Source organism: Collinsella sp. AF29-7AC (assembly GCF_003475665.1).
GTDB lineage: Bacteria > Actinomycetota > Coriobacteriia > Coriobacteriales > Coriobacteriaceae > Collinsella.
Map to the genome: position 1 here is coordinate 1 of NZ_QRQX01000002.1, position 57,671 is coordinate 57,671.

Consider the following 57,671-nt stretch of genomic DNA (forward strand, 5'->3'; position numbering starts at 1 on the left):
ACTGAATGTGTCCATCCTCGCAGTATCCGGTTCTCAAGGTGCACGCCCTCGCGGCTCATCCGGTCGAACCGGGCCGCGCGGCAAGGAGATATATTGCCAGACCGGAGGGGCCCCGGGGGCGGGAATCTGGGCGCACACATTTCCTACACAAATGAGGATGGACCCTCTCTGTGAGAGCCTAAAAAGAACAGGGCCGCGGCTCCCCTATTAGAGCGGCCGTTCGGTTTTCCAACGGTTAAGCTTCGGCCGCATTAATGGCTGTATACCCATTAGAAATGGGACATAGCAGCGTTAACGAGTTCAAAAACGATTAGTCCAATAAGAGCCGCTGCGGCAAACTTGATGGCATTCGCAAGCTGTGGATGCTCATAAGCCCAGCCCGTCCTCGTTTCTTCGCTGTCCGCCTTCTTTCCGTCCAAGAAGTCGGATATCTCTTGATACGTCACCAAATCATTCTTCTTCTTGATATGTTCCGCTGCAAGCGCGCAGCACATTGCGCCAGCACCAAAGACGACTGCCAACACCATCGTCGGAACGCACTGGACCATCCCCCACCCGTGGTTTTGTTGCCACATGAGCCAGGCCATAGAGACGGTAAACGCAAGAAGCGCAGCCAACATCCCCGCACCCAAGCGATAGAGCGTGCCCCTATCGCGTTCAACCCTTTCTCTAATTATTGAAATATCGCCTTTAACAAGCTCGTCAATCGTTACATCCAGTTGTTCAGACAGCAGTAGGAGACTCTGGATGTCGGGGTACGTTTTACCGCGCTCCCAATTACTGATGGTCTGACGTGTTACAAAAATGCGCCTTGCAAGATCCTCCTGGGACAAACCAACATCGAGTCGATACTGTTTAAGGTGTTTTGGCAGCTGCATGGCGTTCCCTTCGAATGCATCTCAACTCTTATTGGGCGGCTACACAACAGAAGCCGGCAAGCAAAGCGTAATCCCAAAATCAAACCCATACGGACGGCTGCGCGCAGATTAGAGTGTCAAAAATCTTTGACACATACGCTACCTGCTCTTTCTTGCAACTCGGACGCTATCGAATTGATCGGTTTGGCTACGTCCCAAATCGATCGCATCCCAAATCAATCAAAAAGGGGCGCTTCCGGATTGGAAGCGCCCCTTTAAGATGCAAGAAGCAATTAAGCCTCGAGGGCCTTCTTGGCGATGGCAGCCAGCTCGTTGAAGGACTCGATGTCCTCGTAAGCCATCTGAGCCAGGACCTTGCGGTCGAGCTCGATACCGGCAACCTTCAGGCCGTGCATGAACTGAGAGTAAGAAATGTCGTTCAGGCGAGCGGCAGCGTTGATACGAGTGATCCAGAGAGAGCGGATCTCGCGCTTCTTGTTGCGGCGATCACGATACTGATACTGCAGGGAGTGCTGGACCTGCTCTTTAGCATGCTTGTAAGTACGCGAAGCGGCACCGTAGTAACCCTTCGCACGGTGCATAACGGTACGGCGCTTCTTCTTGGCGGCAACAGCGCGCTTAATACGTGCCATGTTCTATCAACTCCTAGACGGTTAAACGAAAAACGGGAACGCGAACTTAGGCGAGACGCGACTTGATGACCTTGCGGTCGGCAGCGGCGATCTCGGTCTCCTGACGGAAGCCACGCTTACGCTTGGTGGACTTCTTGCTCAGGATGTGGCTCTTGAAAGCCTTGGCGCGCATAAGCTTGCCGGTACCAGTCTTGCGGAAACGCTTCTTGGTGCCGCTGTGGGACTTCATCTTAGGCATGAAATACTCCTTAATCGGTTACAGAACACTAGTTACTTGGTATCGCTTGCCGCTTTATCCTCATCAAAGGCGCCCTTAATCGGGGCGAGCAGCATAAGCATGTTACGGCCTTCCATCTTAGGCTTGGACTCGACCGTAGCGTAAGGCTTAAGATCCTCGGCGAGACGCTCGAGAACGTTAAGACCCTGCTCCGGGTGAGCCATCTCACGGCCGCGGAACATGATGGTGATCTTAACGCGTGCGCCCTTCTTGAGGAAACGCAGAACGTGGCCCTTCTTGGTCTCGTAATCGCCAACGTCAATCTTGGGTCGGAACTTCATTTCCTTGACCTCGACCTTGGACTGGTTCTTACGAGCGGCCTTGGCCTTCATGGCCTGCTGGTACTTGAACTTACCGTAGTCCATGACCTTGCAGACCGGCGGCTCCGCGTTGGGAGCGATCTCGACCAGGTCGAGACCCTGATCGTCGGCGACGCGCTGGGCATCGCGGATGGCGAACAGGCCGAGCTGAGAGCCATCGACGCCAATCAAACGGCACGAAGATGCAGTGATCTCGTCGTTGATGCGGGTGTCATCAGACTTAGCTATTTTCCCTACCTCCATTCATAAAAAAATAACCCGGCGCTTCTTTGCAGCCAGGTCGTACACATAGACATCCTCGATTTGAGGAAGAGAATCTAAGTTGTATGACCAGTCAGCTGCTCATTGGCGCCAAAAGGTGGGAACCCTCGGGTTCCTCTTTAGAGCATTGCGGGAACAACGCCTTGTGGATAATAACACGCGCAGCGCGTTATCACATTACGTACACGAAAAAGGGGGCCGCAACCCCCTTGAACGCTCACTTGCATGTATGGTGCCCGAGGCGAGACTCGAAGGGCCTTCGCTTCGCGAAGCCCCGGGCTTCGGGCGCATGGCGCCCTCGCCACGCTTCGCTACAAACAGGCCACAGGCCTGTTTGCTTAACGCTCCGCGCGCTCACGCGAGTTCGGCACGAAAAAGAGGGTCTTGACCCCCTTGAACGCTCACTTGCATGTATGGTGCCCGAGGCGAGACTCGAACTCGCACGTTGTTGCCAACGGTGGATTTTGAGTCCACTGCGTCTGCCAATTCCGCCACTCGGGCACGTAATGCGTGAGTTAGTTTATCACAGCTTTCTACCGATTAGTCCGAAAATGGAACTTCGAGCATTTCGATGAGTTCGACCGTGCGGAGCATCTCGCGCTGACGGCATCCGCGACCGTCGACCGAAGCCTCACCCATCTGGTTATCGTAGGGGTCCTCGCGCATGCCGTCAAAGACAGGTTCAAACCCCGCCTGGAACCGACAGTTTGCCACCATGCGCCACGGGTCGAGATTGCCAAAATAGTGGCGGCGGCGCCATTCCTTCCCCATCCTACGCGCCGAGGAGCCAAACGAGACATCGGCGTTAAGCCAACCAGTCTGTGGTGTATAGAACTCCGCCCAGTCATGAGGCCCCACCGAATCAGGCGCAACATACAGGCCGCTCTGCCAACGAGCAGGCACGCCCGCGATACGGCACATGGTGATAAACGTGAGCGCCATAACGCCGCAATCACCGCGAAGCGAATGTGCACAGTCATCGGCAATAGACCCCAAAAGCAGGTACGGTGGCTGATAGCGATAGTCGATATGCTGTGTCAGGTAATCATAGATAGCACGAGCGCGATCGAGCGGATCCTCGAGGCCATCAACGACATGCTCGGTCAGCTGTTGCAGATACGGCGTGAATGCAATGTGCGGACGGTCCTCGGAAATATCTTCGGGCAGCGGCGCGTCCATACACGGATGCGCCGGAAGCGCACCCCCATAGATATCGCGATAAGCGGCATCGATTTGATAGCGATAGGTCACCGAGAATGAGCGATCGGTCGAGGAGACCCATGAGGCAGTGCGCGCCGAGGAGTTCGCGGGAGCAACGACCCCCTCCGGCGTCATATCAAGCATCTCGACCTGAGACTGCTGGCGGCAGGCGGCGGCAACGGGAAGCCACGCGCGAACGGTCTCTCCCTCCAAAGCACCGGGGACAGATACGCATGCCTTAAGCGTGATGGCGCGAGACAGCCCGCCCTGTAACTCCATCTCCTCGAGCATCTGGTTGCGCAGCGCAATTCCATCCGTAGAATCGGGATGCAGGCCCGGAACCTCCTTGGGATACACACGCAAAGAATCAAGGAAGTTGTCGAGAACGAACAGTTCACCATCGATAAAACGCCAGTCAATACGCTTGCGATCGATCAGGTCGTCAAACTGCTCCTCGGTAAACTCTGGCCACTCCTCGCGAATCATCGCAATAGCCTGATCACGCGGCACCGAAAAATGAAGCGGCGTCTCGATCATGCGATACCGCTCGGCGCGAACGCAGGCAGCCAGCGAAGGCTCAGGGTTCTGCTCCAAAAGGCGATCGCAGGCAGCAACAGCCTGCGTCAAATACCCGGCATCCTTAAGACGAAGAATCTCAGGCGGCAGTCCAATATCGAGATAACGAAAGTCATCACAGCAAACATCAACAGAGCAACCAACAGGACCCTCGTCAATAACCTTCCCATCCGAAGGCAGCAAATTAATAACAGCCATACCAAACTCCAAGTCATTAGAACTCTCGAAGCCCATTGTAGCGAGATAAAAAGAAAGCCCCAACAAGGGAGCCATCAACACCGCTGAACGGTAGTCAAATAAATAATTCAGCCTCGTAACCCTGCGGCGTTAAACGAAGGAAGCCCCGTCCCCCGGAGCTGTTTTCTTGGCGCGACTTCTGGCAAAGCCAGGTGAGCGCAAAGGAAACAGTGTAGGGGGACGGGGCTTCCGGCGGGAAGTTTAGCGACGCTTACGCCTTGTTGACGGAGCCAAACTCCTCCATGAGCTCCTTGGTGCGGGCAACGATGTTGTCGCGACCAGGCTTGAGGAGCTTGCGGGGGTCGAAGCCCTTGCCCTGCTGATCCTTGCCAGCCTCGATGTACTCGCGGACGCCCTTGGCGAAGACGAGCTGCAGGTCGGTGTTGACGTTGATCTTGGAGATGCCCAGGGAGATGGCCTTCTTGATCTGATCCTCGGGGATGCCGGTACCACCGTGAAGAACGAGGGGTAGGTCGCCGGTCTCGGCCTTAATCTCGCCCAGACGCTCGAAGGACAGGCCAGCCCAGTCGGCGGGGTACACGCCGTGGATGTTGCCGATGCCGCAGGCGAGGAAGTCAACGCCCAGGTCGGCAATCTGCTTGCACTCAGCGGGGTCAGCGAGCTCACCGTTGGAGGTCACGCCGTCCTCGGTGCCGCCGATGCCGCCAACCTCGGCCTCGATGGACATGCCCTTGGAGTGGGCAAGCTCAACGAGCTCCTTGGTGCGGTCGAGGTTAAGCTGGAAGGTCTCCTCGTGAGAGCCGTCATACATGATGGACGTGAAGCCGGCCTCGATGCACTTGAAGCAGTCCTCGTAAGAACCGTGATCGAGGTGAAGGGCGACGGGAACGGTAACGCCCGTGGCCTCGACGGCAGCCTTGACCATGTCGGCGCAGACCTTGAAACCGCCCATCCACTTAGCGGCACCAGCGGTGCACTGAAGGATCAGCGGAGACTTGGCCTCCTCGGCGGCCTGGAGAATAGCCAGGGTCCACTCGAGGTTGTTGGTGTTGAAGGCACCGAGAGCGTACTTGCCGGCCTCGGCCTTCTTGAGCATGTCTGCTGCGTTGACGAGCATAAAAGAAACCTCCTGTAAGGTTGCTCCGATAACGCCTGAGATTTTACCACGGCATACCCAAGATAAACGTTCGTTTGTTCACGAATATGGGTACTTTAGCGATTTTTTATACCGCCTGCCGCCTCAGAACGGCCGTTGACGAGTTTGGGGGGTTGACGTTATTGTCAACCCCCAAATACCAACCAGCTATACGATCACCAAAGACGCGAGCTCAAGCATGATGGGCATGGCGACGAGCGACAGAATCGTGGACAGCGTCACCAAACCGATTCCAAACTTATAGTTGCCGCCGTATTTCTCGGACAAGATGGCCGCGAACGATGCGACAGGTGCACCGAGAGCGATAAGCATCGTGAGGCGAACCTTGGCATCAATCCACGGGAAGAGCGCCAATATGCCAACAACGATCGCCGGGATGATGACGAGTCTCACCAAGCTAACGAGATAGGCCTTTTTGCTCGTAACGACAGCGCGCATATCGCTCTGCGCCAAATAGGCTCCAAGCACAAGCATCACAAGGCCCGTATTGAGCGCACCCAGGTCATCGAGAATCGTCGCCATCAACGCGGGCGGATGGATTGAAAAGAAAAAGCAAACAAGACCAATCAAGATCATGATGAGATTGGGGTTAGTAATGCAGTTCTTAAAGGACATCTGGCTCTTATCACCCGAAACCAACCATACGCCATACGTCCAAATGAAAAACGTGAGGCATGAGACTCCGATGGAGAGGTAGAAGACGTACTCGGACCCGAACACGCCCATAACAATGGGAACCCCGATAAAGCCGCTGTTGGAGAAGATGGCACCGTAACGGGCGACACCATCCTCCTTTTTAAAAAACAGACGCGTGAGCGGAATCGAAATTAGTGTGACCACAACGGTAAGCACAAAGCAAAATCCTGCGTCGCGGATCATGTTGGGTTCGAAGTCGACCATAAGGGTTCTCAGCGTAATGCAGGGATACGCCACATAGATGACCACATTGGCCATCTGGCTCGTGCCCTTGCGGTCGATAATCTTCATGCGGTAGAGAAAATAGCCGATCGCCATCAGGATAAACATGATGACGATCTGACTGATAAGCGCGGCAACCGCTCCTCCCATTACAGCTCCTCGCCGTTGGTCTCAATAACCTTCTTGTACCAGTAGAAGCTCTTTTTACGCGAGCGCTCCATAGTACCGGTGCCGTCATCGTGCTTATCGACATAAACAAACCCGTAGCGCTTGGCCATCTCTCCATCGGCATTGCTCACCAGGTCGATGCAGCCCCAAGGCGTGTAGCCCCAGACCTCAACACCATCCTTGATGGCCTCGGCCATGGCCTTGATGTGATCGCGCAAGTACTCGATACGATAGTCGTCGTCGATGGATCCATCCGGATTGACCTCGTCGCAGCAGCCGAGGCCGTTCTCAACCACCATAATGGGAATTTGATAGCGCTCGTACACCTGGTTGAGCATGATACGCAGACCCATAGGGTCGATTGGCCACTCCCATGCAGTCTCCTTGAGGTAAGGATTCTTGGCGCCCCCGAGAAGGTTACCGCTCGTCTCCTCGGCAGGGTCAGTGCTTGCGCACTGGCTCTGATAGTAGCTGTGCGTATAGAAATCGACCGTACCCTCTTTGAGAATCTTACGGTCCTCGTCGGTGATATCGAGCGTCACGCCCTCCTCGTCCCAGATGCGCTGGGCAAAGTAGGGGTACTCGCCGCGCACTTGGACATCTGAACAGTAGTAGTTGCGATACTGGTTACGCTCGCGGGCAAGCTCGACGTCCGCAGGATTGGGCGTGAGCGGATAGGCCAGCATGTAGGCAATCATACAACCCATCTTGTTGTCGGGGTCGATCTCGTGCCCCGCCTTGACCGCAAGAGCACTTGCGACAAACTGATGGTGCAGCGCCTGCAAACGCTTCTGCGGGTCATCTTTCTGATGGCGAAGGTCAAAGGAGCCCGGATTCAGAATGCCGAGACTCATGTAGTTGCCAAGGGACATCATGCCGCAATTGATCTCGTTGAACGTGAGCCAGTAGCGACACTTGCCCTTGAAATGCTCCATGACGGTCTTGGCATACTTCACGTAGCAGTCAATAGCCTCGCGCGAAGCCCAGCCATCGACTTTCTGGCACATGGCAAAAGGCATCTCGTAATGACTCAGCGTCACGAGCGGTTCGATGCCGTACTTATGGCACTCGTCCATCACGCAATCGTAAAACGCAAGGCCAGCCGCGTTGGGCTCATCTTCGAATCCCGTTGGGAAGACGCGAGGCCAGTTCATCGAGAAACGAAAGACCTTGAATCCCATCTCGGCGAGCAAGGCGATGTCCTCTTTGTAGTGATGGTAGAAATCGACACCATCGTGACAGGGATAGAGCTTGTTGGGGTCGAGCTCGGGCGTGATCTCGCGCGGGTGGTGATGGTTGCCGTTAGTGGCCATATCCATGCAACTCGGACCCTTGCCGTCTACGTCCCAGGCTCCCTCGAACTGATTGGCAGCAGTCGCGCCGCCCCAAAGAAAGTCTTTTGGAAAAACACCCATGGTCGTCCTCTTTTCTATAGGAAACGGGCCGTCATCGCGACGGCCCTCACACTTGTTGAATGAAAGCTAGTCGAGGTCAGCACCGTTGGTGGCGATAACCTTCTGGTACCAATCGAAGCTCTTCTTCTTAGAGCGTGCATAGGTACCGTTGCCCTCATTGTCGAGGTCAACATAGATAAAGCCGTACCGTTTGTCCATTTCGCACGTCGACATCGAGACCAGGTCGATGCACCCCCACGGGGTATAGCCCATCACGTCGACACCTTCCTCGATAGCAGCGCCGATGGCCTTAATGTGCTCACGGAAGTAGTCGATGCGATAGTCATCGTCAATCGTGCCGTCTTCGTTGACCTTATCGTAGGCGCCAAGACCGTTCTCGACGATAAAGAGCGGCTTATGGTAGCGGTCCTGCATATCGATCAACGCGTAGGTGAGGCCATCGGGGTCGACCTGCCAACCCCAGTCAGAAATGGGCAGGAAGGGGTTCTTGACGCCGGTAGCAAGGTTTCCTCCGACTTTCTCGCGCTTGTCCGCATCAATGGAGTCAACCATCGACATGTAATAAGAAAACGAGACGAAGTCGACCGGATACTGCTTGAGTATGGCCTCGTCACCCATGCCGAACTCGACGTGGATGCCCTTGCGCTTCCAATAGTTGAGCACATGCTGCGGATACTCGCCAAGTACCTGGACATCGCTATAGAAGTAGTTATCGCGGTTGTCCTTCTGCGCAAGCAGCATGTTTTTGGGATTGCAGTTCTCGGGATAGGTGAGGGTGCGCGTGACCATGCAGCCCATCTGAGCACCGGGAACCATCTCGTGCAGCATCTTGGTGGCAAGGGCGCTCGCCACAAACTGATTGTGCACGCACTGGTAGATAAGCTCCTCGCGCTTATCCTCGGGATAACGCTCGGTGCAAACGCCGATCGTGGTCCAGGGGTGGCGGAACACAGAGTCGATCTCATTGAATGTGAGCCAATAGGTAACGTACTTTCCAAACTCGCGGAAGCAGACTTCGCAGAAGCGCAAGAAGAAGTCGATGACTTCGCGCTTGCCCCAACCATCGTAGTGGTTTGCCAAATAGAGCGGCATCTCGTAGTGGTGAAGCGTCACAAGTGGCTCAATGCCCGCATCCTTCATGGTGCGGAACAGGTCGCGGTAGTAGTCGATGCCGGCCTGGAGCGGCTCTTCCTCTGTACCCGTGGGGAACAGGCGAGTCCACTGGATGGATACGCGCAGCGTCTTGAAGCCCATCTCCTGGAAAAGCGCAATGTCCTCCTTGTAGCGATGAAAGAAGTCGATGCCGTGACGCTTGGGGTACACGTGGATATCGGTCGAAGCCTCGGCCTCCTTGATCTGTTCGTCAGTGATGCCGTGAAGGGCCGCGTAGTCCTTTTTGTCGACCTTGGGCTTATAGGTGGTGCAGTCGGCGACCGAAAGGCCCTTGCCATCCACATCCCAAGCACCCTCGCACTGGTTGGCGGCAGTGGCACCGCCCCACAAAAAGCCTTCGGGGAACACGTAGCTCATAGTTATCTCCTTAGTTAAAAAGAGGGGCACGGCGCTCCCGTGCACCGCGCCCCTCGAAGTTACAGGCATATTATCGGACAGCCGATAGGTGTAGCCATTAGGCCTGAGCAGCCTCTTCCTGCTCCTTCTTGGCCAGCTTGCTGTTGGCGAGGACGAAGGGGATCCAGATAAGGACGCCCACGACGAGCTCGACGACCTGGACCACAACACCCTGCCAGCCATGGCCAACAAAGGCATTAAGCAGGATGGGCACACCAAAGGGCACGTCAACGGTGTTGCAGGGAAGGAAGCCGATAGAGGTGGCGAACATGGCGATGGCGACGCAGATACCGGAACCAAAGGCAAACGGAATCGCGTAGATCGGGTTCAAGACCAGAGGGATACCGAAGACGACGGGCTCGGAGATGCCGCAGATGCCAGGCAGGAAACCGAGCTTGGCGATAGCCTTTTCCTCATCGCGCTTGGAGCACAGGAAAATAGCGATGATGAGGCAGAGGGTCATACCGGCGCCACCGGGAGCAACGAAGCAGTTCCAAAAACCCATGGTGAACGGAGAATCGGGCATGGTGCCAGCGGCAAGGGCGGCGGTGTTGGCGGCGATTGCAGCATTGAACATGGGGTTGCGCACCGGGGAAACAATGAGACCGCCATGGATACCGAGAACCCAGAAGAGCTGGGACACGACAACGATGATGACAACGCCAGCCGGAGTCTTGAAGGCCGCCTCGAGCGGAGCCTGCATAAGGCCGTAGATCCAATCGTTGATATAGGAGCCGGTAAGGGCCTGGAAGCCAAGGCCGAAGATAGCGCTCACGACGAGGACAATAAAGACCGGGATCATAACGTTGAAGGACTGGGAGATACCAGAGGGAACCGAAGGAGGCATCTTGATCTTGATCTGGTCGATCTTAGAGAGCCAGCAGAAAAGCGAACCGAACACAACGGCCGTGATCATGCCGACAAAAAGACCCTGAGCGCCCATCTGAGTGGTAAGAAGACCAGACACCGGAGCCTCGAGAGCCGTGCCGGCACCGTCGACCTTGATGGAGGTGCAAATCATGGAGATGTAGGCCGCCACGGAGACGAGCGCCGTCGGATACTCCGGAGCCTTCTTGGCACGGGCCAGGTAAAGGCCAATCAGGAAGGTGATGGGCACCGTCATGAAGGACATGGTGCAGTAGTTGATAGCGGAAAATGCCGGCTCAAGCCCCGCGAGCGCGGGCACCCATTGTGCAAGCCCCGTCGTGGTGGAAGAGACCAACGTCTTGAGCAGCGTGCCCATAGAACCCACGATAACGAAGGGCATAAACGCGGTAAAGGCATCCTTAATTGCGGAGAGATATACGTTGTCGCCTACTTTTTCTGCGACAACCATCATCACATCTTCGAATTTCTCGGAGAAAGCCATATGATGTACCTGCTTTCGAAAGTTAATGACGTGCTTTCGGATGTAGACCGCTGTCGAGTGCTAGTCGCACAGCGGCGATTTTGGGCTATTGAGCCCTTATGCCTTGGCGACCAGGTCCTCCGCCTGCTTGAGGACCTTGGCGCCATCGCAGCTGCCGTAGGCAACCGGATCGATTACGGCAACGGGAGCTTTGCCGTCAACGACTTTGGTGAGCTTGCGCTGAAGATGGCGGACCTGCGGGCCAAGCAGCAAAACGTCAAAGTTTCCGAGTTCCTCGGCAACCTGGCCTTGCTCGACGGCCCAAATCTTGTAATCATCCTTGCCCTGGGCCTTAGCGGCCTCCTCCATCTTGCTCACAACGAGCGAGGTGCTCATACCAGCACAGCAAGCCAACATGATGTTCATAACGGACTCCTTTCAAAAGCGCTCATCTTGGGCGCCCGATTGACCAAACTCGGTATTTTAGGGCTACTTGCCCTCGTACTTATCGCGATAAAGCTCGATAAAGCGCTCGGCAAAATCACTCGCCATGATGGCCATCGTCAGATGGTCTTCGGCATGGATCAAGATGATGTTGATATCGACGGTATTGCCGTTCGCTTCAGCCTGAGTGAGCTCGAACTGCATCTTGTGGGCAGCGCTCATCTCGGACTGCGCCTCGGCGAGCTGTTTCTCGGCCTCTTCGAAATCGCCATCATGGGCGGCGTCGATTGCCATGAGCGCGGCGGACTTGGCGTTGCCCGCATGCAGGATGATTTGAAGGGCATTTTCATATTTGCTCTCGTCCATCGGTGTCTCCTTCTACTCGTTGTTGTCTGTTTTTCCATACATATTCAAAAGCTTGACGACGGTCTCCCATCGTTGGTTGTCGACAAGCTCCTGGATAGCCTCTTTGCTGGTAAGCATCTTGGCCATACTGCGGTAGAAACGGTCAAGCTTCTTGTCCTTAGCCTTTGAGACTGATACTAGAAAGACCGCCCGCACCGCTTGCCCGTTCCATTCGACCGGCTCGCGCAGCAGTCCAACGCAAACAAACGTCTCGTCCGTCACGGCCTTGACCGAATGGGGCATGGCGACCTGATTGCCAAAACTCGTCTGCGCGAGTTCCTCGCGACGCATGACCAGCTGCTTAAACTCGTCAGGCACGTTACGCATGGCGGCGACCTGCTCGCATAGAATTGAGATGACCTCGTTCTTGTCTGCAGCGACCATATCGGAGACAAAAAGGTCAGCCGAAAAATAAGGTGCAAGGTCACCGGTAACATTTGCACCGGCAAGAATCTCACGAACATCGTGCATATCATCGGCATCGAGAAAGAAGCTCACCTCGCGCACGGGCACCGGAAGCGCTCGATGCAGGGGCACCGTGGTAAAAACGTAATCGATACCCGTCATATCAATACTGTCGACATGGGAGGCATCGCAGGTCACAATCTTGTCCACGAGAGCACCGAACTCTTGGCGGTATCGGTACTCAAGGAGCTTGGCGCTTCCCTGTCCGCTCGCGCACACTACGAGGATATTCTTACGCGGGACCTCGCTCTTCTGGCGCTCAAGCGCCAAGGCGAAGGCGAGTGCGATATAGCCGATCTCGTCATCCGAAAGACGACTACCGTAGTGCTCGGCAAGGATGACCGACGAATCGAGTGCCATCGAATACGCGAGCGCGAATCTCTCCTTGATATCGGCAAGCAGCGGATTATCGATATGCATGCGATATTTGAGACGCACGGCAAGCGGAACGATATGACGCGCGAGGTTCATGCGGAGCTCAAGATCGCCGCGAAAATCAAAGTGATAGGAATCCCAGATGCACTCGAGCATCTCAGTGACCACATCCCAAACCTCGTCGGAAATTACGAGACCTTCATCTGCACCGTCGGAACTAGCATACAGAGATTGCTTTCCCGCAAGGTGAATGGCGATGTAGGCAACCTCCTCCTCTGGGAGCCGAATGTCGAAAGCTTTCTCGATACGCAAAGCCACACAACCGGCCACCGCAAACTCGCGCGCTGTACGCAGCTTCTCAATATGTTCGGCTTCGAGCGGGACGTAGCACTGCTCGCGGATTCGCCAAATGGCGACCGCGATATGAACCAGCAAGTTTTGATAGGCCGCTGAGTTGATTTGGAAGCCTTCCTCGGCAATGACCTCATTCACACAGGTGGCAATCGTGTCGAGGGTCACCTGGTTCTGAGAATCGCTCTCACGATGCTCTGCAAGCTTGTCGAGCGTAATGCTTGCCAAGCAGAGGCGACGCGACATCTCCGAGCCGCTCACGCGAATCCCGTAATGAGGACGCCGTTCAAGCTTGAGATCGAACTTGGCCAGCTGTGCCTCAACCCGCTTGAGATCGCCTGAAATAGCATTGCGGGATACATAGAGGATCTCCGAAAGATCGTCCAGGGTGATCCAGTCGACGCGACTCAACAGGTCGTTCAGCAAGTACTCAACGCGTCCCTCGCTCGTAGAGGGAATTGACTTGAGACCCCCATTGGATGCATCGTCCTTGATCGAGCGGTATGCGTCGCAATCGCTGATATTGAGGGTATAACCCCCGCCACGGTGTTTATGGATATGGGCCTGAGGCTCGAGGACAGCGTTGAGCTTCTTGACATAAGTACGAATCGTGCGATCGCTCACGCCAAACTCTTCGCAAAGACGAGCGGGCGAAACATCGTGATTAGCCTCTATGTAGTCAAGTACTTTTTGAACCTGTGAATCTAACACCAGCGTTTCACCTCCCCGTATCTATCCGACAATTAGAAAGATACAAGGTTTATGAAAGGTGTTCCACAATCTCGATTTCCCCAGAAGTCGGAAGTCTCTTGGGTGGAAACGGAAACTGTCTAGCGCATGAACGGGTTGCACATGAGTTCACGCGCCATAGTGGTCGAGGGACCGTGGCCAGTCAAACAAACGGTATCGGGTGGAAGCATGTGGGCGAGCTTGGAGAGCGAGCGCAGAATCGCTGCCTCGTCGCCACCGGCAAGATCGGTGCGGCCGTGGCTGCCCGGGAATAGGGTGTCGCCCACAAAGGCAATGTTCCCCTGCTCGGTGGCGGCGAACAAGACGATCCCGCCCGGCGTATGCCCGGGCACCTCAATTACCTGCAGGCAAATGTCGCCCAGCTCAATGGTGTCGCCCTCGGCAAGCAGCCGCGTCGGCTCACCTGGATCGGACGTCTCGATGCCCCACATCGCTCGCTGCTCCTCGATATTCGCATGCGGCACTGCTGCGTCCTTGCCACACAGCTCGTACAGGGCGTCGGCGCCAACGGCGGCCCGAACTCCAGCGACACCGCCAACATGGTCGGCATGGCCATGAGTGCATACGGCGCCAAGCACGCGTACACCGGGATGCTCGGCTCGAATATGCTCCACCAAGCGCTCGCCTTCCCATGCGGGATCGATAATCACGCACTCATTGTCCGAAATGACAGCATAGCTATTGGTCTGAATGGGACCGTTTACGAGCGTCTCGATCTCGACCGATCCCTTGGGAGTTAAATCCAAGGACACAGCACCCATGTCCCTCTCCTCTCTATAGAACTCGAGGCATCAAACGATGCCTCGAGTGTAGCGAATATCGATAATGTGGCACGTTCGTCGCGACTAAACGCGGCGCTTAAGCTGCGCTCCACCCTCGCCGGGCATCAAGCGGCGCGCGTCGTAGACCGAGTCAACGCTGCTGATAGAGGCCAGCAGCGGATCCAGACCGCTCGCGTCCGAGATCTCGACCATAAAGCGCAGGGTTGCAATACCCTCGCGGTTGGTCGACGTGGCGGCAGAAAGGATATTGCCACCCGCATCGCCAATAGCAATGGTGACATCCTTGAGCAGGCCCATGCGGTCCAGGCACTCGACCACGATCTCGACCTGGAAGAGGGTGTCGGCAGCGCCGTCCCACTCCACTTCGATCATGCGCTCGGGATGTTCCATAAGACCCTTGACGTTGGGGCAGTTGGCGCGATGCACCGAGACGCCGCGACCGCGCGTGATGAAGCCGACGATATCGTCGCCCGTCACCGGATTGCAGCAATGCGCCAAACGGACCAGCAGACCGCTGTTGCTCTCGCCCTTGACGATAATGCCGTTGCTGGCGCTCTTGCCGCGCTTTTGCGGCTTGCGGTTGGAGCCGCGGGCAGGCTGCTTCACGACCTCGGCGATAGCCTCGGCCTTGGTGAGCTGTTCCTCGGGCTTGGGGTCCAAGATTTGCTCGACTTTGTTACCCACGGCGCGCGGGGCAACCTTGCCGGCGCCGACGGCGGCAAACAGGTCCTCGAGCTGCTTGTAATTAAACTGCTCCGCCACGGCGTTGAGCGCACGCGTGGATCGCGGCGTAGAGATGCCATACCCGCGCTTGCGCAGGTCCTTGGCCAGTATATCGCGACCGGCAGCAGCGTCATCGTCTTTGGTCGCAGCGGCGAAGTAACGGCGGATCTTTGACTTGGCGGAAGGTGTCTTAACGATCTTGAGCCAATCACGCGACGGCTTGGAACTCTTGTTGGTCAGAATCTCGACACGGTCGCCCGTCTTGATCTCGTGCGTGAGCGGGGCCACCGCACCGTTGATCTTAGCGCCGACGCAGTGGTTGCCCACCTCGGTGTGAACGGCATAGGCAAAGTCGAGCGGCGTGGAGCCGGCACGAAGCGCCATGACCTCGCCCTTGGGCGTAAAGACGAAGATCTCCTGATCGAACAGATCGACCTTCAGCGAATGCAGGTATTCCTTGGCGTCGGTGATCTCATCAGACGCAGCCCAATCGAGCGAATGTTTGAGCCAGTTAATCTGGTCGTCCAAGCGCTGGGCATCATTGGTCTTAGACGCAGACGATCCGCCCGACTTCTTATAGAGCCAGTGAGCGGCAATACCGTACTCGGCCTGCTCGTGCATCTCGTAGGTTCGAATCTGAATCTCGAGCGGGCGGGCCGTGGGGCCGATAACCGTCGTGTGGAGCGACTGGTAGTTATTGACCTTGGGCATGGCGATATAGTCTTTAAAGCGACCGGGCATGGGGTGCCACAGCGTATGCACCGCACCGAGCGTGGAGTAGCAATCGCGCACCGAATGCGTGATGACGCGCAGTGCCACCAGGTCGTAGATCTCGGAAAATTCCTTGCCCTTGCGCTTCATCTTTTGGTAGATGGACCAATAGTGCTTGGAGCGGCCGTTGATCTGGAAGCCCTCCAGGCCAATGCGGTTAAGCTCGTCGGTGAGCGTCTTGATAGTCTCGGCCAGATAGCGCTCGCGAACCTCACGCGACTCTGCCACCATGCGCGCGATGCGCTGGTAGGCGTCGGGCTCCAAATAGAAGAAGGACAGATCCTCGAGCTCCCACTTAATAGAGCTCATGCCCAGGCGGTCGGCCAGGGGCGCGTACACGTCCATAGTCTCGCGTGCCTTAAACAGGCGACGGTCCTCGCGCAGGGCGGCGAGCGTGCGCATATTATGCAGGCGGTCGGCGAGTTTGACGATGATGACGCGGATGTCCTTGGACATGGCGAGGAACATCTTTCGCAGCGTGAGCGCCTGCTTCTCGTCCATGCTGTCGACTTCGATGTTGGTGAGCTTGGTCACGCCGTCGACGAGCTCGGCCACGGTTTCGCCAAACAGGCCGGAAACGTCGGCAAGCGAGGTTTCGGTGTCCTCGACGGTATCGTGCAGCAACGCGGCGCACACCACATCGCAGTCCATCTTGAGATCAGCCAGAATGATGGCCACCTCGACGGGATGGTTAATGTACATCTCACCCGAGCGGCGCTTTTGGTTGCAATGCTTCTCGGCGGCAAAGCAGTAGGCCTGCTCCACCATGGAGAAGTCATCCTCATTCATATATTTGAGGCACAGGCGCTCCAGCTTGTCGTAGCTGTCCGCCATAATCTCGGGCGGCAGCTCATCGGCATGCTTATAGTGCTCCATCTCCGAGAACGGCTGGAGGGCGGAATCATGGGCGGTACGGGCTGCGGCATCCATCGAGGTCCCCTTCCCCTAGGCCCGCGGTACGATCGGGCGGTTAACTTTGGCTAGCATATCAGAAGCGCACGAATCGAGCGCCCAACTCCGGAAAGCCGAGAACTCCATGCGCGAACGCAAGCCCTCCAAATACCGAATTGACCTGCTCAATTGCACACGGCCGGGGTTTTCGGCCATCGCGATGCGACGGGTGTCGTCAAACCCCGAAACGCGACAGAAGCCAAGCTCTTCGAAGATTCCCAGGCCACTTTCCACCGAGCGCTCGTCGACCGGCGTGCGAGCATCGATGGCAAGGCACATCTGCGCGATGTCGATATCGCTCGCGCTAAAGGAATCGTCCCCGGTCTTGCCGCGGTTGGAGCGCCACATGGTCTGCAGCGCACGATAGAGCGTGACGAGCTCGTCGCGCTCGGGCGCGTAACAATCGAGCAGGCGCTCATTAATACGAGCGTCACGCGACGAATAGAGCAGGTGAATCACGGCGGGCTGTCCATCGCGGCCGGCACGACCACTCATCTGGTTAAACTCAATCGCGCCAAACGGCATGTGGTAGAGCACGACATGGCGAATATCGGGAAGGTTGACGCCCTCGCCAAAGGCAGAGGTCGAAACGATGCAACTGAGGCATCCGTCACGAAACGCCTCCTCTACGCGATGGCGGTCGGTGCGCGTAAGGCCCGCGTTGTAAAAGGCGATATGCGACGCGTAGTCGGGAACGCGTTTGCGTAGCGTCTTGGCAAGCGCCACGGACTGATCACGCGAGTTGACGTAGATGACGGTCTTCTCCCCCGTCGCCACGATCGACACCAGGCGATTTTCGCGGCTCGCAAGGTCACGGTCGTCCTCGAGTTGCAGGTTCTCGCGAACGGTCTCGTCGACCACCGTCCTGGTAATCGGCAATACACGAGCAAGCTCCGCCACGACCGGGGCCGTCGCGGTAGCCGTTGCCGCCATGACAACGGGGTCGCCCAGGGCTTTGAGAATATCGGGCATGTCGAGATAGGCGCTGCGGTCGCCGCCCTTGGCAAGACCGGCATGATGCGCTTCATCGATAACGACAAAGCCGATACGTCCAGAACGCGCAAAGCGATCGCGATGGATAGACAGGAACTCGGGCGTCGTGAGCACGATGCCGGTGCGGCCCGAAGCCAAGCCGGCAAACACGTCATCGCGCGCCGCCTCCACGGTCTCGCCGGTCAACACGCCCACGCCAATGCCGAGCGCAGCCATCGTCGATGAAAGATGATAGGCCTGGTCGGCAACGAGCGCACGCAGCGGATAGACAAAGATGCTCGCACGCCCACGAAGGACCGCCTCGCGCGCGGCGTGCACATGGAAGATAAGAGACTTGCCGCGCCCCGTTCCCATAACGGCCAGAACACTTTGGTGATCGGCCAGGGCATCGAGTGCCTCGACCTGCGCGCGATGTGGCTGGTTCGAGCCGATAAAGCTATGGATAAGCGAGCGCGTCAGCTCGGTATAGGAAAGCTGGGCGAGCGTTTGGCGCTTGCGGGACTCCAGACGAAGACCGGCGTCCGCAGGCTCCACGCCGCGACGAAGCTCACATGCCGGATCGTCGATATTGCGCGCCGCGGTATCGCGCACCAAGACATCCTTGATCATGAGCTTTGGCTTTACGCGACCTTGCCAATGCTCGGCCACGGCTTCGAACACCAAGTCGACGGCGCTATCGCAATTGATGAGCTTATCGATCTGCGGCACGCGGAACATAATGGCCGGCACACTCGCGGCGCCATCGGTCGCCACGAAGCGCATGTGCTCGCCGGTTTTGCCCACCACGGCGCGATCGCACATTGTTACGCCCTCGGCGGCCAGAAGCGGCACCTTGTTGCCCTGGCCAAACGGCTCAAGACGGGAGATCTGCTCGATGGTCTCGATATTCAGCTCGGAAAGGTCGACGGTGGCGGCGACCTCGTCGGTGTCTTCAAAGTCCTCGGCGGGAAGCTCCGATAGCACGGCGGAAAGGCGGCGGCGGAACTCATCGAGCTTGGATGCCTCGATGGTCACGCCCACCGCACCGGCATGCCCGCCGCGACGAATCAGCAGGTCGGAGCAACGCTCGACGGCGTCGAACAGGTTGACCTTGCCCACCGAGCGGCCCGATCCGCGTGCAACGCCGTCCTCGATCGAGAAGAGCAGCGCCGGCACGTGATAGCGATTGGTCAAGCGGCTCGCCACGATACCCTTGACGCCCTCGTGCCAGCCCTCGCCACCCACGACGATTGCGCGACCGCCGTCATAAGTCTCCTCGACCCTTGCCATGGCGTCGCGTGTGAGCTCCGCCTCGATCTCGCGGCGCTGACGGTTAATCTCCTCGAGCTCGGCTGCCAGTGCACTTGCTTCGATAGGATCACGGGCAAGCAGCAGGTCGAGCGCCAGCTTGGGATCAGCCATGCGGCCGGCAGCATTCAGACGAGGGATGAGCGAAAACGACAGGCCGTCGGCCGTAATGCTAGAAAGGTCGGCCTTGGCAAGTGCGGCCAGCGCGATATAGCCGGGACGAGCCGTCACGCGCATCTGCTGGATGCCCTCGGCGACCAGCGCGCGGTTCTCGGGCGTGAGCGGCATCATGTCGGACACGGTGCCCAGCGCCGCGACCTCTATCAGCGAACGCCAATACGACGGCTTGCCCAGGCGCTCACCCAGGACTTGCACCAGCTTGAGCGCCACACCAGCACCGGCAAGCTCGCGCGAGGGGCCCTCGTCCTCGAGCTTGGGGTCGGTCAGGGGCACACCCTGCGGCACCTGGTCGGAGGGCTCGTGATGGTCCGTGACCACCAAATCGATCCCCAGGCTCTCCAGATAGGAAACCTCTTCCTTGGCGGCAATACCGTTATCGACGGTCACGATCAGCTGGGGGCGAGCGAGCTCGTTAACGCGGTCGAGCGCCGCGCGCGAAAGACCGTAGCCCTCGTCAAAGCGATGCGGAATAAACGGCGTGACATCGGCGCCAAACGTGCGCAATGCCTCGGTCAACAGGCAGGTCGACGTAATACCGTCAACGTCAAAATCGCCAAAGACCGCAATGTGCTCGTGGTTGCAAATAGCACGCTCGACGCGGTCGGCAACGACCGACATGCCCGGGATAATGAGTGGGTCGGCCCAGTCGCGATCGAGCGAAGGCGTCAAAAACAATTGGCCCTCTTTGATGGAGTCAATGCCGTGCGCGACCATAATACGCGCCACCAGCCCGGGTATGCCCAGGCCAGCCGAAAGCTCCTTTTCGAGCTCGGGGTTTTGCCGAGCGACCGCCCAGCGATGCGTCGTCTTAAGCGATGACATAGGCGCCCACCCCCGATAGGGGCAGGTCGCCGCGATACCTCTCACGGTTCATAGCGATGAGTCCTCTGTGTATGCCCGCTTCGGCAGGCAGATCTGTTGAACGGATTTATTATACCGTGCAGCGCGGACGCAAATCGCCGCAGCACGCCGCGGTTTCGGTAAACGATGCCGGTAATAGCCTCGAAATAATCGAGCGTTTCTGACGCACGGACGCACGCGAGCGTCTAGCATATCCATTCAAAACGGATTCACGAGCAAAGGGAGTCACAAGAGCATATGAAGCAATGGGTTGGACTGGGCAAGTTTCTCGCGGGGCACATGCAGGTCATCGTTCCGATTTGCGTGACGCTCGGCGTGCTTTTTCCCCAGCAGATCGGCTTACTCAAGCCCATCGTTCCCACCTTGTTTGCCTTTATGACGTTTCAGGGTGCGCTCAGCAACACCTTCCACCAGGTGGCTGAGGTGTTCCGCCGTCCGCTGCACCTGATTTTGGCGCTGCTCGTCTCCGCGGTGCTCATTCCCATAGCAGCCTATGCCATGGGGTCGCTGTTCTTTGGCTCCAACCCCAACCTTGTCTGCGGCATCGTGCTCGAGTACAGCGTACCCGTGGCAGTCACTGCCTTTATGTGGATTAGCATGTTCGGCGGCAACGGCCCGCTCGCGCTCACCATTATCCTGACGTCCTCGGTTATCTCGCCTGTGACGATTCCTCTTACGCTCAAGCTCCTGCTGGGCGCCACCGTCTCGATCGATGTGCCGAGCATGATGCAGAATATGGCCTTTATGATCGCCATACCCGCCGTGCTCGGTATCGTCATTAACGAACTCACGCGCGGTTGGGGTCATGAGAAACTCTCCCCCGCGCTTTCGCCCGCCTGCAAGTTCATGATGATGGGTGTCATCGCGTCCAACTCCACCGCCATGAGCGAGTACGTGCTGCACATGAATGTTGAGCGCTTAGAAGTCGCCCTCTTTATTCTGGCGTTCGCCATCAGTGGCTTTATCATCGGCATCTTGGTCGCACGTGCCCTGCATCTGCCGTATAGCGAGACGACCACCATGTGCTTTACCTGCGGCATGCGCAATATCTCTTCGGGTGCCGTCATCGCCACACAGTATTTTCCCGGCGAGGTCGTGTTCCCCGTCATGTGCGGCACGCTGTTTCAGCAGGTGCTGGCCTCGATTATCGGGCATCTCTTTGAGCGCCTGACCGGCGAGGAGCGCGCCAAACAGCGCAAGCGGGTCGAAGCCGGCCGCGACGCGATGGCACGCTAGGCAGCACGCTTTTCGCAGGCGTTCGCCTTGCCATGCGAGCGTTTCCAGATGCGCGCGTAGGCGCTCAGCATCGATATCAAGCGTCGTCTCGGCATTGACCTGGGCCAAACGATAGCCGACAAAGTAGGGCGAAACCACCCAACGTGGCAGCGCCTTGGCAATGGTCCGGCCGTCCATGTGGTAGAAGAACAAGTTATACGACTCTGCGCGGCCGCCGTGGTGCTCGCGCAGAATATAGCGCAGGGCCACCGCAATCGCATCGGCAAACAGGTCCGCTTCGGTTTGGTCGCGGGCGTCGTCGCTGGCGGCGATTCCCTGTGGAGCCGAGACGTTGACCTCAAAGAATCCCATGATCGGCTCGGTTGAGATATTGACCGAGATTCTCCCCTGTTGCCAGACATTGATGCCTTCGAAATTGGCGGAAGTCAGCGCCGCATAGCCGTCTTCCTGCTCCAAACCCACAATCTGCATGTGTGGATGGACGAGGCTGCCGCCCGAAAGCGGGCCTTTGTTCTTGTACATGAGCACGCTGCGGTACTGTTGGGAATCGATCATCTGCTGCCAACAGCCCAGGGCAAACCGCATCACATGATGCAGCTCATCCGGTTCATAGGTCACCAGGTCGGCGTCGTGATTGGCCGACTCGATCAATACGGTCTGACGGGTGGCCCGCAAGGTCTTGAACTTATTCTCGAGCCAGATGCAGTCACCATCGCGCTGGATGATGTTGGCGAGCCCCTCCGTGTCGCAAAAGGGGCACGCGGTGCCAGGGCGACGATTATCGTCGGGCTTGCCGCTCGCCTGCTGAACGTCAAATACCAGCGCCACGGGTTATACCCCCAGCGGCACGATCTTGGTGCCATGGAGCTCGGAGACGCCTAGCGCCGCCGTGACCGCGTCGCGATTTGCCGTAGTGATGCCGCCGCCGGGAAGGATGGTCAAACGATCGCCCGCATACTCGATTAAACGAGCCAGGTTTTCGAAGTTGTCCTCAATCGGCGTACCGGCAGCACCACCGTGCGTAAGAATGCGCGTGACGCCGCAGTCGGCGAGCGTGTCAATGGCGCCCGGCTGAGCTTCGGGCGAGAGCTGGTCAAATGCCATGTGGAAGGTGATGTCAAGGGACTCGCGCTTGCACTCCTCGGTCGCGCAGCCCGTAGCCATAACGAGGGCGCCGAGGGTGAGTTCGTCGAGCGCCCAGCCGCCGGCACAGGGCTTGCAGCAGCCAAAGACCAGGCCATCGACGCCGGCGCTCACGGCAAGGCCCAGGTCCATCTCCATCATGCGTAGCTCGTCCTGGTTGTAATGAAAGTCGCCACCACGCGGACGAATCATGCACATCACTCGCACGTCATGCTCGTGAGCATAGCTGACTGTAGCGCTAATAACGCCGGCGGAAGGCGTGGTGCCACCGACGGCGAGGTTGTCGCACAGCTCAATGCGCCCCGCACCGGCCTCGATGGCCGCCGGCACTCGCTCAAAGTTCTCGGCACAAAATTCGTACAGCATAGATAGGCCCCCAGATGACATTTCTATTTCCACACGGCATTGTCGCACTTTAGATATCAACCCGCACGACGAAACAAAACCTTGACCAGGAGTGTCCCCAGGTGCCGGCACATAAGGAACGTCCCTAAGTGCCAACTTTCTGTCGCATCCCCAACAGGCCAAAAACGGGAGAATATCCACTCTCATTCTGTAGGCAGTCATTTAAGTCTGTCCCCAATGAGCACCCAATGGCTACAGCCAAGGCAACGCCGATGTTTTGGCAAAGACAGCGAAAACCCGCCAGAGCGAGCAAGGTGCCTTGAAACAAGGCGGCATTGACCTTCTGGTCATGCCGCCGAAGTTGAAAGGCAGATTGCCGCTCTGGCGGGCTTGCAGCGTCGAGCCGTTACGCGGTTTGGTAAAACCGCGTAACTAGTTAGCCGCCCAGGTAAGCCTTGCGGACGTTGTCGTCGTGCAGCAGCTCTTGGCCGGTGCCGGTCATGGTGATTTTGCCGGTCTCGAGCACGTAGCCGCGCGTGGCGATCGAAAGCGCCATCTGTGCGTTTTGCTCGACCAGAAGCACCGTGGTGCCGGTCTTGTGCAGGTCCTCGACAATCTGGAAGATCTGCTCGATCAGAATCGGCGCCAGGCCCATGGAGGGCTCATCGAGCATGAGCAGCTTGGGGTTGCTCATGAGGGCACGGCCCATGACGAGCATCTGCTGCTCGCCGCCCGAAAGGGTGCCGGCGACCTGACGACGACGCTCCTTTAGGCGCGGGAACTGCTCGTAGACGCGCTCGAGCCCCGGAGCCACCGTGGACTTGGGCTGCGTATAGGCGCCCATCTCCAGGTTCTCCTCGACTGTCATCTGCAAAAAGGCACGACGGCCCTCGGGCACCTGGGCCAGACCCTTGCCCACCAGCTTGTCGGCAGGCGTATGGGTTATGTCCTCGCCCATGAACTTAATGGAGCCGGTCTTGGAGCGCAAAAGGCCCGAGACGGTCTTGAGCGTTGTGGACTTGCCGGCGCCGTTAGCGCCGATCAGGGCCACGATCTCGCCCTCGTTAACGTTAAAGGAGATGTCCTTGATGGCGTGGATGGCGCCGTACCAGACGTTGATGTTGTAGACGGAAAGCATCGGCTCTGCCATTTAGTTCTCCCCCTTATCCTGCTTGCCCAGATACGCCTCGATAACGGCATCGTTGTTCTGGATTTCCTCGGCCGTGCCCTTGGCGATGATCTTGCCAAAGTTAAGCACGCAGATGCCCTCGCAAATATTCATGACGAGCGACATGTCGTGCTCGATGAGCATGATGGCAATGCCAAAGGTGTCGCGGATCTTGACGATGTTCGCCATGAGCTCTGCGGTCTCGGACGGGTTCATGCCGGCGGCCGGCTCATCGAGCAGCAGCAGCTTGGGGTTGGTGGCAAGCGCACGGACAATCTCCAGACGACGCTGGGCGCCGTAAGGCAGCGAACCGGCCTGCTCGTTTGCCAGATGCTCCATATCAAAGATGGAGAGCAGTTCCATGGCGCGCTCATGGGCGGCCTTCTCGTGCTTCCAGTACGTCGGCAGACGCAGCACGCCCTCAAAACCAGAGTAGCGCTCCTGGTTGTGCAGGCCGACCTTTACGTTGTCCTCCACCGTCATGGTGTTAAACAGGCGGATGTTTTGGAAGGTACGGGCGATACCCATGCGGTTAACCTGGTAGACGGACTTGCCCGAGGTGTCCTCGCCGTCGAGCAGGATGGTGCCGTGCGTGGGCTGGTACACCTTGGTAAGCAGGTTGAAGACCGTGGTCTTGCCGGCGCCGTTGGGGCCAATCAGACCGGCGATCTCGGTCTTGCCGATGGTCAGGCTAAAGTCGTCGACCGCCTTGAGGCCGCCGAACTCAATACCCAGGTGGATACACTCGAGAGCCGGGCGATGGCCCAGGTCGCGATCGGGAACGATGGCGCCAGAAGGATACGGGACCATCTTGCCCTTGTTGAACTCAAACTTACTGGGCATCGGCTGCCACCTCCTTCTTGGGAGCAAAGCGGTCCTTAATGCGTGCGAAGAACGCCTTGAGCTGCGGGTTGTTGGTAAAGACCATGACCAGGATCAACACGATGGCGTAGATGAGCATGCGATAGTCCGAGAACTGACGGAGCAGCTCGGGGAGCACCGTGAGCAGCGCCGCCGCGATAACGGAACCGCGCATGTTGCCCAGGCCGCCCAGGACCACGAACACCAGAATGAGGATGGACGTGTTGAAGTCGAACTTAGTGGCGGAAAGCTGTGAGAAGTTACCGCCAAACAGGGCTCCGGCAGCACCGGCGAGGGCAGCGGAAACCACGAAGGCGATCATGCGGTACTGGGTGACGGAGATACCCACGGACTCGGCAGCGATCTTGTTGTCGCGCACGGCCATAATGGCACGGCCGGTACGGCTGCGGACCAGGTTGAGTACAATCACGAGCGCGACCATGACCAGGATGGCGCCGGCAAGGAAAGTCGAATAGGTCGACACGCCCGATGCGCCCTGCGCGCCCTTGATGATGGCGGTGCCGTCCTCGAGCAGGTGCAGGTCGTCGATCGTGGAGTTACCCGTGATGTTAAAGATAACATGCAGGCCGCGGGAGTCGACGCCCACGATAAGACAGGTGACGATCTCTTTGATGATCTCGCCAAAAGCCAGGGTCACGATGGCCAGGTAGTCACCGCTCAGGCGCAGAACCGGGATGCCAATCAGGAAGCCCAAGATGGCAGCGGCGATAGCGCCGACCACAATGCTGATGATCAGGCGCATCGGATCGGAGGGAACGGCGCTCTCCAGCGCGACGGCGGTAACGATGCCCGTATAGGCGCCGACACTCATAAAGCCCGCGTGGCCCAGCGACAAGTCGCCCGCGATGCCGACAACGAGGTTGAGCGAGATGGCCATAACGATGTAGGCCGTGATGGGAACCAGCTGACCGGCGATCATGCGCGGAATCATATGGTTGGACTGCATAAAGAACACGATGGCGAATGCCACGATGCACATGGCGTACGTGACAAAGTCGTGACGCGTCTGCTTGTCTTTAAGGAACTTCATAGCGCTCACCTACACCTTCTCGGGGACGTACTTGCCCAAGAGGCCGGCAGGCTTGACGAGCAGGACGATGATCAAAACACCAAAGACGATGGAGTTGGCAAGGCTCGTGGAAATATAAGCCTGTGCCATCGCCTCGATGATGCCGATGAGAATGCCACCGACAAAGGCGCCGGGGATGGAGCCGATGCCACCGAAGACGGCTGCATCGAAGGCCTTGATGCCAGGCATGGCACCCGTCGTGGGCTGCAGCACCGGCGAGTAGGAGCACAGGAGCACGCCGGCGATGGCGGCAAGCGCGGAGCCGATGGCAAACGTCATCGAGATGGTGCGGTTGACGTTGATGCCCATGAGCTGAGCGGCGGCCTTGTCCTCGGACACGGCGCGCATGGCTTTGCCCATCTTGGTCTTACCTGTAAAGAACATCAGACCGGCCATGATAACCAGGCAGGCGACGATGGTGACGAGCGAGACGGCGCTTACGTTGAACTTGGCCAAGAACTCCGGCACCTGGAAGGTGACGAGCGAAGTGAAGTTCTTGGGCGTGGCGCCCCACAGAAGCTGCGCGGCGTTCTGCAGGAAGTAAGACACGCCGATGGCCGTGATCAGAACGGCCAGAGGGCCCGCCTGGCGCAGCGGCTTGTATGCCAGACCCTCGATGAGAACACCGAGAACCGTGCAGACCACACAAGAGAGAATTACAGATGCCCAGCCCGGGAGGCCGAGGTACGACGTGGCGCAGAACGAGACATAGGCACCGACCATGATGACGTCGCCGTGAGCGAAGTTCAGCATCTTGGCGATACCGTAGACCATGGTGTAGCCCAACGCGATGATGGCGTAGACGCTGCCCATGGACAGGCCGTTGACCAGGTATTGGATAAAGACTGTCATGTTCCACATCCCCCTTTCGAATAGGTTTCCAGTTGATGTATGAAACAGGGACGTTACATCGTCCCTAGATACCAAGCAAGCAGGGAAGGCCAAAACCTCCCCTGCTTGGGATCAAAACCGCTCTATGTAAGGCGGCCTATTAGGCCTGTACGTACTTGCCGTCGGTGATGACGTACGCCGTGGGCTCCTTCTGGACCTGACCCTTATCGTTCCAGGTGAGCTTGCCGGTCAGACCGTCAACGGTAATCTTGAGCATAGCCTTGGACAGCTTCTCGGCGACCTCGGTCGGGTCGGCGTCGACACCAAGACCGGCCTCCTTGAGGGCCTCGGCCACCGCGTGCACACCGTCGTAGGCGTCAGCGGCAAACTGGTCGGGGGTATCGCCGTACTTATCCTTGTAAGCGTTGACGAAGTCGGCGTTCTTCTCGTCGTCGGCAGAGAACGGGGTCATGAGCAGCAGACCCTCGGCAAGAGAGGTGTCGAAGCCCTCAACGCCCAGGATGCCGTCCATGCCGTCGCAGCCCATCATCTTGACGTCGTAGCCCATGTCCTTGGCGTTCTTGAGCAGGACGGAGGCCGGGGTGTAGTAGATCGGCGCAAAGATCATGGTGGCGCCGGCCTGCTTGGCCTTGGTCAGCTGGTTGGTAAAGCTCGTGGCGGAGTCGTCCTTAAAGGTCTCCTCGTCGACAATCTCGAGCTTGGACTCAGCAGCCTGAACCTTAAAGGCATCCGCGACACCCGAAGAATAGGCGTCGCCGGAGTTATAGAACAGCACGAACTTCTCGTCCGCATACTTCTGCGCCAGGAACTTGGCAGCGTTGACGCCCTGGTTGGGGTCGGTGAAGCAAACCTGGAAGACGCAATCCTTGCCGTCGGTGACGTCCTCGGAGGACGCGGACGGGGTGATCATGAACGTCTTGGGGTCGTTACCACACTCGGCGGCAACGGCAACCGACGCGCCCGTGGTGGTCGGGCCGACGAGGGCCTGCATGCCCCAGTCGAGCAGGGTGTTGAAGGCGTTGACGGCCTTCTCGCCATCGGCCTGGTCATCCTCGGCCTTGCTGGCAAGCGGCAGCTCCTTGGTGGAGAAGTCCTTGCAGCCAAGCTCGACGCCCTGGGTAACAGACTTGCCGTAGGACGCGTTGGCGCCGGTCAGCGGGCCGATGGTGCCGATCTTAAACGAAGCGTCGCCCGAAGCGGAACCACTGTCGCCGCCGTTGGAGGAGCAGCCCGCTAGAATGGACATCGCCCCCAGACCTGCTGCGCTCGCGATAACGCTCCTGCGATTCATAACAGGGTTCAATGACTTACCGGTGAGGCTCGACATGCGGCTCTCCTCTCAAATCTCGTCGGGTTTTGGTTGCCCGACAGGCCATCCTTCGCCGTGTTCGGCGTTCGCAAAATAGTAGACGCTTTAGTTAGGAAAAGTGGCGATTATTTCAACTTTTCTTTGGATTTGTTCATTTATCCATTTTTCTGCGTATTTCTATTATTTTATGCAGTAATGCCACTTTATTGTGTAAAAGTAATGTTTCCATTCTGTTACAGGCGTCCCCGCCCTGAATAAAACAGCCTCACCGGTAGCGTTTTATGCGCACTTAGGCGGCGATATACTTGCCGTCCTGGATCACATAGGCCGTAGCGGGCTTTTCGACCTGACCCTCGTCATTCCACGTCAGCTCGCCCGTCAGGCCCTCGATCTTGATCTTGCGCATGGCCTTGGCAAGGTCGTCGGCAATGTCGGCACCGTCAGCCGTAATGTCGATGCCCGCTTTATCGATAGCCTCGGCAATCGCATGGACGCAGTCATAGGCATCGGCGGCAAACTGATTGGGCGTCTCGTCGTAGACGTCCTTATAGGCCTTGACGAAGTCGGCGTTCTTCTCATCGTCAGCAGAGAACGGGGTCATGAGCAGTACGCCCTCGGCAAGAGAGGTATCGAAGCCTTCCACAGAGAGCAGGCCGTCCATGCCGTCGGTGCCCATAAGCGTCATGTCGTAGCCCATGTCCTTGGCGTTCTTGAGCAGGACGGACGCCGGCGTGTAATAGATCGGGGCAAAGATAAGCGTAGCGCCGGCCTCCTTGGCCTTGGTGAGCTGGTTGGTAAAGCTCGTGGAAGAGTCGTCCTTAAAGGTCTCGGTATCGACGATGTCGAGCTTGGACGCCTTGGCCTGCTCGGCAAAAGCGTCGGCAACGCCCGAGCTATACGTATCGCCGGAGTTGTAGAACAGGGCGATCTTGGCATCCGCGTACTTCTCGGCCAAGAACTTCGCGGCGCTGGCGCCCATGGTGGGATCGGTGAAGCAAACCTGGAAAACCGTGGTCTTATCCTTGGTAACGTCGAGCGACGAGGCCGAAGGCGTGACCATGAGCATATCGTCGGCGATCTCGCCCGAGACAGCGACGGCGGCACCGGTGGTGACGGGGCCGACGAGCGCCCGCATGCCCCAGTCGCACAAGGTATTGAAGGCGTTGATGGCCTTCTCGCCGTCGGCGACGTCATCCTCAGACTTAAGCGAGAGCTTGAGGTCCTTGGTCGAAAAATCCTTGGCGGCGAGCTTGGCACCCTTCTCGGCCGAAACGCCATAGGTTGCCGCGGCGCCGGTCAGAGGGCCGATGACACCGATCTTGAAGGTATTGCCGTCATCGGCGGAGCCGCCGTCCGAGCCACCCGACGAGCAACCAGCGAGTGCCGCGGTGCTACCGAACGCCGCGGCGCCAGCCAAGAAACTCCTGCGGTTAAGTACGTTGTTGATGCTAAACATGGTGTCCCCCTTTTCGCTGGCCGCGGTGCGGCCGTCTTGCGGTACAGGGCAAACCTTATGGTGCAAACGTTGACAGTTTGTTACGGAAGTTCGTTTGTAGCGAGTGTGTTTCCAATGTTTCCGCAGCGTTTCGGGGGTGGCGTTTTGTGCTGCTCCCGCTGCCAGGCAAGCACGCGCCTGCACTTCACGCTAGAATGCACTCAACCTTTAAGCAGTTAATCCATCCATAAGATGCACGAAGGAGCTATCTATGAGCGAACCCCTGCGCACCGTGAACGTCGGCCTCATCGGTCTGGGAACCGTCGGCGGCGGCGTGGCCCGTCTGATCAAGAGCCACCACGATGAGTACCTGGCCGCCTACGGCATCGACCTTAAGCTGACCCGCGCCTGCGCGCTTGCTTGGGAGCAGGCCGAGGCGGCAGGCATTGAGCGCGAGGCCTTTACGAGCGACTGGCATGACGTCGTCACCGACCCCGCCGTCGATATCGTCGTCGAGCTCATCGGCGGCGAGCACCCCGCGACCGAAATCTTCACCACCGCCTTCGAGAACGGCAAGCACGTCGTCTCTGCCAACAAGGCCCTGCTGGGCCGTCATGTCGAGACGCTCGCCGAGAAGGCGCGCGCGTGCGGCGTGCAGATTAAGTGCGAGGCCAGCTGCGGCGGTGGCATCCCCATCGTGAGCACGCTTGAGCACGACCTGGTGGGCAACAAGATCCTGACCATCGCTGGCATTCTCAACGGCACCACCAACTACATCCTGTCGCGCATGGACGCCGAGGGCGCCGATTACGCTGACGTGCTCGCCGACGCCCAGGCAAAGGGCTATGCCGAGGCCGACCCGTCCGCCGACGTCGACGGCTTCGACGCCGCCAGCAAGACGGCAATCCTCGCTTCCATCGGCTTTGGCACCCGCGTGACCACCGACGATGTCTACCAGCAGGGTATCCGTACCATCGGCGCCGAGGACATTGCCCAGGCCCGCGAGCTCGGCTACACCATCAAGCTGCTGGGCATCGCACGCAACACCGACGCCGGCGTCGACGTTCGCGTGCACCCCACGCTCATCCCGGCAGACCATATGCTCGCCAAGGTCAACGGCGCCATGAATGCCGTCTACGTGGTGGGCGACGCCGTGGGCGAGACCATGTTCTACGGTGCCGGCGCAGGCTCCTTCCCCACCGCGAGTGCCGTCGTGGGCGACATCCTGTCGCTCTCCGAGCAGATCAGCCGCGGTGTGGCTCCGCTGCCCGAGATTGAGCCCTATGGCCACAACCTCGCCTTTAAGCCTATGGACGAGCTCCAGACCAAGTACTATGTGCGCCTGAAGGTCGCCGACCGCGTGGGCGCCCTGTCCGAGACGGTCGACATCTTTGCCAAGCACAACATCTCGATCTCGCTCATCAACCAGGTCGAGGACGGCAAGTCGGGCGTCAGCGATGCCTGCTCGGTCATCTTCCTGACGCACCGCGCACTCGAGAAGGACGTCCAGGCTGCCGCCGCCGAGCTTGCCAGCGTCGACTGCGTGGCCGAGGTCGCCAACGTCCTGCGCATCGAGGACGTCGAGGCCTGGACCGAAGGTGTCATGGCGAACTAGTCCAGTCCTTGGCACACAACATAGCACCTGAGGGGCTCCCGTCCGTTTGGATGGGAGCCCCTTTGTTTGAAACCGCCCATTGCGTTCATCAAGCAAAAGTTTGAACAACTTGGCCATTCGCTGACAACCGAGGGTGCCGTTTACCGATATGCGAACGAAGTTGATTTTGCGCGCCGTTATGCTGTGCTGCGTATGTCCACCCCCGAAGAATGGAGGCACCATGTTGCTCGAGGGTAAGAAAGCAATCATCACCGGAGGCACGCGCGGTATCGGCTATGCCATCGCCTGCCGTTTTATCGAGGAAGGCGCCGCCGTCACCGTCTTTGGTTCGCGTCAGGAAACCGCCGACGCGGCCGTTGAGAAGCTCGCCGCCGCCTATCCCGAGGCAAAGATCTGGGGGCGTTCGTGCAACCTCACCTCACTCGAGGCCGTAACCGAGGCCTTTACGCAGGCCGCAGCCGACATGGGCGGTCTCGACACGGTCGTCAACAATGCCGGTATCTCCCAGCGCTCGCCCCTTTTGGACTACACGGCCGAGGAGTTCGCCAAGGTCATGGACCTCAACGTCGTCGCCGTCTTTAATGGTCACCAGGCCGCTGCCAAGATCATGACCGAAGCCGGCCACGGTGGCACCATCACCACCACGAGCTCGATGGTCGCTAAGTACGGTCAGCCCTCCGGCGTTGGCTATCCCACGTCCAAGTTCGCCGTCAACGGCATGGTCCAGTCGCTCTCACGCGAGCTCGCCCCCGTGGGCATTCGCGTCAATGCCGTCGCCCCCGGCGTAACCAGGACCGACATGGTCGCCAACCTGCCCGAAGAAGTCATCAAGCCCATCATCGCTACCATCCCGCTCGGCCGCATGGGCGAGCCCGAGGATGTCGCCAACGCCTTTGTCTTCCTAGCGAGCGACATGGCCGCCTACGTTACGGGCGCTGTGCTCCCCGTCGACGGAGCTGCCCGCTCTTAAGGGACCACAAGCCTCAGCTCCCAGCCTCAACATTGCTCAACTAAAAGGCGCGCTTCCTGCATCAACTGCAGGCGGCGCGCCTTTGTTCTGTTTGTATGGGAAACTGCGTCCCGGTATTTCAGCTCAGAACGGGGCGCAGCTTCCCCCAGAGCCTTCTTTCGGAAACTATGTCCCATTCTGGGTCCGGATTCCGGGATGCGCTTTCCGCAACGGACTTCTCGTGGAAAGCGCATCCCACTCTAGACGCCAATTCCGGGATGCATTTTTCGCGGCGACGTTGGCTACCTGCCGTCGTCGTCCTGGGCCTCTTCGTGTGCGTAAAGCTCCAGCATGCGGCGGCGGTATTCGCGCACGGCGAGCTTGGCGCGCTCCAGGCGGCGGCGCTCACGCGGGGTGAGCTTGCCGGGGTCGATCTCGTCGCCGTAAGTCTTTTCGGCCAGCAAATGGGCGGCGTCCACGATACGGGCATCGATGTGCCCGCTTGCCGCCTCGGCCGAGAGGCGGTCGGCAATGGAATCAAGGGTAGGTATGCCGTCGAGCGTGCGACCGTGACCATGCGAGGTCAGCAGCTCGTGCTCGCGTGCGAGCAGGCTCGCCAAATCGTGATGGGCGCGCAGGATGTCGAGCGCATCGGATGGATGCTCGGCAACTTCTGCCACGGCGGCGACCGGTGCGGCGTCGACCACGCGGTAGAAGAGCTGCGCGAGTAATGGCATCAAGAACACCGTGATGGCACCGGCGGCAACCATGACCGACGCAATATCTTGCGACAGCGCACCCGCGTTGACGGCAACGCTCGTCACGGCAACGATGATCGGCAGCGCCGTGGTGCAGTACAGGGCCACGGTAATGCGACCGTACGCCGACACATCGCGCGTCGCGGGACAAATACTCATAGAGATGAGAATGGGCACGGCGCGGATAACCAGCAACGCCACGATAAAGCCCACGAGCAAGCCGGGGCGCGATGCTACAGCCGTCAGGTCGATCTTGGCACCCGAAACGGTAAAGAACACCGGGATCAAAAAGCCATAGGCAAGGCCATCGAGTTTAAGCTCGAGCGTATGGTTGCCCTCGGGGATGATATAGCGCAGAACAAAGCCCGCGGCAAAAGCGCCCAACACGATATCGAGGCTAAAAATGGCCGAGAACGCCACGAGCGTGACCAGGATGAGCACTGTGAGGCGCACGAACGTCTGAGAAGTCGTATCGGCGCGCTCCTGAATAAAGGCAAAGAAGCGGCTGCCGATACGCTTGGAGCGGCTGGGGACCACAGCAAGCAGCACGCACACCACGGCGAACAGGCCCAAGATCAGCAACGTCTCGATACCCGTACGGGCAGACAGCAGCACCGACATGGCAAGCACGGGCCCGAGCTCGCCCCACGTACCATAGGCAAGAATCGAATCGCCGACGCGTGTCCCGGCAAGCGACCGCTCGCGCAAGATGGGCATGAGCGCCCCAAGTGCCGTCGAGGTCAACGCCAGCGTCACGGCGATGCCATCAAAATGACTGACCGAAAACCACGGGGTAAAGCGCACGGCAAGCCAGGCGATGCCAAACGTGACGACCCACGTCGCCATGCCGTAGCGCCCCTCGATGCCCGTGATGTTCTTGGGATCGATCTCAAAGCCGGCAAGCAGGAACAAAAAGGCCAGGCCGAGCTCGGACACGAGCGAGACCTCGGCATCCACATGGATAATGCCGAGCATATGAGGTCCCAGCACCGCGCCAAACACGAGCAAAAAGACCGTCTCGGGAACGGGTTTTCCGGGAATCGCCGAGGCGATGAAGGGGCTTGCAAAGGCCACGAGTGCGATGATGGCGAGTGAAACGAATGCCATGTGATGCCTTTCTCTTGTTTGCGCTTCACTGTAGCACCCTCGCCGTCCTCAACGCGCCGCGAGCTGTCGTATCATAGTGAGGTTTACAAACATGTGGCTCAAGGCGACCGCAGGGCAGGCCCCGCAAACCGACCGCTGCCGCATACCGTACCGTACGCCCAACCGATCAGGAAGGCAGGAACCAATGGTCTCTCGTATCTACGTGGAGAAGAAACCCGGGTTCGACGTCGAGGCTCAGCAGCTCAAGGGCGAGCTGACCGAAATTCTCGGCATCAAGGGCATCGAGGCCCTGAGGATCATAAACCGCTACGACGTCGAGGGCATCGACGAAGAGCTTTTCCGCTCCTGCGTGCCGACCGTCTTTAGCGAGCCCCAGGTCGATGTGACCTACGACGAGCTCCCCGCAAGCGATGGCGCCGTCTTTGCCGTCGAATTCCTGCCTGGCCAGTTTGACCAGCGCGCCGACTCCGCCAGCGAGTGCGTGCAGCTCATCAGCCAGGGCGAGCGCCCCGCCGTGCGCTCCGCCAAGGTCTATATGATCTCGGGCGCTCTGGACGAGGCCGCCATCGATGCCATCAAGCACTACGTGGTGAACCCCGTCGAGGCGCGCATCGCCTCACTCGACCTGCCCGAGACGCTGTACATGGAGACCCCCGAGCCCCAGCCCGTCGAGGTGCTCGACGGTTTCCGCGAGCTCGACGAAGCCGGCCTTGCCGCCTTTATCTCCGAGCGCGGCCTTGCCATGGACGAGGCGGACATCGCCTTCTGCCAGCAGTACTTCCGCGATGAGGACCGCGACCCCACCATCACCGAGATCCGCGTAATCGACACCTATTGGTCCGACCACTGCCGCCACACCACCTTCGGCACCGTCCTGGATGATGTGACGATCGATGACGCCGTGGTGCAGCAGGCCTTCGACCGCTACATGGAGATGCGCCACGAACTCGGTCGCGACGCCAAGCCCGTCTGCCTCATGGACATGGGCACCATCGGCGCCAAGTATCTCAAGAAGACCGGCGTCATGACCGATGTCGATGAGTCCGAGGAGATCAACGCCTGCACCGTCAAGGTAAAGGTCGATGTCGACGGCGAGGACCAGGACTGGCTGTTCCTGTTTAAGAACGAGACCCACAACCACCCGACCGAGATCGAGCCCTTCGGCGGTGCCGCCACCTGCGTGGGCGGTGCCATCCGCGACCCGCTGTCGGGCCGCAGCTACGTGTACCAGGCCATGCGTGTCACCGGCGCCGGCGACCCCACCGTCCCCGTGTCCGAGACGCTCGAGGGCAAGCTGCCGCAGCGCAAGCTCGTAACCACCGCCGCCGCCGGCTACTCCAGCTACGGCAACCAGATCGGCCTTGCCACCGGCCAGGTCAACGAGCTCTATCACCCCGGCTACGTGGCCAAGCGCATGGAGGTCGGCGCCGTCGTGGGCGCCACCCCGGCAAACCACGTGCGTCGCGAGTGCCCCGCCCCCACCGACAAGATCATCCTGCTGGGCGGCCGCACCGGCCGTGACGGCATCGGCGGCGCCACCGGCTCCTCCAAGACCCAGAACACCGAGTCCATCGAGACCTCGGGCGCCGAGGTCCAGAAGGGCAACGCCCCGGTCGAGCGCAAGCTGCAGCGTCTGTTCCGCCGCGGCGACGCCTGCCGCCTGATCAAGCGCTGCAACGACTTTGGCGCCGGCGGCGTCTCGGTCGCCGTGGGCGAACTTGCCGACGGCCTGTATGTCGACCTGGACACCGTGACCAAGAAGTATGACGGCCTGGACGGCACCGAGCTCGCCATCTCCGAGTCCCAGGAGCGCATGGCCTGCGCCGTCGCCGACGGTGACGTCGAGGAATTCATGGGCTACGCCGCCGAGGAGAACCTGGAGGCGACCGTTATCGCCGAGGTTACCGCCGAGCCGCGCATGCGCATGGCCTGGAACGGTGTGGCCATCGTCGACCTCTCCCGCGAGTTCCTCAACTCCAACGGTGCGCCCAAGCACCAGGTCGCCCACGTCTGCGCCCGCAGCGTGTGGCAACCCAGCTGGGCCGGCACCACGCTTGCCGAACGCATGACCTCGCTTGTCACCGACCTCAACGTCGCCTCCAACAAGGGCCTTTCCGAGCGCTTCGACTCCACCATCGGCGCCGCGACCGTGCTCATGCCCTTTGGCGGCAAGACGCAGCTCACCCCGAGCTCTGCCATGGTCGCCAAGTTCCCCGTGGACGGCGAGACCACCACGGCGAGCGCCATGGCATGGGGCTTCAACCCCTACCTGATGGAGGCCGACCAGTTTGCGGGCGCCTACCTGTCCGTGGTTGAGTCAATCGCCAAGCTCGTGGCCGCCGGCTTTGAGCACAAGCGCGCCTATCTCTCCTTCCAGGAGTACTTCGAGCGCCTGCGTACCGAGGCCGAGCGCTGGGGCAAGCCCACGGCAGCCGTCCTGGGCGCCCTCATGGCCCAGGTCGACCTGGGCGCCGGCGCCATCGGTGGCAAGGACTCCATGAGCGGCTCGTTTGAGGACGAGGCCGGCGAGCTCAACGTTCCGCCGACCCTGATCAGCTTCGCTGTGGCCGTGGGTAAGGCCGCCCGTGCCGTCTCGCCCGAGTTCAAGGGTCTGACGCATCGCGTCGTGCGCATCGCCCCCGCCACCTATGGTGAGGACTACCGCCCCGACGCTCAGCAGCTGCTCGCTGCGTTTGACGCCGTCGAGGCGCTCACCGCCAACGGCAACGCCCTGGCCATCTCCACGCCCGGCTACGGCTGCGGCGCCGAGAGCCTCTTTAAGATGTGCGTCGGTAACCAGATCGGTATCGAGCTTGCCGAGGATGTAGACGTGGAGAGCCTCTTCACCCCGCTCTACGGTAGCTTTATCGTCGAGCTCGCCGAGGATGCCGAGCTGCCCGAGGTCGCCGACGGCGTTGTCGTCGAGCCCCTGGGCACCACCGTCGAGGGCTATGTCTTCGACACCGGCTCCGAGGTCATCGAGCTCGCCGAGCTCCAGGAGGCCTGGGAGAGCGGCATCGAGGGCGTCTTTGCCTACCGCAGCGCCGGCAAGACCCCCGAGGTCGAGACCATCGACTTCCGTGCCAAGGATATCCACGTGTACGGCGGCGCCAAAATCGCCCGCCCGCGCGTGATCATCCCCGTGTTCCCCGGCAACAACTGCGAGTACGACAGCGCCCGCGCCTTCCGCGCCGCCGGCGCCGAGGCCGATACCTTCGTGATCAACAACCTCACGCCCGAGGCTGTCGCCGAGAGCACCCACGAGCTTGCCCGCCGCATCCGCCAAAGCCAGATCGTCATGATCCCCGGCGGCTTCTCGGGCGGTGACGAGCCCGATGGCTCCGCCAAGTTCATCACGGCGTTCTTCCGCGCTCCCGAGGTCACCGAAGCCGTCCGCGACCTGCTCAAGGCCCGCGATGGCCTCATGCTGGGTATCTGCAACGGCTTCCAGGCCCTGATCAAGCTCGGCCTGGTGCCCTACGGCGACATCGTCGACGCCACGCCCGATGCGCCCACGCTGACGTTCAACACCATCGGTCGCCACCAGAGCCGTCTGGTGCGCACCCGCATCTCGTCCAACCTGTCCCCGTGGCTGTCGCAGTGCAGCCTGGACGACCCCTACACCGTCGCCATCAGCCACGGCGAGGGCCGCTTTGTCGCCAATGACGAAGTGCTCGCCCAGCTGATCGCCAACGGCCAGGTCGCCACGCAGTACGTGGGCGAGAACGGCAAGCCCAGCATGGATCTCTCCGTCAACCCCAACGGCTCCGCACTCGCCATCGAGGGCATCACGAGCCCCGACGGCCGCGTCCTGGGCAAGATGGGCCATGCCGAGCGTCGCGGCGACAACCTGTACCGCAACGTGCCCGAGCATGTCCCCGGCGATAAGTTCATGCCGATCTTTGAGAGCGGCGTGGCCTACTTCGCTTAAACCTTTCCCATCGGGTACAATCCCCTCGGGTAACAACACCCGCCACCGACGCATCCGGTGGCGGGTTCTTTTTTGCTTCGCGCATGCAGGAAGGACATCATGGAAAGCCGCAAGCCGTATCTCGCCACCCTGCCCGGACTCATCCTGGGTTGTCTTGTTTGCTGTGCACTCTGGGGATCGGCGTTTCCCTGCATCAAGATCGGCTACGCGCTCTTTGGTATCCCGGCGCACGATAGCGCCTCGCAGCTGCTCTTTGCGGGCTTGCGCTTCACGCTTGCCGGCGCCCTGGTTATCGTTGGGATGAGTGCGGCCCAACGCCGCCCCCTCATTCCGCAGGCTCGCGACATCAAGCCCATCTTTGTCTTGTCGCTCTTCCAGACTATCGGGCAGTACTTCTTTTTCTATCTGGGCCTCTCGTGCGCCAGCGCCATGTCGAGCTCCATCATCGAGGCCAGCGCCAACTTCCTCGCAATCCTCTTTGCCGCCCTGGCGTTTCGCACCGAAAAGCTCAGTACGGCCAAGGTGCTCGGCTGTGCACTGGGCTTTGCCGGCGTCGCGCTCGTCAACCTTTCGGGCGCGGACGGCACCTTTGGCTTTACGCTCGACGGCGAGGGCTTTATCCTGGCCTCCACCGTCGCGGGTGCCCTGTCGACCTGCCTGATCGGCATCTTCTCGCGCGAGCACGACGGTGTCTTGCTTGCCGGGTGGCAGTTCTTGGTCGGCGGCCTGGTCCTCACCGCCATCGGGTTTTTGATGGGCGGCGCGCTCTCCCCCACTGAAATCGCCCCCGCCATCGCGCTCATTATCTATATGGCACTCATTTCCGCCGTCGCGTACTCGCTATGGTCGCGCCTGCTTGCCGTCAACCCCGTCAGCCGCGTCTCGGTCTTTGGGTTTATGAACCCCGTCTTTGGTGTGCTGCTGAGTGCACTGCTGCTTGGCGAGGGCGCCGGCACGAGCCCCGTTACCGTTATAGTTGCCCTGCTGTTGGTCTGCGGCGGCATCATCATCGTCAACAGGCCTAAAAAGGCCTAGCGAACTGCCCTTATTTAGCAGAGGGGATTCACATACTTTAGTTTAATAGAGTACATCGGAGAGCCGAGGGCCACCATGCACGCAAGCGTGCGCCCCTATTTCTAGCGTATCTGGACGCCAGCTTTCTTCTTCTCGTACTTTACGCGGTAGAGCTCCGCGTCGGCAGCACGAAGCAAATCTTGCCAGGTATCGACACCATCACCGACCCGTGCATAGCCGATGGACATCCGCAACAGATACGGCACCTCGGCGCGTGCGAGTTCATCGTTGATTGCCGCGCACAGACGCATGATGTCCTGTTCCGCCGCTGCCTTTTGGAGCACCACGAACTCATCGCCACCATAACGTGCGATAAAGCCACCAGCCGGCGAACAGACATCCTTGAGCGCCGTCGCAACAACCTGAAGAGCATGGTCGCCCTCCACATGTCCATAGCGATCGTTAATCTGCTTAAAGCCATCAGCGTCCATCATAAGCAGATATACATCTTCGGCCTGATCCGCATTTGAGAAGAGCGACAGCATATAGGTCTCAAAACGGTTGCGATTGTTAAGTCCAGTCAACGGGTCGGTCGAGATGAGCTGCTCCTGGTAGATGATGTAGAGCAGCAACATGCTAATCATTATGCCGACACAAAGGCCGGGCACCGAGTATACGACCTGAAAGGTACCGCCCACCAGGGCCGGAATGGCGAAAAATGCCAAGGTTCGATAGACGGCCTTCGTCTGCAGGCTCTCGACCCTGCGAGATTGCACAAACGCATGTAGGGACGTATGTATAACGTAACAGTAGCTGACGATGGGCTGGATCATATAGGCAAAGCCGCGACGATACACGCCCTGCGAATCGATATAGAACAGGGCGTGCGTCCAGTAACTGGTAAACGCCAGCACGACCACCAGAGCCGTAGGCAACGCTACAAGCACCACCCTATAGCGCGAGGTCAAAAGGCGAGAACCCTGCACCGTCTCGGAATAGATAAACCAAATGAGACACGCGATAGCAAAGAGCGAAAACGAAACCGCGTTGGAAATCCAGTTGGCAGCAATGCCCAACGTGCCGTCCACACCGTCCGAAAGCGTCCAGATCATATCGAATAATATGTACGCAGCAGACGTGTAGCCCAGCATGCTAAACAAAAGCTGCTGGGTGCTCGAGAACAGGGAGCGACGGCTTCGTACGGCAAGCCCGATAAGAACAATCATGCATAGCACGAATATCTCAATCTTGAGTGCCTTAACCACTAGCGCCATCCCTTCAATATCCAAGTGGTCAGAATCGCCCAATTCGAATCAGGGCAATAAACACCCCTTTACTCCGCAGGGGTAAAGGGGATAATAGCAGAGCGCCCGAACATCACTGCAAAACAGTTTCTGTTCGGGCGCCCATACGGCGCGAATTGCACACGCCGGCATCATTGATGGGTATCGATTGCTACTCGCCATCGATGTCAGTCGCGACAGCCTCCTCGATGGCCTCGACACCGACAGGCGACAGATCCTCCTTGCCTTGGCAGAACTTCTTGTCGACCCAGCCAGTCAGAATCGGAGCCATGATCGCCGTGATGATAACGGCGGTGGCGATCTGAGCGTACGCGGTGGGCGCAAGCTCGGCGTAGCGCGGTGCGACCTCGGCGAGGGCAACCGGTGTGGTCATAGCCGTGCCGGCAATGGTGGAGCAAGCCACAGCGGCCTTGCCATTGCCGCCGCACAGACGCTCAAACGCAAAGGTGATGGGACCGACGACAAACAGCGTGACAAGGCCCAGCAAGATGCCGGAAATACCGCCGGTGATAAAGCTCGACAGGCTCATGGACGCACCGAGCTGAAATCCGATGACGGCAATCGCGGGATTGGCACCGGGAACCAGCAGGTTCTTGATAAACGGGAACAGGTTGCCCAGAACCATGCCAATAACGAGTGGCAAGATGGAGCCGATAATGGTGCCAATGGGAATGTTGGCGAGACCCGAGACACCGAGGATGATCATCGTGACGGCGGGGCCGGCCGTAAAGAACAGGATACCGACGGCGCCCTGCTCGGACTCATCGCCGAACTCGCCCATGATGCCCGTATAGAGCGCCATGTTGCAAAACGTGATGCCGCCGATGATAGACACGGAACTCAGACCCAGGAAGTTGTCGTTAAAGAAATATGCCACGCCCAGGCCGAGAGCCGCTGCGACGACCAGTTTGGGGATCAGCACGACGATGCCGGTCTTGATAGCGCCCGGTGTGGACTTAAAGCTGATGCCGGCACCCACGAAGAGTAGGATCGCAGCGACGATGGTATTGGAGCCACCGCGGCAGGCAGCCGTAAAGAAGCCACCGATCTCAAAAACCTGCGGGCAGAAGGTGTTGAGCAAAAGACCGACGATCATCGGATAGATCATGATGTCGCCCGGGATGCGCGGGACCTTGAATTTCTTTTGCTCGTTGGCGTTCGCTTCCTGTGCCATGAAACCCCCATTTCCGCTGACGGGGTACAAAAGCCCACGTCACGCTTTGCTACAGTAAAGTTTGACCATGGTACCAGAAGAAATAGACCAGCTCGGTGAAAAATTCGACAAGTTGGGATGGAACGAGATTCGGCGCCCGCGACGCCACCCCTATATAAGGCTCAAGACGATATAGAGTACGATGCCCGAGACGCAGCACCACAGCATCGATTTTGTCTTGACCGCCACGACCACGACGCCGGCGGCCGCAATCCAGGGAACCAAGGCAGGCCAGAGCCCCGCGTCGAACGCGCCGGGACTCACCAAGTCGTTGGCGACCAGCGCGGCAAAGGCGGCGGGCGGGATATAGCCCAGGGCCTCGGTAATGCGGGGCGACAGGGTCCGCCCGCGCAAGGCGAACGCCGGCGCGATGCGAAAGAACGCGATAGCAGCCCACGACGACAGCCACAGAACCAAGAACTCGTTAACGGGCATCGCGGGCACCTCTTCCGTCAAATACAGCATCGCACGCCAGCGCAATGGTAATGCCGACCACGACGCTTGCCGGCACGGCAATATTCACGAGGCCCAAGAACTTGCATACGGCGACGGACACCGCGCCCGAAACCGCCGCGACAACGTTGCCGCGCGACAGCCGCTGCGAAAAGAGCAGGAAGATAAAGAGCGAGGTGCAGATAAAGGCTGCAATGGCGGTGGGAATATCGACAACGGCGCCGACGATGGCGCCCATCGTACACGATACGCCCCATGTTGCGATAAGGATCACGTTGAGCACAAAGGACTCGCGCGGGCCCCAATCCTCCCCTTCAACCAACTTGGCAAGCGAGATGCCATATGCCTCCTCGGTAAGTGTCGCGGCAACAGCCAGCGTCTGACGCTTCGAGGCACCCGTCAGATGTGGAGCGATCGATGCCGAGTAAAGCGCAAAGCGCGAGGAGATTGCGGCGACGCTCGCGACGATCGACGCCGCAGGCACACCTGCCAGCCACAGATTGCAGATCATAAACTGCCCGCTGCCCGTCACGAACGTGCTGCTCAGAGCAAAAACCATCCAGGGTTCCATTCCCGTCTGCCCCATGATCATTCCGCACGGCGCGCCTATTGCAACATAGGTAAGCATCACTGGCCAGACGGTTCTAACGATTTTGAGCACCATACGCTTCTCATCCTGACAAGGTCTCCGAGCCGCATGTAGCGACACGGCAGAATCATCATCCGACAGCAACCGAGTTCACCTACAATTGCCACCGGATCGAAAGACACAACTTTTTAGGAAGTCATTATGACAGCTATCGATCGAGACCGGGCGCGCGCGGCCTTCAAAAGCTACACCGATGCCTACGACGCCACTAACCCACGCATCGCGCTCAAAATCGAGCATACGTACCACGTGGCCGAGGCATGCGATGCCGTAGCGCGCGAGCAGGGCTGGTCGTCAGAAGATATTGACCTAGCATGGCTTTGCGGCCTGCTGCACGATATGGGCCGCTTTGAGCAGCTGCGACGCTGGGACACCTTTAAGGACGCCGAGAGCATGAGCCATGCGGCGCTGGGCATCGAGGTCCTCTTTGGCGAGAATCCCGCCGATGCACCCGCCGTAACGAGCATCCGCGACTTTATCGATGACCCGGCAGAAGATGAGCTCATCCGAGCGAGCATTGCCTATCACAGCGATTTCCGTCTACCCGCGCAGCTCGACGAGCGCACGCGGAGCTTCTGCGATATCGTGCGCGATGGTGACAAGATCGACATTATGCGCACCATCGCCGACAGCACCGTCGACACCATCCTCAAGGTGGACGAGAAGACGTTTCTCGGCAGCCGTTTCTCGTCGCCGACACTTGCCGCCTTTGACGAGCACCGCTGCGTCGCACGCGATGAACGCAACGAGCCCGCAGACTACCTGGTGGGACTCATCTGCTTTATGTTTGAGCTCGTCTATCCAGCGAGCCGCGCGCTGGCGCGCGAGCAGGGCGATATCTACCGCCTGCTCGACGCGCCCTTTGGCATTACGCGCCCCTTTACCGACCCCGCCACGCAGGCAGCCTGGAGCCGCCTAAAGGACGAGATGCGCGACTGGCTGGCGCGCGCCTAGCGCTCAAGCTGGGCCAGCAGCTCCTCGACGACCTCGACGGCGTCCCCAACAACCTTGTACTGGGCAGCACCGAAAATGGGGGCATCCGGGTCCTCGTTAATGGCGATAATGCACTCCGCCCCACCGATGCCGGCAAGATGCTGGATGGCGCCCGAAACACCGATACTCACGAGAAGCTTGGGCGAAACCGATACGCCGGTCTGGCCAATCTGATGGCGATACTCCAACCAGCCGGCCTCCACGACAGGTCGCGTGCAACCAAGCTCGGCTCCCAGAGCCTCGGCGAGCCTTCGCATCAGGGGCAGATTCTTCTTGGAGCCAATGCCGCGGCCCACCACGACCAGGCGCTCGGCATCGGCGATCGAGGCCTGCTGCCTCCACTCCTCGGCGGGAATCGAGATCTCGACACGAGCCTTAGCATCATCCGCAAGCGATATCTGGGTGATCGTGCCGGAGCGGCCGTAGTCAAAGTCGGGTGCCTTAAAGATGCCGGGACGAACCGTTGCCATCTGGGGACGATGATTGGGGCAGACGATGGTGGCCATCAGGTTGCCGCCAAACGCCGGACGCGTCTGTTGCAGCAGTCCCGTCTCCGTATCCATCGAAAGTACGGTGCAGTCAGCCGTAAGGCCCGTCTGCAAGCGCACGGCAACGCCGGGTGCCAGTTCGCGGCCAAAAGCGGTCGCACCGTATAGGATGGCCTCGGGTTTGCGTTCGGCTACCAAATCGCAGATCAAGTGGGCGTAGACCTCCGCATCGTTTTGGCGCAGGCGCTCGTCGCGACAGGCCAGGACTTCGTCGGCGCCCGCGCAAACCAGATGCTCCAGGTCACCGAGAGAACCCTCGGGGCCCATACCGACCAGTGCCACCAGGCGGCAGCCGCGAGCATCGGCAAGCTCGCGCCCCTTGCCCATGAGCTCGTAGGCCACGGGAGCCACGGCGTCGCGCTCGTCAGTCTGCACGAAGACCCAAATGTCTCGATATGCATCAAGGTCCACCGCACCAGCGGCCTCGTCACGCTCGATCGAGATAGCGTTGACAGGGCAGGCGTCGACGCACCCACCGCATAGGATGCAGCCGTCGGTTACGTGGGCGCATCGGTTGGGTCGCTCGCCTTCCACTACGATGCCGCCCGAGGCACAGGCGCGAACGCAGCGACCGCAGCCGATACAGGCTTCGCTATCGATAATCAGTCCGCTCATCTATGCCATCCCCTCGATAATCTTGGCAAGTTCTACCGCCTGCTCGGACGCCGTCCCCTCAACGGCCTCGCACGTTTGGTCACGGTCGGGCACAAACGAGCGCACGACCTGCGTCGGTGATCCGGCAAGGCCGCAACGCGAGGGATCGGCGTTTACGTCGGCAGCGCTGGCCACACGCACGTCTGCATCCTCGGCCGCGCGAATACCGGCAATACTCGGCATGCGCAGCTGGCCAATCTCCTTGGCAGTCGTCATCGCGCACGGCATCTCCAGGCACACCGTCTCCTCGCCGGCATCGCATCCGTGAACGAGCGCCAGCGAGCCACACGTCGTAAAGCCCGCGCTCTGCACGCAGCTCACGTCGGTCACGCAGGGAATCTCAAAGGCACCGGCAAGCTCGGGACCAATCTGGGCCGTATCGCCATCCACCGCCATCTTGCCGCAGATGAGCAGGTCGAAGTCCTCGTCGAGCGCCTCGATGCCGCACTTAAGGGCATAGGTGGTTGCCAGGGTATCGGCACCTGCAAAGGCGCGATCGGTTAGCAGCAGTGCGTCATCGGCGCCTCGGGCGATGCAGTCGCGCAGCAGCGACTCGGTCGCGGGGATGCCCATCGACACCACCGTTACACGCACGTCCATGCCAAAGCCGATAAAGTCGTCTTTCAGCGCCAGCGCGCATTCGAGGGCGCTTGCATCGAACGGGTTAATGACCGCCTGCTTGCCATCACGCACGATAGTATTGGTCTTGGGGTCCATCTTGACCTCGGTGCTTCCGGGCACCGCCTTGACGCACACCGCCATATGGAAATCACTCATCTTCACGCGCCCCCTTTCTGGACGAGTTCATCCAAGAGCTTCTCCGTAAACAGGTTGCCGCGACCCAGCTGGCCGGCAGGATCGAGCTGGAGTTTGAGGCGCGCCGACTCGACCATAGCCTCGTGGCCGTACATCGTCTCCAAGAAGCCCGCCTTGATCTTGCCGACGCCGTGTTCGGCAGAAACGGCACCGCCCATGGCCGTGACCTCGGAAGCCCACTGGGCAAAGAGCTCTCCACCACGACGGTAGTCTTGCGCATCGCGCGGCAGGATATTCACATGCAGATGGTTGTTGCCGATATGTCCCCAGGCAGCAGACTCAAGCCCGCTTTCGGCCAGCGTGCGGCGATAGAGGGCAACGACATCGGCCAGGCGCGCGTTGGGCACAGACATATCCGACCCCAGCTTGGTAATGGTGGGGTCGGTGCGGCGACGCTCGTCAATGAGCATGTTGACGCTCTCGGGGACGGCGTGGCGGAAGAACAACTGGCACTCGCGATCGACCTCGGTGCGCGCAACCCAGGTCGCGTCGTCGCGGCCGCCCGCAAGCTCCAAAACCAACCCCAAGTGGTACAGCTCCTCGGTCGCCTGCGCCTCGTCGTCGCAGTCGAGCTCCACGTAGACACAGACCTTTGCCTCCTTGTCGAGCGCTGGCAGCGAGGCAAACGCGGTCGACTGCTCGCGCTGGCGACGAAGGATATCCAGGGCGCCGGCATCGAAATACTCAATAGCGGCGGCATGGGACAGCACGGGGCGCACGGAATCGGTAAAGGACACCGCCTTGTCCTCGCTATCGAAAAAGCAGCTCACGCCCCATACGACCGCAGGTGCCGCTTGCAGGGCAATCTCGAGCTCAGTGATAACGCCGAGCGTGCCACAAGCGCCGATAAAGAGGTCGATGGCGTCCATATCGTCCGCAACAAAATAACCCGAGGCATTTTTGGTCTTGGGCACGGTGTAGCCAGGAAGATCGAGCTCGAGTGTGTGGCCCTCTGCCGTCACGAGCGACAGGTGACGGCCCTGGGCAAAAGCCTCGCCGCGGTGAAGCTCAAGCAAACCGCCATCAGCCAGCGCGACGTGGAGTCCCGTGATATGCGGGCGCATGGGGCCGTAAGCGTAGCTGCGGGCGCCGGAGGCGTTGCATGCCGCCATGCCGCCCAGACAGGCAGATGTCTCGGTGGGATCGGTGGGAAAGAACTGCTCGGGAGCTTCCTGGAACTCCTCGTAGGCTTCAAGCGATGCCTGGTCCCAGCCGGCAGTCGGCAGCACTTTCTTGCCCAGCTGCTTGCGCAGCTCAGACAGCACGACGCCGGGCGCCACACGCAAAAGAAAGCGGCCCTGCTCATCGCGGCGAATGCCCAGGTAGCGATTCATGCGGGAAGTATTGAGAATGTGACCGCCATGAGGCACGGCGCCGGCGGCAAGACCGGTCCGGGCGCCCTGAACCGTCACCGGGACACGCTCGGCATGGAGCTTTTTCAAAATGGCGCGGACCTCGTTCTCCGTTGTCGGAAACGAGATGCTTGAGGCCTCGCCCGACGTGCGAGACTCATCGCGGCTATACTCTTCGAACTCATCGGTGAAGGGCTTGATGGTTGCAGACACGCGAACTCCCCCTTTAGCTAACTACAGTGTTTGCAGGGAGATGTTACCGCATCGTTTCGTCGACGTGTTCGAGACCGTCTCCATAATTGGCGTTTTTTACGTTCGTGCAATTCGGCGAACGGCAAGTCTTCCTCGGCAGACGAAGCTTTTAACACATATGGTCACGCCGTCGCCGATCGCTCGATTGTCGCTCGAAAAAAGTTGAAGTAATTTTTGCTGCCTTTTACCTGCGGAGACACCAATCCGTCAAGCATTTGGTCAGAAATTGGTCAAGTTGCGACTGATAGGGTCGGCGTCGACAGCCAAAGCCAAGAGAAGGTTTGGCCCAAGAGCAGGGAGGTTCCCATGGCATATTACTGGCCCCAGTACGGCGTCGCCATCGAGGTCGACGACGATCCCTATCTCCTGCCTTTCGACGAAGAGGCGTTCCCCGATACGGCGGTCTACCATGTCACCACCGATGTTATCTGCGACCCCGAGTCGTTCTCGGCGCTCGCCCACCACATCGCTCGTATCCACGACATCGAGCTCCCTCACGACTTCGACGAGCTCATCTACTCGCGCCGCCTGATGCTTCACATGCTCTTTGGAGCGGACCCGTCCACGTTCGCACGTGTCTACACCACCAAGGACGCCGCATGAGTGCGAAGAAGCCGCCCCGCCTCGCAGGACTGGGGCGTCGCAAGAAACTCGTCGTTGTCTGCCTGGCTATCGTCTGCGCCCTCATCGCCGTAGGGCTATACGCCTGGCAGTCGCAGCCCGTGCCCGAAGCGGGTGCCTCAGTCACGACGGCAGAGGGTAAATCGCGCCAAGAAATCCAAGATGAGCTCGATGCCATCGTCCGCGACAACATGATGACGATCTCGGTCGCGCCGGTCGCTCAGCTGCAGGAGAACGGCAAGCTGCGCGTCAACGTGCAAAACGTCCAAGACAATAAATTTCCCCAGCGATTCCGCGTCATCCAAAACGACGAGACCATGTACGAATCCGGTGTGGTCGAGACCGGCAAGACAATCGAGACGTGCCCCGCCGGCGACATCAAGGAAGGCGAGGCGTACATCGAGATCCAGGCACTCGATGCCAAGACCCTCGACAGCCACGGCAATCCGACACGTGTCAAGGTGCGGGTTGAGCAAACCGAGAACTAGCTTTTCCGGCCGACGCGGCACCGCACGCAATTCACCAGCATTCGTCCAATCATCGCGGGGACGGCCCGCGGCGAATAGAAAGGAACGACCATGGACATCACCAGGAACATGAGCGGAGCCAGAGCGCTCGTCGTGGGCGCAGGGCTCGCGCTCGCGCTCGCAATGGGCGCCGCCCCGACGCCAGCTATGGCAGCCGGGCGCGTTGGAACCACGAAGGTAATGGTCAGGACCGAGATCGACAACGTTGAGTTCAAAGTTCCGACGGTTATTCCCTTCGTCGCCAAGGCCGACGGCACGCTTCAGGGCCCCTCAGAAGACGCGACCACCATCGACAATCATTCGGCCTACGGCATCCATGTCACCAACATGAAGATCGACGCCATGAACACCTGGACCATTGCTGCCGACGCCAAGGCCGGAACCGCACAGAACTCCATCGACTTTAAGGTCGGCCCCGACGGCGCACTCCAGAACGCCAGCGCCGCAATGCAGGAGACGGGCCTCGATCTTTCCAAGAACGCAGCCTTCGACATGGGCTACCAGGGCATTGCCGGCGGCACGGACAAAATTAAGCTCAAGACAAGCGGAAACGTCGCCCGCGTCACGCGCGACATCTTCCGCGTAACCGGCGAAGGCGATCAGGTCGCAACGATCACCTGGACGGTCGAGCCCGGTGCGCACACGGCATAAGGCTATCGCCCTGGCCGCCACCGTCAGCATCCTAGCGTTTGGGCCAGCCATGGCCTTTGCCCAGCAAGAACAGGCACAGGCCGCCACGCAAGTGACGGTCGATCTCTCGGAGCTCGACCGCGGCGACCGCGAGGAACCGTTGGCGCAGACAGGCGACAGACGATGGCTCTTGGCAGTAGGTGCCACAGCAGCAGGCGCGGGGACCGCCGGCCTCGGTCTGCACATCAAACACAGCCAGAAACAAAACACGGATAGGCCGCACTAAATTAGCTAAGGAGACCCCATGGCATCGAAGAACCTTTTGCCCGTCGTCGCACTCTGCGGCGCGCTCGCAACCGGAACGCCTGTCGCCGCTTGGGCGACTCCCGTCATGGCGGACTCCTTACCAGCAGCCCTAAGTTCCGCCCCAAATCCGTCGAGCGCCATTGCGTGCAAGCGTTTTTCGATCGCGCAGGCCGCGATCTCAACCTCGGGATGCCTTCGTCGTAATACGGATGGCTCGATAGTCGTGGATATCAAGCGTTCGAACAAGGCAAACGGCTCCCAGGCGGGGTGCGCCGTCTGCACGTGGCGCTCGGTTGTGCTCGATGCAGATGGCGATCCATGCAATTTAGAGCTGCGCATCGACATCGCTTCGGTCGATGACTCGGCGAACGGAGCGAAGGTCGTCTTCGACGGTGCGTTTTTCGAGAAAGGAGGCGGTATATGTCTGGGCTGCGCCGCCGCGAATGCAGACGACACGCAGCCCACCCTCTCATTCACGGCATCGTTGCAGCTGACCAAAGCCGGCACCGATGCCGTCGCGGCGGGAGAAGCGTCCCTGCTGTTCTACGCCGTCAGCACCAAAGACACAGACGCTCATTTCGAGAAGCCAGCCGGATCACTCAGCCTTACACGAGGGATAGAGGCAGGCCCTATTGAAATCGATGCCCACGCGCAAAGCAGGCAACGTATTCTTGCCGACCCGGCGCTTCTCGAAGTGGAGTGGAACGGATCCGGAGCCATCGGAATTCTCCCCTCCACGCTTGACGCCAAGACGCTCCCCTCAAACGACGAACCCATCAACGCAACCACACAAGAAGAGAGCGCGGACAAAGAAGCAGGTGCGGGCGACACGCCGTCGCCGACAAACAGCGTCCCAGCTTCTTTCGAAGCACCGAATGAGCCCGCTACCGATCCAAACGATCCCGAGCTCGCGGACAGTCTGGGGCTTGCTGATCCTCAAGAGATCGATGAAGGTAACTGCTGCGTGCTTGCCGCGCTCGACCACGCGGAGGTCATCGACGCTGCGAACATCGAAGTTGCCGCCGCCAATCAGCCCGTCCGCAAGTCGGCCATCATCGCATTTCCCGAATCCATCGAAGTCGTCTTTTTGCCATCGGGCGAGGTCGTGGCCCCAACACTGCTCACCCTGTTGGGCGCCAAGAATACTCGAAACGAAATTAAAAAGGTCACGGTTGTCGACCCTGCAACCACCGCTAAACTGCGTCTATACGCCGTTGCCCCAGACGGAGGCAAAACCTTGGAATTCGATGGTGACACACTCCTAGCCTGGCGACGTCTGGACATTATGCAAGACGTCTCGTATCAAATCGAACTCGAAGGGTTTGATCGTGCCCGCGATGCCAATATCATCGCCGCGGCTATTGAATCCCCACAGCGGCTTATGACACTGCGCTTTGACTACTATCCCTATGTCCCGACAACCACCTGAGGCTTAAATGCTGCGCATCATTCCTAACACCACTTATATAACGTATTAGATGAGTCGCGATGTGCCTCGCATTTCGTTCTGCTACGATTGCCACGTTGGCATCAATACAGGAGGGCTCATGCCGGGCTTGGGAACAGTCATCAACGTTGTGCTTTTAGTTGCGGGCGGTCTTTTGGGATTAGCGGGCGGCCGCTTCATTACACCGTGCATCCAAGACACGCTCATGAAAGCATCGGGGCTGTGCGTCCTGTTTATCGGCCTGGGCGGCACCATGCAAAAGATGCTCGTCATCGATGGAAAGGCGCTGTCGACCACCGGTACCACCATGCTCATCGTCTCATTTGCGCTCGGTTCGCTCATCGGCGAGGCCATCAACTTGGAGGCCGCCATCGAGAACCTTGGCGAATGGCTCAAGCGCAAGACTGGCAGTGAGGGCGATAACGAATTTACCAGCGCTTTTGTCTCGACTTCACTCACCGTGTGCATCGGCGCCATGGCCATTGTGGGATCGATTCAGGACGGCCTGCTCGGCGACTGGTCAACGCTTGCCCTCAAGGGCACACTGGACTGCATCATCGTCTGCACCATGACGGCCTCGCTTGGCCGCGGCTGCATCTTCTCCGCCCTGCCCGTCACCGTGTTCCAGGGGACGATTACGTTGTTTGCCGGCGCGCTCTCCCCCATCATGACCGCAGCGGCCCTCAACAGCCTTTCGCTCGTAGGCTCCATGCTCATCTTCTGCGTCGGCGTCAACCTCATCCGTCCTCAGACCTTCCGCACGGCCAATATGCTTCCCTCCGTCGTCATCGCCGTCATCTACGCCCTCCTGTTCTAAATCTATCAACGCAGCGGTATCTCGAACATCTGTTTGATGCTGTGCTATGATATGAGGTCACCGTAGCTGTGTTCGAGAGGAGGAGCGGTGGCCGACCAGGACATCAAGATGCTCATCGAGCGCATCATGGCCGAGGCCCGGACCCATCAGTCCGCCCGCTTCTCAAACGAAACCTACGCAGACGAGCCGATTCTCAAAACCGGCCGACAGATGCAGAATTTCCTCCCCGACCAGTACCGTAAAATGCGCGAGATATCGCGCTGGCAGGATGACCCCAAGGGCGGTGCGGGCCGCTGGCTTTCGGAAGCCGAGCTTTTTTACCGCCAGGGCCTGCTGATGGCCGACTTTGAGGACGACTGTCCCTACAACGGCACCTTTAAGTCGTACTTTCCCACCTACAACGCCATGAGCGACCGGCAGCTGCGCGGCTACTTTACCTGGCGTGCCCAAGTGCGCCGCGGAACCGTCGAGGAAACGTCTACGTCCTTTGCCTTTCTGTATCTCTATGAGCTGATTTGCGGCATTGGCGTAGATAATCCACTCGATGGTTTTAACAAGATCAGGGCTTTTTGGGATGTCTATCGCGCCTTCGAGCCCGGCATCGACCGGTTTGCGCGCGTGTGGCTGCAAGATTACGCCGTGTTCCACGGGCTCGACCCCAAGCTGCTTCGTGACTCTAAAACCGTCATGTTCGATAACGCCCTTATCGAGCTGCGACGCGCGGCGCGAGACCTTGTACCGGCACCGGCACCGTCCGGCCAGACCCCTAAGCGTCGCAAAACCTCCGAGCCCACGCTCCCCCTTCCGCCCGATGAGGTGCGCGAGGAGCGACTCATGGCCGCCATCAACGCCCTCTCCACGTACAACCTAAGTAACTCGCGGCTCGACCGCAGCCACCACCGCGATCTGCGCCACGTGGCGTGCGCCGTGTATGTCCGCATGGCGCGCTACTATGACACGCACCGAAAGACCGGCATCGTGGCAAGTTTATTTGGGGAGGAGACGGCCATGCCCTACACCATGTTTGCCTCGGCCGTATTCTTTGCGCCCGAGCGCCACGAGGACTGCGAATACCGTCTGGACCCCATCCATATCTACCGTTGCCAAAACGGTTTTTGGGAATGCATGCGGATTCACGGTAGCAGGCAAAAGAGCAGCAAGCTCGGTGAAATGATGCGCGCCTGTGACCAACGCCTGCGCCTGGCGCTGGACCCCGCCCATCCCCTTAAGGAAGAAAAGGTCCCCAAATATCTGGCCAAGATTATCGATGACGAGATTGTGGCATGGCTTTCGTGGGACGCCGCACACCAGCCCGTCAAGATCGATATCGATTTGAGCCAGCTGGGGCACATTCGGAGCGCTGCCGCACAAACGCGCGAAGCGCTTTTGATCGACGAGGAACGCGAGGACGGCGCGTCCGCAGAAGCCGAGGCAGCGGACTCAGGGCAACCGGAAGCCGAGCCTGCGGCCGCCGCGACGGTCGAGGCGGTCGCGGCGGCCGCAGGGCAGGACGAGTCCGACGAGCCGACCATATCCACCGAACAGTTTAGTGTCGTAGCACCGCTTCTCGCACCGACGCCCGCGTTCGCAGCTGCTGCGCCCGCTGACGCCACGAACGAACTCGCGCCCGCCGCAGACGCCTATCTCCGCGCGCTGCTCGAGCACAACGCAGTACAGGCGGAATCGGCGGTAGTGCAATCGGAGCAGAGCGAGGACATGCTCGTCGATACCATCAACGAGGCGTTCTTTGACCTGGTGGGCGACACCGTAATTGAATTTAGCGCGGCAGGGCCGCAGATTATCGAGGACTACGAAGCAGACGTGAGAGGATACCTAGACCATGAGTGATACCGCATCCGCAGCACCTCGCGTGCCCAAGCGCGTCGCTGCCGTCATTCTCAACTCGCTCAAGGGCGGTGTGGTCCCGCGCATCGGCCTTCCTTACATCACCGTAGGGCGCGAGGTCGAGATCCGCGCCCTGCTCACCGATCTGAGTCTCATCGCCGACGGTGGCGCGAGCTTCCGCTTTCTGGTCGGTCGTTACGGCGCCGGCAAGAGCTTTTTGCTCCAGACTATCCGCACGCACGCCATGGGCGAGGGATTCGTCGTCGCTGATGCCGACCTGTCGCCCGAGCGCCGCCTGCAGGGCGGTCAGGGACAGGGCCTTGCCACCTACCGCGAGCTCATCCGCAATATATCGACCAAAACGCGCCCCGAGGGCGGTGCGCTCAACCTTATTCTGGATCGCTGGGTCGCCTCGTGTGCCGACGTCGACGAGTCGCTCGTCAATGCCCAACTGGCCCCGCTCGAGGAGATGGTCCACGGCTTCGACTTCACCCGCATGCTCCGCCGCTATCGCATGGCCGCATCCGGGGGCGACGAAGAGACCATGAGCCGCGTGACCAAATGGATTCGCGGCGAATACCGCACCAAGAGCGAGGCACGCGCCGAGCTGGGCTCCTCGACCATCATCAGCGATGACGACTGGTACGACTACGTTAAGCTCATTGCGCGCTTTTTGGTTTGCAGTGGCTACAAAGGCATGCTGGTGCTCATCGACGAGCTCGTGAATCTGTATAAGATTCCCAACGCCATCACGCGCCAATACAACTACGAGAAGATCCTGACTATGTACAACGACACGCTCCAGGGCAAGGCGCAGTACCTGGGCATGATCATGGGCGGCACGCCAACCTCCATCGAAGACCGCCGCCGCGGCGTGTTCTCCTACGAGGCCCTGCGCAGCCGACTCGCTCAGGGCCGCTTTGCGCGCGAAGACCTTAAGGACATGCTCGCGCCCATCATCCGCCTGCAGCCACTCACCTACGAGGAGCTACTGGTGCTCATCGAAAAACTCATGCAGATCCATGCCGGCTACTTTGGCTGGACGCCCACGCTTGCCGAAAACGACTTGGTGGACTTTCTCAAGATTGAGTTCGGCCGCGTGGGAGCCGATACGCACTTGACGCCGCGTGAGGTTATCCGTGACTTTATCGAGCTGCTCGATATCCTGTGTCAGAACCCCGATGCAAATGTGGCCGAGCTGCTGCAAAGCGTCGGCGGCGACGCGCTGGCGCCGGCGGCCGCAACAGGCGACACCGGCACCGCAGGCGGCGACCGCAACTTCGCCGAGTTCACCATCTAACCTACCAAAAAGGGACAGGTTTATTTTGGCAGGTTTTATCTGAGCAAACGTTGAAGCAGTAATGCAGCAAGCCGTTGCCAGCCGCGTTGAGAGATTCGATGTTGAAAGGAGGCCCCGTGAACGCCTTTGACCGCTACGCCCCGTTTATCCAAGACTTCATCTACTCCCACGATTGGGAGAGTCTGCGCTCTATCCAGGTTGCGGCGGCAGGCGCCATCTTCAACACGCAAGACAATGTGCTCCTGACGGCATCCACGGCATCTGGCAAAACTGAGGCGGCCTTCTTTCCCATCCTGACCGAGTTTTGGGAGAACCCGCCCGCGAGCGTGGGCGCCCTCTACATCGGCCCCCTCAAAGCGCTCATCAACGATCAGTTCGTCCGTCTCAACGACCTCTGCGAAGAGGCCGATATCCCTGTCTGGCACTGGCATGGCGATGTCTCGCAGTCGCACAAGGCCAAGCTCATCAAAAAACCAAGCGGCATCTTGCAGATTACGCCCGAGTCACTCGAGGCGCTCTTAATCCATAAGCACATGGCGATCCCGCGCATGTTTTGCGACCTGCGCTACGTGGTCATCGATGAGGTCCACTCGCTCATGCGCGGCGACCGTGGCGGGCAAACACTCTGCCTTATCGAGCGACTCTCGCGCATGGCCGGCGTGCAGCCTCGCCGCATTGGCCTTTCGGCCACCATCGGCGACCCCGAGCGCACGGGCGCTTTTCTCTCACAGGGAACGGGGCGCGACTGCGTTATCCCCCGCTTTGAGGAACCGCGCCGCATGTGGCGCATCTCCATGGAGCACTTCTACAACTCGGGTCCCCAGGCACAGCAGCGGGGATTCGTAGGCACGGGTCCACAAGAAGCCGAGGTGCTTACTTGCGAGCGTATTGAGACGGCGGCGCCCGCGGCGCTGCCCGCATCCGGACAAGACATGTGCCACAGCGGACAGCTTGCACAGGAAGAACGCCGTCAACGTCGCGAGCAGGCGCGGGGCAAGGCCGCTCCCAAAGACCGTCGCACTTCCTCGGCCCCCGAGGGCGAAGTCGACATCCCACGAGCGGCCGAGCAGGCGCTTCTCAACCCCACCGACACGGCACCCGACAACGCCGACCCCGGTATGGGCTATATCTTTGAGCATACGCGCGGGCGCAAGTGCCTGGTCTTTGCCAACTCGCGCGAGGAGGCAGAGGCCGTGTGCTCCATGCTGCGCAGCTACTGCGAAAGTCGACACGAGCCCGACCGCTTTCTCATCCACCACGGCAACCTTTCGGCATCGCTGCGCGAGACGGCCGAGGAGCTCATGCGCGACGAGGAGCAGGCGCAGACAACCGTCACCACCTCCACGCTGGAGCTCGGTATCGATATCGGCCGCCTGGAGCGCGCCTTCCAGATTGACGCGCCGTTTACCGTCAGCTCCTTTTTGCAGCGCATGGGGCGCACAGGCCGTCGCGACCTTCCGCCCGAGATGTGGTTTGTCATGCGCGAGGAAGAACCCGAGCCGCGCACGATGATGCCCGAGACCATTCCGTGGAAGCTCCTGCAAGGCATCGCGCTTGTACAACTCTATCGCGAGGAAAAGTGGGTCGAACCGCCCGAGCTCGATCGACTCCCCTACAGTCTGCTCTATCACCAGACCATGTCGACCCTCGCCAGCACCGGAGAGCTCACACCGGCCGAACTTGCCCAGCGCGTGCTCACACTGAGCTATTTCCATCGCATCTCGGCCGATGACTATCGCGTGCTGCTGCGTCACCTCATTAAGATCGACCATATCCAGGTCACCGAAGGCGGCGGGCTCATCGTGGGTCTCGCGGGCGAGCGCATCATCAACAACTTTAAGTTCTACGCCGTGTTCCAGGAAAACGAGGAGTTCACTGTTCGCAGCGAGTCGGCCGAGTTGGGCACGATCGTCAATCCCCCACCGCCCGGTGAGCGCATCGCCATCGCAGGCCATTGCTGGATTGTCGAGGAAGTGGACTGGAAGCGTCATACCGTCTTTGCCACGCAGGTCAAGGGCCGTGTGCCGGCCTACTTTGGCGACTGCCCCGGTGACATCAATACACACGTACTCGAACGCATGCGCAAGGCGCTCAACGAGCATGCGGCATATCCGTATCTCATGGGCAACGCACGGGCACGTCTTGCACAGGCTCGTCATACCGCCGAGATTTCGGGTGCGGGAACTAAGCCGCTCATCAACCTGGGTGGCGACACCTGGGTGCTCTTCCCCTGGTTGGGCAGCTACGCCTTCCTAGCACTTGAGCGCATGCTTAAAATCAAATGCGCTGCTGAGTTAGGCCTTCGCGGACTCGACCCGTCACGCCCGTACTTTATGCAGTTTAAGATGAAGGCCGACGAGGAGACGTTCTTTGAAGTGCTCGCCGCCGAGGCCGAGAAGGACTTCGATCCCATCGAGCTCGTCTATCCCGGCGAGGTGCCTTACTTTGATCGTTACGATGAGTTCGTTCCCGAAGAGCTTGTGTGCAAGGGCTTTGCCGAAGGCGTGCTCGACATCGAGGGTATGAAGCAGCGCGCCCTCAGCTGGCGTGACCACGCCTAAGACCAGTCTTTTTGGGACGGGGAGACCTATTTGTCGTGAAGGACGGTGCCGAGGAAGTCGGTGTCGAAGGGCACGGCTTCGGCAAAGGCGTAGTCGCCGTCGCTGGCGATGAGCAGGTAGTTTTCCTCGCCGCCGAACTTCGCATCGCCACATGGGACCACCCAGGCGTGGATGAACACCTCGAGCGCCGTAGCAGCGCAATCACGCAGGAACGTCACATCGCCTCCCTCGTTTGCGCTCACGATATTGGCAACGTAGATGCCGCCGGCATTCAGGCTGCCCCGCACCAGGCGCAGCGCCTCAACGGTCGCCAGCT

46 protein-coding genes, 1 tRNA gene and 1 pseudogene (1 of these 48 running past the window's edge) are annotated in these 57,671 nt (G+C 59.6%); 14 read left to right on the plus strand and 34 right to left on the minus strand.

Annotation, left to right across the window (positions count from 1 at the left end; all coding sequences use genetic code 11):
- Positions 1-269 precede the first annotated feature (269 nt).
- From DWZ15_RS00795 to recJ, 17 genes are all read right to left on the minus strand, one after another.
- Positions 270-878, minus strand: a complete 609-nt coding sequence (locus tag DWZ15_RS00795) for a helix-turn-helix transcriptional regulator (protein WP_118448674.1) — start codon at positions 876-878, stop codon at positions 270-272.
- 272 nt (positions 879-1,150) lie between these two features.
- Positions 1,151-1,510 (minus strand): 50S ribosomal protein L20, encoded by a 360-nt coding sequence (rplT, locus tag DWZ15_RS00800; protein WP_022094123.1) that lies wholly within the window; start codon positions 1,508-1,510, stop codon positions 1,151-1,153.
- A 46-nt stretch (positions 1,511-1,556) separates the two neighbouring features.
- On the minus strand, positions 1,557-1,748 hold the full coding sequence (rpmI, locus tag DWZ15_RS00805; protein ID WP_006234422.1) for a 50S ribosomal protein L35: 192 nt from the start codon (positions 1,746-1,748) through the stop codon (positions 1,557-1,559).
- A gap of 32 nt (positions 1,749-1,780) precedes the next feature.
- Positions 1,781-2,350, minus strand: coding sequence for a translation initiation factor IF-3 (gene infC / locus DWZ15_RS00810; RefSeq protein WP_006234423.1), 570 nt, complete (start codon positions 2,348-2,350; stop codon positions 1,781-1,783).
- A gap of 432 nt (positions 2,351-2,782) precedes the next feature.
- Positions 2,783-2,869, minus strand: a tRNA-Leu gene (locus DWZ15_RS00815).
- Positions 2,870-2,908: 39 nt separating this feature from the next.
- The gene (locus DWZ15_RS00820; protein ID WP_118448910.1) at positions 2,909-4,342 is read right to left on the minus strand and encodes a transglutaminase-like domain-containing protein; all 1,434 of its coding nucleotides are present in this window, start codon (positions 4,340-4,342) and stop codon (positions 2,909-2,911) included.
- A gap of 250 nt (positions 4,343-4,592) precedes the next feature.
- Positions 4,593-5,459 carry a class II fructose-1,6-bisphosphate aldolase gene (gene fba, locus DWZ15_RS00825; RefSeq protein ID WP_117736934.1) on the minus strand — a complete coding sequence of 289 codons (867 nt, stop codon included), beginning with the start codon at positions 5,457-5,459 and terminating at the stop codon, positions 4,593-4,595.
- A gap of 186 nt (positions 5,460-5,645) precedes the next feature.
- Positions 5,646-6,566 carry an AEC family transporter gene (locus DWZ15_RS00830; RefSeq protein WP_117655166.1) on the minus strand — a complete coding sequence of 307 codons (921 nt, stop codon included), beginning with the start codon at positions 6,564-6,566 and terminating at the stop codon, positions 5,646-5,648.
- Positions 6,566-7,999 carry a glycoside hydrolase family 1 protein gene (locus DWZ15_RS00835; RefSeq protein ID WP_117736935.1) on the minus strand — a complete coding sequence of 478 codons (1,434 nt, stop codon included), beginning with the start codon at positions 7,997-7,999 and terminating at the stop codon, positions 6,566-6,568. The genes DWZ15_RS00830 and DWZ15_RS00835 overlap by 1 nt, the downstream gene beginning before the upstream one ends.
- Positions 8,000-8,065: 66 nt before the next feature.
- On the minus strand, positions 8,066-9,529 hold the full coding sequence (locus DWZ15_RS00840) for a glycoside hydrolase family 1 protein (RefSeq protein ID WP_117655168.1): 1,464 nt from the start codon (positions 9,527-9,529) through the stop codon (positions 8,066-8,068).
- Positions 9,530-9,626: 97 nt separating this feature from the next.
- Complete coding sequence (locus DWZ15_RS00845) at positions 9,627-10,937, minus strand: PTS sugar transporter subunit IIC (protein ID WP_117655169.1); 1,311 nt, start codon at positions 10,935-10,937, stop codon at positions 9,627-9,629.
- A gap of 96 nt (positions 10,938-11,033) precedes the next feature.
- Positions 11,034-11,342 carry a PTS sugar transporter subunit IIB gene (locus DWZ15_RS00850; protein ID WP_117655170.1) on the minus strand — a complete coding sequence of 103 codons (309 nt, stop codon included), beginning with the start codon at positions 11,340-11,342 and terminating at the stop codon, positions 11,034-11,036.
- A gap of 63 nt (positions 11,343-11,405) precedes the next feature.
- Positions 11,406-11,726, minus strand: coding sequence for a PTS lactose/cellobiose transporter subunit IIA (locus DWZ15_RS00855; protein WP_117655171.1), 321 nt, complete (start codon positions 11,724-11,726; stop codon positions 11,406-11,408).
- A 12-nt stretch (positions 11,727-11,738) separates the two neighbouring features.
- On the minus strand, positions 11,739-13,667 hold the full coding sequence (locus tag DWZ15_RS00860; protein ID WP_117840169.1) for a transcription antiterminator: 1,929 nt from the start codon (positions 13,665-13,667) through the stop codon (positions 11,739-11,741).
- Between the two features lie 119 nt (positions 13,668-13,786).
- Positions 13,787-14,467 carry an MBL fold metallo-hydrolase gene (locus DWZ15_RS00865; RefSeq protein ID WP_118448677.1) on the minus strand — a complete coding sequence of 227 codons (681 nt, stop codon included), beginning with the start codon at positions 14,465-14,467 and terminating at the stop codon, positions 13,787-13,789.
- An 84-nt stretch (positions 14,468-14,551) separates the two neighbouring features.
- Positions 14,552-16,912: a bifunctional (p)ppGpp synthetase/guanosine-3',5'-bis(diphosphate) 3'-pyrophosphohydrolase gene (locus DWZ15_RS00870; RefSeq protein WP_118448680.1), complete on the minus strand. Its 2,361-nt coding sequence runs from the start codon at positions 16,910-16,912 to the stop codon at positions 14,552-14,554.
- A 15-nt stretch (positions 16,913-16,927) separates the two neighbouring features.
- Complete coding sequence (gene recJ / locus DWZ15_RS00875; protein ID WP_118448683.1) at positions 16,928-20,215, minus strand: single-stranded-DNA-specific exonuclease RecJ; 3,288 nt, start codon at positions 20,213-20,215, stop codon at positions 16,928-16,930.
- Between the two features lie 276 nt (positions 20,216-20,491).
- Between recJ and DWZ15_RS00880 the strand changes: the two genes are divergently transcribed.
- On the plus strand, positions 20,492-21,490 hold the full coding sequence (locus DWZ15_RS00880; RefSeq protein WP_118448686.1) for a bile acid:sodium symporter family protein: 999 nt from the start codon (positions 20,492-20,494) through the stop codon (positions 21,488-21,490).
- A 147-nt stretch (positions 21,491-21,637) separates the two neighbouring features.
- Here the strand turns inward: DWZ15_RS00880 and DWZ15_RS10865 are convergent.
- From DWZ15_RS10865 to DWZ15_RS00920, 8 genes and pseudogenes are all read right to left on the minus strand, one after another.
- Positions 21,638-22,318 (minus strand): annotated as a pseudogene (locus DWZ15_RS10865) (DUF4931 domain-containing protein); the annotation flags it as partial.
- Between the two features lie 3 nt (positions 22,319-22,321).
- Positions 22,322-22,999, minus strand: a complete 678-nt coding sequence (locus DWZ15_RS00890) for a copper homeostasis protein CutC (RefSeq protein WP_118448689.1) — start codon at positions 22,997-22,999, stop codon at positions 22,322-22,324.
- A gap of 415 nt (positions 23,000-23,414) precedes the next feature.
- Complete coding sequence (locus DWZ15_RS00895) at positions 23,415-24,116, minus strand: ABC transporter ATP-binding protein (protein WP_118448913.1); 702 nt, start codon at positions 24,114-24,116, stop codon at positions 23,415-23,417.
- Between the two features lie 12 nt (positions 24,117-24,128).
- Complete coding sequence (locus DWZ15_RS00900; RefSeq protein WP_118448692.1) at positions 24,129-24,989, minus strand: ABC transporter ATP-binding protein; 861 nt, start codon at positions 24,987-24,989, stop codon at positions 24,129-24,131.
- Positions 24,979-26,058, minus strand: coding sequence for a branched-chain amino acid ABC transporter permease (locus DWZ15_RS00905; protein WP_118448916.1), 1,080 nt, complete (start codon positions 26,056-26,058; stop codon positions 24,979-24,981). The genes DWZ15_RS00900 and DWZ15_RS00905 overlap by 11 nt, the downstream gene beginning before the upstream one ends.
- Positions 26,059-26,067: 9 nt before the next feature.
- Positions 26,068-26,949 carry a branched-chain amino acid ABC transporter permease gene (locus DWZ15_RS00910; RefSeq protein WP_117582912.1) on the minus strand — a complete coding sequence of 294 codons (882 nt, stop codon included), beginning with the start codon at positions 26,947-26,949 and terminating at the stop codon, positions 26,068-26,070.
- A 139-nt stretch (positions 26,950-27,088) separates the two neighbouring features.
- Positions 27,089-28,276 carry an ABC transporter substrate-binding protein gene (locus DWZ15_RS00915; protein ID WP_117582911.1) on the minus strand — a complete coding sequence of 396 codons (1,188 nt, stop codon included), beginning with the start codon at positions 28,274-28,276 and terminating at the stop codon, positions 27,089-27,091.
- Positions 28,277-28,547: 271 nt separating this feature from the next.
- Complete coding sequence (locus DWZ15_RS00920; protein WP_118448695.1) at positions 28,548-29,714, minus strand: ABC transporter substrate-binding protein; 1,167 nt, start codon at positions 29,712-29,714, stop codon at positions 28,548-28,550.
- Positions 29,715-29,964: 250 nt separating this feature from the next.
- Here DWZ15_RS00920 and DWZ15_RS00925 point away from each other — a divergent pair, with 250 nt between their 5' ends.
- Both DWZ15_RS00925 and DWZ15_RS00930 read left to right on the plus strand, forming a co-directional pair.
- Positions 29,965-31,308, plus strand: coding sequence for a homoserine dehydrogenase (locus tag DWZ15_RS00925; RefSeq protein WP_117655181.1), 1,344 nt, complete (start codon positions 29,965-29,967; stop codon positions 31,306-31,308).
- A gap of 220 nt (positions 31,309-31,528) precedes the next feature.
- Positions 31,529-32,278 (plus strand): SDR family NAD(P)-dependent oxidoreductase, encoded by a 750-nt coding sequence (locus tag DWZ15_RS00930; protein WP_006234445.1) that lies wholly within the window; start codon positions 31,529-31,531, stop codon positions 32,276-32,278.
- A gap of 281 nt (positions 32,279-32,559) precedes the next feature.
- Here DWZ15_RS00930 and DWZ15_RS00935 read toward each other — a convergent pair whose 3' ends face one another.
- On the minus strand, positions 32,560-34,122 hold the full coding sequence (locus DWZ15_RS00935) for a cation:proton antiporter (protein WP_118448698.1): 1,563 nt from the start codon (positions 34,120-34,122) through the stop codon (positions 32,560-32,562).
- 184 nt (positions 34,123-34,306) lie between these two features.
- Between DWZ15_RS00935 and DWZ15_RS00940 the strand changes: the two genes are divergently transcribed.
- Together DWZ15_RS00940 and DWZ15_RS00945 are read left to right on the plus strand one after the other, a co-directional pair.
- Positions 34,307-38,053, plus strand: a complete 3,747-nt coding sequence (locus DWZ15_RS00940; protein ID WP_118448701.1) for a phosphoribosylformylglycinamidine synthase — start codon at positions 34,307-34,309, stop codon at positions 38,051-38,053.
- Positions 38,054-38,152: 99 nt separating this feature from the next.
- Positions 38,153-39,088 (plus strand): DMT family transporter, encoded by a 936-nt coding sequence (locus DWZ15_RS00945; protein WP_118448704.1) that lies wholly within the window; start codon positions 38,153-38,155, stop codon positions 39,086-39,088.
- A gap of 101 nt (positions 39,089-39,189) precedes the next feature.
- Here the strand turns inward: DWZ15_RS00945 and DWZ15_RS00950 are convergent, their stop codons facing one another.
- The 4 genes from DWZ15_RS00950 to DWZ15_RS00965 all read right to left on the minus strand — a co-directional run bounded on the left by DWZ15_RS00950 (position 39,190) and on the right by DWZ15_RS00965 (position 42,701).
- Positions 39,190-40,332, minus strand: a complete 1,143-nt coding sequence (locus DWZ15_RS00950) for a diguanylate cyclase (RefSeq protein WP_158572469.1) — start codon at positions 40,330-40,332, stop codon at positions 39,190-39,192.
- A gap of 190 nt (positions 40,333-40,522) precedes the next feature.
- The gene (locus DWZ15_RS00955) at positions 40,523-41,545 is read right to left on the minus strand and encodes a 2-keto-3-deoxygluconate permease (protein ID WP_118448710.1); all 1,023 of its coding nucleotides are present in this window, start codon (positions 41,543-41,545) and stop codon (positions 40,523-40,525) included.
- Between the two features lie 150 nt (positions 41,546-41,695).
- A complete protein-coding gene (locus DWZ15_RS00960; RefSeq protein WP_035137063.1) occupies positions 41,696-42,019 on the minus strand; it encodes an AzlD domain-containing protein in 324 nt (107 codons plus the stop codon).
- Positions 42,009-42,701 carry an AzlC family ABC transporter permease gene (locus DWZ15_RS00965; RefSeq protein WP_118448713.1) on the minus strand — a complete coding sequence of 231 codons (693 nt, stop codon included), beginning with the start codon at positions 42,699-42,701 and terminating at the stop codon, positions 42,009-42,011. Before DWZ15_RS00965 ends, DWZ15_RS00960 begins: the two co-directional genes overlap by 11 nt.
- A gap of 126 nt (positions 42,702-42,827) precedes the next feature.
- Here DWZ15_RS00965 and DWZ15_RS00970 point away from each other — a divergent pair, with 126 nt between their 5' ends.
- The gene (locus DWZ15_RS00970) at positions 42,828-43,640 is read left to right on the plus strand and encodes an HD domain-containing protein (RefSeq protein ID WP_118448716.1); all 813 of its coding nucleotides are present in this window, start codon (positions 42,828-42,830) and stop codon (positions 43,638-43,640) included.
- Here DWZ15_RS00970 and DWZ15_RS00975 read toward each other — a convergent pair.
- From DWZ15_RS00975 to DWZ15_RS00985, 3 genes are read right to left on the minus strand one after another with little or no spacing between them, the layout of a single operon-like run.
- Positions 43,637-44,842, minus strand: coding sequence for an electron transfer flavoprotein subunit alpha (locus DWZ15_RS00975; RefSeq protein ID WP_118376797.1), 1,206 nt, complete (start codon positions 44,840-44,842; stop codon positions 43,637-43,639). The genes DWZ15_RS00970 and DWZ15_RS00975 overlap by 4 nt on opposite strands.
- A complete protein-coding gene (locus tag DWZ15_RS00980; protein ID WP_118448919.1) occupies positions 44,843-45,658 on the minus strand; it encodes an electron transfer flavoprotein subunit beta/FixA family protein in 816 nt (271 codons plus the stop codon).
- A gap of 2 nt (positions 45,659-45,660) precedes the next feature.
- Positions 45,661-47,262 (minus strand): FAD-binding oxidoreductase, encoded by a 1,602-nt coding sequence (locus DWZ15_RS00985; RefSeq protein WP_118448719.1) that lies wholly within the window; start codon positions 47,260-47,262, stop codon positions 45,661-45,663.
- Positions 47,263-47,607: 345 nt separating this feature from the next.
- Here DWZ15_RS00985 and DWZ15_RS00990 point away from each other — a divergent pair, with 345 nt between their 5' ends.
- The 8 genes from DWZ15_RS00990 to DWZ15_RS01030 all read left to right on the plus strand — a co-directional run bounded on the left by DWZ15_RS00990 (position 47,608) and on the right by DWZ15_RS01030 (position 57,355).
- Positions 47,608-47,904 (plus strand): hypothetical protein, encoded by a 297-nt coding sequence (locus DWZ15_RS00990; protein WP_089573322.1) that lies wholly within the window; start codon positions 47,608-47,610, stop codon positions 47,902-47,904.
- Entirely contained in the window at positions 47,901-48,410 is a 510-nt protein-coding gene (locus DWZ15_RS00995; protein WP_118448722.1) for a hypothetical protein, read from the plus strand. The genes DWZ15_RS00990 and DWZ15_RS00995 overlap by 4 nt, the downstream gene beginning before the upstream one ends.
- A gap of 90 nt (positions 48,411-48,500) precedes the next feature.
- Complete coding sequence (locus DWZ15_RS01000; protein WP_118448725.1) at positions 48,501-49,100, plus strand: hypothetical protein; 600 nt, start codon at positions 48,501-48,503, stop codon at positions 49,098-49,100.
- Between the two features lie 283 nt (positions 49,101-49,383).
- Positions 49,384-50,814 (plus strand): hypothetical protein, encoded by a 1,431-nt coding sequence (locus DWZ15_RS01010; RefSeq protein WP_118448727.1) that lies wholly within the window; start codon positions 49,384-49,386, stop codon positions 50,812-50,814.
- Positions 50,815-50,932: 118 nt separating this feature from the next.
- On the plus strand, positions 50,933-51,649 hold the full coding sequence (locus tag DWZ15_RS01015) for a DUF554 domain-containing protein (RefSeq protein ID WP_199579999.1): 717 nt from the start codon (positions 50,933-50,935) through the stop codon (positions 51,647-51,649).
- Positions 51,650-51,736: 87 nt separating this feature from the next.
- Positions 51,737-53,497: a TerB N-terminal domain-containing protein gene (locus tag DWZ15_RS01020; RefSeq protein WP_233544591.1), complete on the plus strand. Its 1,761-nt coding sequence runs from the start codon at positions 51,737-51,739 to the stop codon at positions 53,495-53,497.
- Positions 53,490-54,794 carry an ATP-binding protein gene (locus DWZ15_RS01025; RefSeq protein WP_118448730.1) on the plus strand — a complete coding sequence of 435 codons (1,305 nt, stop codon included), beginning with the start codon at positions 53,490-53,492 and terminating at the stop codon, positions 54,792-54,794. The genes DWZ15_RS01020 and DWZ15_RS01025 overlap by 8 nt, the downstream gene beginning before the upstream one ends.
- A 116-nt stretch (positions 54,795-54,910) precedes the next feature.
- On the plus strand, positions 54,911-57,355 hold the full coding sequence (locus DWZ15_RS01030) for a DEAD/DEAH box helicase (protein ID WP_118448733.1): 2,445 nt from the start codon (positions 54,911-54,913) through the stop codon (positions 57,353-57,355).
- 26 nt (positions 57,356-57,381) lie between these two features.
- On the opposite strand, the gene DWZ15_RS01035 is transcribed toward DWZ15_RS01030, so the two are convergent.
- A protein-coding gene (locus tag DWZ15_RS01035; RefSeq protein ID WP_118448736.1) for a spermidine synthase crosses the window boundary here: on the minus strand, positions 57,382-57,671 show its final stretch. The gene runs 589 nt beyond the window's last position; only the last 290 of its 879 coding nucleotides appear in the window; its start codon lies off the right edge, out of view — the gene reads right to left on this strand; it ends in the stop codon at positions 57,382-57,384.

Coding starts and splice junctions, on each gene's coding strand:
- infC (WP_006234423.1), bottom strand. CDS start 2,350: ATGGAGGTAGGGAAAATAGCTAAGTCTGATGACACCCGCATCAACGAC.
- DWZ15_RS01000 (WP_118448725.1), top strand. CDS start 48,501: ATGGACATCACCAGGAACATGAGCGGAGCCAGAGCGCTCGTCGTGGGC.
- DWZ15_RS00795 (WP_118448674.1), bottom strand. CDS start 878: ATGCAGCTGCCAAAACACCTTAAACAGTATCGACTCGATGTTGGTTTG.
- DWZ15_RS00895 (WP_118448913.1), bottom strand. CDS start 24,116: ATGCTTTCCGTCTACAACATCAACGTCTGGTACGGCGCCATCCACGCC.
- DWZ15_RS00820 (WP_118448910.1), bottom strand. CDS start 4,342: ATGGCTGTTATTAATTTGCTGCCTTCGGATGGGAAGGTTATTGACGAG.
- DWZ15_RS00920 (WP_118448695.1), bottom strand. CDS start 29,714: ATGTTTAGCATCAACAACGTACTTAACCGCAGGAGTTTCTTGGCTGGC.
- DWZ15_RS01010 (WP_118448727.1), top strand. CDS start 49,384: ATGGCATCGAAGAACCTTTTGCCCGTCGTCGCACTCTGCGGCGCGCTC.
- DWZ15_RS00870 (WP_118448680.1), bottom strand. CDS start 16,912: ATGGATGCCGCAGCCCGTACCGCCCATGATTCCGCCCTCCAGCCGTTC.
- DWZ15_RS00900 (WP_118448692.1), bottom strand. CDS start 24,989: ATGCCCAGTAAGTTTGAGTTCAACAAGGGCAAGATGGTCCCGTATCCT.
- DWZ15_RS00905 (WP_118448916.1), bottom strand. CDS start 26,058: ATGAAGTTCCTTAAAGACAAGCAGACGCGTCACGACTTTGTCACGTAC.
- DWZ15_RS00980 (WP_118448919.1), bottom strand. CDS start 45,658: ATGAGTGATTTCCATATGGCGGTGTGCGTCAAGGCGGTGCCCGGAAGC.
- DWZ15_RS00865 (WP_118448677.1), bottom strand. CDS start 14,467: ATGGGTGCTGTGTCCTTGGATTTAACTCCCAAGGGATCGGTCGAGATC.
- DWZ15_RS00855 (WP_117655171.1), bottom strand. CDS start 11,726: ATGGACGAGAGCAAATATGAAAATGCCCTTCAAATCATCCTGCATGCG.
- recJ (WP_118448683.1), bottom strand. CDS start 20,215: ATGTCATCGCTTAAGACGACGCATCGCTGGGCGGTCGCTCGGCAAAAC.
- DWZ15_RS00955 (WP_118448710.1), bottom strand. CDS start 41,545: ATGGCACAGGAAGCGAACGCCAACGAGCAAAAGAAATTCAAGGTCCCG.
- DWZ15_RS00945 (WP_118448704.1), top strand. CDS start 38,153: ATGGAAAGCCGCAAGCCGTATCTCGCCACCCTGCCCGGACTCATCCTG.
- DWZ15_RS00830 (WP_117655166.1), bottom strand. CDS start 6,566: ATGGGAGGAGCGGTTGCCGCGCTTATCAGTCAGATCGTCATCATGTTT.
- DWZ15_RS00850 (WP_117655170.1), bottom strand. CDS start 11,342: ATGAACATCATGTTGGCTTGCTGTGCTGGTATGAGCACCTCGCTCGTT.
- rplT (WP_022094123.1), bottom strand. CDS start 1,510: ATGGCACGTATTAAGCGCGCTGTTGCCGCCAAGAAGAAGCGCCGTACC.
- fba (WP_117736934.1), bottom strand. CDS start 5,459: ATGCTCGTCAACGCAGCAGACATGCTCAAGAAGGCCGAGGCCGGCAAG.
- DWZ15_RS00910 (WP_117582912.1), bottom strand. CDS start 26,949: ATGACAGTCTTTATCCAATACCTGGTCAACGGCCTGTCCATGGGCAGC.
- DWZ15_RS00970 (WP_118448716.1), top strand. CDS start 42,828: ATGACAGCTATCGATCGAGACCGGGCGCGCGCGGCCTTCAAAAGCTAC.
- DWZ15_RS00975 (WP_118376797.1), bottom strand. CDS start 44,842: ATGAGCGGACTGATTATCGATAGCGAAGCCTGTATCGGCTGCGGTCGC.
- DWZ15_RS00990 (WP_089573322.1), top strand. CDS start 47,608: ATGGCATATTACTGGCCCCAGTACGGCGTCGCCATCGAGGTCGACGAC.
- DWZ15_RS00840 (WP_117655168.1), bottom strand. CDS start 9,529: ATGAGCTACGTGTTCCCCGAAGGCTTTTTGTGGGGCGGTGCCACTGCC.
- DWZ15_RS00960 (WP_035137063.1), bottom strand. CDS start 42,019: ATGCCCGTTAACGAGTTCTTGGTTCTGTGGCTGTCGTCGTGGGCTGCT.
- DWZ15_RS01025 (WP_118448730.1), top strand. CDS start 53,490: ATGAGTGATACCGCATCCGCAGCACCTCGCGTGCCCAAGCGCGTCGCT.
- DWZ15_RS00845 (WP_117655169.1), bottom strand. CDS start 10,937: ATGGCTTTCTCCGAGAAATTCGAAGATGTGATGATGGTTGTCGCAGAA.
- DWZ15_RS00835 (WP_117736935.1), bottom strand. CDS start 7,999: ATGGGTGTTTTTCCAAAAGACTTTCTTTGGGGCGGCGCGACTGCTGCC.
- DWZ15_RS01015 (WP_199579999.1), top strand. CDS start 50,933: ATGCCGGGCTTGGGAACAGTCATCAACGTTGTGCTTTTAGTTGCGGGC.
- DWZ15_RS00880 (WP_118448686.1), top strand. CDS start 20,492: ATGAAGCAATGGGTTGGACTGGGCAAGTTTCTCGCGGGGCACATGCAG.
- DWZ15_RS00915 (WP_117582911.1), bottom strand. CDS start 28,276: ATGTCGAGCCTCACCGGTAAGTCATTGAACCCTGTTATGAATCGCAGG.
- DWZ15_RS00930 (WP_006234445.1), top strand. CDS start 31,529: ATGTTGCTCGAGGGTAAGAAAGCAATCATCACCGGAGGCACGCGCGGT.
- DWZ15_RS00890 (WP_118448689.1), bottom strand. CDS start 22,999: ATGCTGTACGAATTTTGTGCCGAGAACTTTGAGCGAGTGCCGGCGGCC.
- DWZ15_RS00995 (WP_118448722.1), top strand. CDS start 47,901: ATGAGTGCGAAGAAGCCGCCCCGCCTCGCAGGACTGGGGCGTCGCAAG.
- DWZ15_RS00935 (WP_118448698.1), bottom strand. CDS start 34,122: ATGGCATTCGTTTCACTCGCCATCATCGCACTCGTGGCCTTTGCAAGC.
- DWZ15_RS00965 (WP_118448713.1), bottom strand. CDS start 42,701: ATGGTGCTCAAAATCGTTAGAACCGTCTGGCCAGTGATGCTTACCTAT.
- DWZ15_RS00940 (WP_118448701.1), top strand. CDS start 34,307: ATGGTCTCTCGTATCTACGTGGAGAAGAAACCCGGGTTCGACGTCGAG.
- rpmI (WP_006234422.1), bottom strand. CDS start 1,748: ATGCCTAAGATGAAGTCCCACAGCGGCACCAAGAAGCGTTTCCGCAAG.
- DWZ15_RS00925 (WP_117655181.1), top strand. CDS start 29,965: ATGAGCGAACCCCTGCGCACCGTGAACGTCGGCCTCATCGGTCTGGGA.